Source organism: Streptomyces noursei ATCC 11455 (genome assembly GCF_001704275.1).
GTDB lineage: Bacteria > Actinomycetota > Actinomycetes > Streptomycetales > Streptomycetaceae > Streptomyces > Streptomyces noursei.
In genome coordinates this window covers 4,330,989-4,387,137 of sequence record NZ_CP011533.1, presented here as the reverse complement: position 1 = coordinate 4,387,137, position 56,149 = coordinate 4,330,989, and the positions used below count along the sequence as shown (strand labels likewise).

The following is a 56,149-nucleotide window of genomic DNA, read 5'->3' as shown; positions in this document are numbered from 1 at the left end:
CGCGGCCGTACGGAGGGCAACCTCGTCGAGCCCAGCGTGCTGGCCGGGCTGCCGGCGGACTCCGCGCTGCACGGCCAGGAACTGTTCGGGCCGGTGGCCCTGTTGGTGCCGTTCGACGGCGAGGAAGAGGCGGTGCGGATCGCCAATGACACCCCGTACGGACTCAGCGGGGCGGTGCACACCGCCAATGTGGAGCGCGGGGTGCGGATCGCCCAACGGATCGTGACCGGCATGATCCACGTCAACGACGGAACGGTCCACGACGAGCCGCAGGTGGCGTTCGGCGGGGAGAAGTTCTCCGGGACCGGGCGGTTGAACGGCGAGTCCACGGTCGAGGCGTTCACGACCCAGAAGTGGGTGTCCATCCAGCACGAGCGGTCGCCGTTCTCGCTGTGAGGCGGGCGTCATCCGGTGCGGCGGACGACAAGTCCGTCCGGATCTAGGACACCTGCTGTCCTAGGCGATCCGTAGCGTGGGTGGAGTCGAAGCGGCCGGACGGTTCGGTACCGGCCGGCCCGCGGTGCCCTGCCGCCGGCGTGATGAAAGGTGGAACCCATGCCCGCTCATGTTCTGGCCGAGGCCCACGGCGACGAGCGCGGTGCGCTGCTGGCCTTCCTGGAGGCGCAGCGCGGCGGGCTGCGCCGGGCCGTCCTGGGGCTGACCGACGAGCAGACCAAGCAGCGGCCGAGCGCCAGCGACCTGTCGCTGGGCGGGCTGCTCAAGCACGCCCAGCAGGTCGAACGGAACTGGCTGGCCATCGCGCAGCAGCGGGATCTCGGCGAGCGGCCCAGCGAGAGCGAGTGGCTCCTGGGCTTCCAGCTGCAGGACGGCGAGACCGCCGCGGGAATGCTGGAGCTCTGGGAGGAGGCCGCGGCCGAGACGGAGAAGTTCATCCGCTCCGTGCCGAGCCTGGACGACACCTTCCCGCTGCCGCCGGCCCCGTGGTTCCCGAAGGACGCCCGGCAGTCGATGCGGTGGCTGGTGCTGCACCTGATCGAGGAGTTCGCCCGGCACGCCGGCCACGCCGACATCGTCCGGGAGTCCCTGGACGGCAAGACGGCCGTCGCCCTGGCGGACGAGGAGCGCAAGGGGGCGCAGGGGTAGCCGGCGGCGGGCCCTGGCACGGCGACAGGCCCTAGTCTGGCGGCAGGCCGCGTGCGGGATGCGTGCCGGGATTGAGGTGGCGATGTCGGCGATCCGGCTGCTGGTGCTGGGGGCCGTGCGGCAGCACGGTCGGGCGCACGGCTATCAGGTCCGCAACGACCTGGAGTTCTGGGGCGCGCACGAGTGGTCCAACGCCAAGCCGGGGTCCATCTACCACGCGCTCAAGCAGATGGACAAGCAGGGGCTGCTGCGCGCCCACGACATCGCGCCGAGCACCGCCGGCGGTCCGCCACGCACCGAGTACGAGCTGACGCCGGCGGGCGAGGAGGAGTACTTCCGGCTGCTGCGGGCGGCGCTGGTGCAGCGCGACCCGAAGACCGACCTGCTCAGCGCCGGGATCGGCTTCATCGTCGATCTGCCGCGGGACGAGGCGGTGGCACTGCTCAAGGAGCGGGTGCGGGCGCTCGCGGAGTGGCGGGCCACGGTCACCTCGTACTACACGCCCGAGGGCGGGCCCGGACAGCTCGGCCACATCGGGGAGATCATGCACATGTGGGTGCACGCGGCGGACAGCGGCGCGGAGTGGACCCGCGGGCTGATCGAGCGGATCGAGGGCGGGGCGTATGTCTTCGCCGGCGAGGGGGAGCCGTTCGTGGGGGTGCTCGCGGACGGCCAGGAGAACCCCTACGCGCCGCGGGACGCCGCCCGGGCACCGGAGGCCGCCGACGGCGAGGACGGGCCCGACGACGCCGGCTGAGGGCCGCGGGCGGCGTCCCCGGTGGCGTCCGGGACCCGCGGTCGGTCGTCAGTGGTGGAAGGCGGTGGCGATGTTCTCCGGGCGGTCCAACGGGGCGGGCTGTCGGCGGAGTTCGGGGAGCAGCTGCTCCAGGTCGGCCAGGAAGCTGTCGGCCAGGTCCAGCGAGAAGCCGTTGCGGCAGACCACCCGGAGGACGGAGAGGTCCTGGCGGTTGGGCGGGAAGGTGTAGGCGGGGACCAGCCAGCCGCGCTCCCGCAGTCGCCGGGACACGTCGAAGACGTCGAAGGACGTGACGTCGTCGGCGGTGGTGAAGGCGAAGACCGGCAGCTGGTCGCCCTGGGTGAGCAGACGGAAGTCGCCCAGCGCGCCGATCCGTTCGGCCATCGAGCCGGCCACGTCGCGGGTGGCCTGCTGGACGGCGCGGAAGCCCTCCCGGCCCAGCCGGAGGAAGGTGTAGTACTGGGCGGCGACCTGGGCGCCGGGGCGGGAGAAGTTGAGGGCGAAGGTCGGCATGTCGCCGCCCAGGTAGTTGACGCGGAAGACCAGCTCCTCGGGGAGCGCGTCCTGGTCGCGCCAGAGCGCCCAGCCGACGCCGGGGTAGACCAGGCCGTACTTGTGGCCGGAGGTGTTGATGGAGGCGACCCGGGGGAGGCGGAAGTCCCACAGCAGGTCGGGGTCGAGGAACGGTGCGATCATGCCGCCGGACGCGCCGTCCACGTGGACGGGGACGTCCAGGCCGGTGCGCTCCTGGAGCGCGTCGAGGGCGGTGCAGATCTCCGCCACCGGCTCGTAGGAGCCGTCGAAGGTCGAGCCCAGGACGGCGACGACACCGATGGTGTTCTCGTCGCAGAGCGCGGTGGCGGAGTCCGCGTCCAGGTGGAAGCGGTCGCCCTCCATGGGGACCTGGCGGGTCTCCACCTCCCAGAAGTTGCAGAACTTCTCCCAGCAGACCTGGACGTTGGCGCCCATGACGAGGTTGGGGCGGGCGGTGCCGGGATAGCGGTCGGGGTTGCGCCGGGCCCAGCGGCGCTTGAGGGCCATGCCGGCGAGCATGCAGGCTTCGCTGGAGCCGGTGGTGGAGCAGCCCATGGCGGCGGACGGGTCGGGGGCGTGCCAGAGGTGGGCGAGCATCGCCACGCAGCGCCGTTCCAGTTCGGCGGTGCGCGGGTACTCGTCCTTGTCGATCATGTTCTTGGCCTGGCACTCCGACATCAGGACGTCGGCCTGCGGCTCCATCCAGGTGGTGACGAAGGTGGCGAGGTTGAGCCGGGCGTTGCCGTCCAGCATCAGTTCGTCGTGGACGAACTGGTAGGCGGTGTGCGGGGAGATGGGGCCCGCGGGGAGGGTGTGCCGCGGGGGAGAGGTCTCCATCCCGGCGACCGGGTCGGCCTCGCCGTAGAAGGGGTTGACCGGGTGGGTGCGGCGCCGGGGCTCCCGTTCGGAGCCGCCTTTGTGCAGGGTCATCGGCTGCGGCCTTCTCTCAACTCGTGGCGGCCAGGCCGGCTTTGATGGCCTTCGTGAACTTCACCACCCGCTCCGCCTGGACGCGGGCGGCACTGCGGGCGTCGGCGTCGACCAGGGTTTCCGGGCCGCCGACGTGCGAGGTGCCGTAGGGGTTGCCGTCGGCGAACTTCACCGGGTCCGTGTAACCGGGGGTGATGAGGATGCCGCCGAAGTGGTGGACGGTGTGGTAGAGCGCGAGGAGGGTGGACTCCTGGCCGCCGTGCTTGGACTGGGTGGCGGTGAAGCCGCTGTAGACCTTGTCGGCCAGCCGACCCTGCTGCCAGAGGCCGCCCAGGGTGTCCATGAACTGCTTGAGCTGGGACGTCACATTGCCGAAGCGGGTGGGGGTGCCGAAGAGCACCGCGTCCGCCCAGAGGATGTCGTCGTGGGTCGCCTCCAGGATGTCGGCGGTGGCGGTGACGTTGGCGGCCCAGGCGGGGTTGGAGTCGATGGCGGACTGCGGGGCGAGCTCGGCGACCCGGCGCAGCCGTACGTCGGCGCCCGCGTGCTCGGCGGCGTCGGCGATCAGCCGGGCCATCTCGGCGACGGTGCCGGTCGACGAGTAGTAGATGACGGCGACGTTGACGTCGTGCAGCGGCATGGACGCACCTCCTGGAACCCGACAATAAGGGCATAAGGTGCGAACGGCCTCCAGGGTTCCCCCGGTGGAAGCGCGGCCGGGCCGGGCCCCGTGGACCCGGCCCGTACCGGTCAGCTCGCGCTGGCCAGCGACAGCTTGGCGGCGAAGCCGAGGAAGGCGGCGCCGGCGCCGGCGGACAGGCCGGCGGTCAGGCGCTTGCGGCGGCGGAAGGTGGCCGCCAGGAACGTCCCGCTGAAGATCAGCAGCGAGAGGTAGCTGAAGCTGAAGAGCTGCGCCCAGGCGCCGAGCGCCACGAACGACAGCACCGGGTGGGCGTAGGAGGGGTCCACGAACTGCACGAAGAAGGAGATGAAGAACAAGATCGCCTTCGGGTTGAGCAGGCTGACCACGAACGCGCGGCGGAACGGCCGCTCGACCTTCGGGGCGGCCCCGTTCTCCGCCGGGGTCGCCGCAGCCGCCGGTGCCGCTCCGGCCGCCTGCTCCGGCGTCGCGCTCCGCAGGGCCTTGCCGGACGCCCGGCCGCCGCGCCACAGGGACCACGCGCCGCGCAGCATCCCGACGGCCAGCCACGTCAGATAGCCCGCGCCGGCGAACTTCACGAGGCCGAACAGCAGCGGGCTGGCCTTCAGCAGCGAGGCCACCCCGCCCGCGGACAGCGTCATCAGCACCGTGTCACCGCACAGCACGCCCGCCGCCGCCCGGTACGCCACCCGACGGCCCCGCCGGGCGGCGACCGAGACGACGTACAGCGAATTCGGCCCCGGCAGCAGGATGATCAGGGCGAGGCCCGCCAGGTACGTGGACAGATCCGTTATTCCGAGCATGCGCGGAGGATCTCACCCGCGGACCCGGCGCCTCGCCGCTTTTCAGGATCCGGACCTGCACCTCACGCGGCGTGAGGAGCCATCGTGACGCGCGTACCGATGACCGACGGGGGAGTGGGAGCGAGCTGTTCGGTGGGCCGGGCCGCCGGGTCCGCCGGAGCGACGGTGCGGACGCGGGGGCGCCCCGCGGAGCCGGTCGCGGTCAGCCCTGGGGTTCCAGCACCACGGCCGTGCCGTAGGCGCAGACCTCGGTGCCGACGTCGGCGGCCTCGGTGACGTCGAAGCGGAACATGAGCACGGCGTTGGCGCCGCGGGAGCGGGCCTGCTCCACCAGGCGTTCCATGGCCTGGTTGCGGGTCTGGACGAGGGTCTTGGTCAGACCGCGCAGCTCACCGCCGATCATCGACTTCAGGCCCGCGCCGATCTGGCTGCCGAGGTGCCGGGAGCGCACGGTGAGGCCGAAGACCTCGCCGATCACTTGTTTCACGTGAAACCCCGGCACGTCGTTGGTCGTCACCACCAGGACGTCGGACTGCTCGTGCTGTCCGCCGCCGTACTCCTCGATGCCCATGGTCCGCACCTCCTGTCCTTGCGGTCAGGATCACCCGGGGCGGCCGGAGCGGCCAGCGCTCGGGGGCGGTCGGGTGGGGGTCGGCGGCCGGCGTCGAGGCGGGGCGGGGGCGGCCCGGGAGGCCATGGCCGGGGGTGCTCCTGGAACCACGGGACGTCATAGTCCGTTGATAGCTTTGGGCCGCACACTGCGCCTGCACCCCTCGCTTCCGCTCGCCGCGCCGCGCGAGCCGGGCGCCCTCGACCCAGGAGCTTTCACCCCGTGAATACTCTCGCGCTCGGCCCCCAGTGGCTGAACTCGGACTACTTGATCACGACATTCGGCCTGATCGGCGTCCTGCTCATCGTGTTCGCGGAGTCGGGGCTGCTGATCGGTTTCTTCCTGCCCGGGGACTCGCTGCTGTTCACCACCGGCCTGATGGTGACGACGAACAAGATCGACAAGCCGCTGTGGATGGTGTGTGCGCTGGTGGTGCTGGCGGCCGTCCTGGGTGACCAGGCCGGATACCTCTTCGGCCGCAAGGTCGGCCCCTCGCTCTTCAAGCGGCCCGACTCCCGCCTCTTCAAGCAGGAGAACGTCGAGAAGGCGCACGCCTTCTTCGAGAAGCACGGTCCGAAGTCGCTGATCCTGGCCCGGTTCGTCCCGATCGTGCGGACGTTCACGCCGATCATCGCGGGCGTGAGCCGGATGCAGTACCGCTCCTTCATCATCTTCAACATCATCGGCGGGACGCTGTGGGGCGCCGGCGTGACGCTGCTGGGCGCCGCGCTGGGCAACGTCGAGTTCGTGCACAAGCACATCGAGCTGATCCTCGTGGCGATCGTGCTCATCTCCGTGGTGCCGGTCGTCATCGAGTTCCTGCGGGCGCGCGCCAAGGGCAAGAAGGAGCCGGCGGCGTCGGCGACGGCGCCCACGCCGGTGCCCACGGGGCGATCGCAGACGCGGGGGCGCCACGCCAAGCGGTGACGCTTGGCGCTTGGCGCGTTTCCCGCGTTGTCGGCTGCCCCGCCGTAGGGGTTCGTGTTACGCGCCTGCGGCGCCGGGCCGCTGCGCGGGGCTGTCGGGTGCGGTGACGGGTCGGAGGGGCACGAGGTGTCCGGACTGCTGCGCTTCACGTCCGGACACCTCGTGCCCCTCCGACCCGTCCCCTCCCGTGGGTGGGTCATAAAGACGGTGGGTGGGGGCAGGCGTCAGGGGGCCGGTGCGGGTCGCCCCTTGGTCCACGACCGGTACTGGCCCACAAAGGCGTGCCCCCACCCCACAGCCCCGGCACCGCTGCCGAACAGCCCCGCGCAGCGGAATCGCCCCGCGCCGCAGGCGCGTGACACGAACCCCGCGGCGGGGTAGCCGACACCGTGGGAGGCAGCCGGTCGGCAGGCCCACGGCGGGGAAGCTCGACAACGTGGGGCCCCGGAGAAGCGCCGGACGCAGCCATGCGGCATCGTGTGCATGACCAGTCGGCAGGAGGCGTACGTACGAGGAGCGGAGACACGTGGCGTCGGATCCACCCCGCGGCAGCGGTAACGGCAAGGGCAGCGGCATCTCGGAGCAGGCCGGTCTTCCCGAGGACCGCAAGCCGCAGTCGGACGAGGCGCACAGCGCCTTCACACCGCCGTTGGGTGTGCCGTTGCCGCCGACGCCCGAAGAGGAGCACCCGACCTCGGAGTTCGCGTTGCCCGAGGGGCTCCGGCCGGAGACGCCGGCCGAGCCCGAGGGGTCGGCGTTCGCCCCGCCGGGGGGCACCACCGGGCAGACCCCGCTGCCGACGTTCACGCCGCCGCACGGCATACCGGTCCTCAGCCTGACCAAGGAAGCGCCGTGGCAGGACCGGATGCGCACCATGCTGCGGATGCCGATCCACGAGCGACCGGTGCCCGAGCGTGCGGAGCGCACCGAGGAGGAGGGCGGCGGCCCCGCCGTTCCCCGCGTCCTGGACCTGACGCTGCGTATCGGCGAGATCCTGCTGGCCGGTGGCGAGGGGGCCGAGGACGTCGAGGCGGCGATGTTCGGTGTGGCGCACGCCTACGGGCTGGAGCGGGTCGAGCCGACCGTCACCTTCACCCTGCTGTCGATCTCGTACCAGCCGTCCCTGGTGGAGGACCCGCTCACCGCCAGCCGGACGGTGCGGCGGCGCGGCGTGGACTACAACCGGTTGTCGGCCGTTTTCCGGCTGGTGGACGAGATCACTTCGGAGGGGATCAGCCTCGAAGAGGCGTACCGCGGGCTGGCGGAGATCCGCCGTAACCGGCACCCGTACCCGAGCTGGGCGCTGACGGTGTCCTCCGGGCTGCTCTCCGGCGCGGCGAGCATGCTGGTCGGCGGCGGGGTGCTGGTGTTCATCGCGGCGGCGATCGGCTCGATGCTCGGCGACCGGCTGGCCTGGTTGGCGTCGGCGCGCGGGCTGCCGGAGTTCTACCAGTTCGTGGTCGCGGCGATGCCGCCCGCCGCGATAGGGCTCGTCTTCGCCCTGGCCCATTCCAATGTGCAGTCCTCCGCGGTGATCACCGGTGGGCTGTTCGCCCTGATCCCGGGGCGGGCGCTGGTCGCCAGCGTGCAGGACGGGCTGACCGGTTACTACATCACCGCCTCCGCGCGACTGCTGGAGGTCGGCTATCTGATCGTCGGCATCGTCGTCGGCGTGCTGTCCGTGCTCTACCTCGGGCTGCAGGCCGATCCCGGTCTGCAGCGGCTCAATCCCGAGCAGGCGCTGCAGCTGTACAACGAGCCGGTGGTGCAGACCATAGCGTCGATGCTGCTGGCGCTGTCGTTCTGTGTCCTGCTCCAACAGGAGCGGCACACGGTGGCGTTCGCGACGCTCAACGGCGGGGTCGCCTGGGTGGTGTACGGGGCGCTGACCGCCACCGCCGGCTTCAACGCGGTGCCCTCCACGGCCATCGCCGCCGGGCTCGTCGGCCTCTTCGGGCAGTTGCTCTCCCGGTACCGCTACGCCTCCGCGCTGCCCTATGTGACGGCGGCGATCGGCCCGTTGCTCCCTGGTAGCGCGACCTACTTCGGGCTGTTGAACTTCGCCCAGGGCAATCTGCTGGAGGGCTTCTCGTCGCTGATCAAGGCAGCCTCGCTGGCGCTGGCGATCGCGGTCGGTGTGAACCTCGGCGGCGAGGTCGCCCGGCTGTTCCTGCGGGCGCCGCTGGCCGTCGAGCCGGGCGGCGAGCGCCGGGCCGCCAAGCGGACCCGCGGCTTCTAGGGCGCTTCTGACGGATCTCCGCGGCATCGCGCCCTGGGGCCCGTCCGCCGGCGCCCCTTCGAAGGCCGCGCCAAGGAAACAACAAACGCTTTTGTTTACGTCGGCGGGGCGAAGGCGGTGGCCGGCCGGGCAGGGTGTTCCCGGGAATCAAGTAACCCGAAATTTTATGCCGGATGCCGTGCTAGTTTCGGTCACCTTGACGACAAACCTCTGAGATCGGATCCGTTCTCTTGGCCGCGCACCGTCGTGGCCGTTTGTCGAAACGGGGGGAGTGCGCTCATGGCGAGGCACGTCGCCAACACGAACCAGAGGGGCGGGGCCGGATCCGGTGCCGGCCGGGTCGCGAGTGTCGCCAAGCGGCACACCGCACTGCTCGGCACGGGAGTGGCACTGGGACTCCTGGGAGTCGGAGCCACACTCGCCCAACCGTGGGCCATCGGAAAACTGATCGGGGCGGTGTCCGCGGGAGAATCGCTGACCCCGCCCATCATCATGGTCGCCGCCCTCTTCTGCCTGGGCGCAATCTTTTCGTCGCTCCAGTCCTACGCAATTGGGCGGGCCGGGGAGAATATCGTCCACGACGTCCGTCACACGCTCGTCGGAAGACTGCTGCGGGCCGATCTCGCGGAATTCGGGAAATGGCCGCAGGGCGACATCGTCACGCGTACGGTCACCGACACGTCGCTGGTGAAGATCGCCCTCTCGCAGAGCCTGGCACAGTTGATCATCAGCGGTGCCACGGCGGTCGGCTGCATCGTGCTGATGTGCACCATCGACCTGCCGCTGATGCTCATCACCCTGGCCAGCCTCGGCATCGCCAGCACCCTCGCCATCGTGCTCGCGCGCAAGCTCCGCGGAGCGGCCCTGCAGAACCGTGACGACACCGGGGCCTTCGGCAGCGGCGTCCAGCGTGTGCTCGCCGCGCTGCCCACGGTCAAGGCGTCCCGGGCCGAGCCGCGCGAGACCGCCCGCATCGGCGAACTGGCCGCGCAGGCACGACGCTCGGGAATCCGGGTCAACGCCTACAACTCCCTGCTGGTTCCCTCGATGAACGTCGGCACCCAGGGCGCACTCGCCGTCGTCGTCGGCGCGGGCATGGCCTGGGTCGCGCGGGGCGAGATGACCATGGCCGACCTGACCACGTTCGTGATGTACCTGTTCCAGTTGGTCTCGCCCCTGGTGATGGTCTTCATGGCCATCGGCCAGTTCGTCCAGGGCCGAGCCGCCATCGAGAGAGTGGACAAGCTCACCGGCCTGCCCCAGGAAGGCGGCGGGGCGGTGGACGTGGAGCAGGGCCTCGCGCCGACCGGGCCGCTGCCCCCGCACCACCCCGCGATCGAGTTCCGCGACGTGCGCTTCGCCTATCGGCGCGGACAGCCGGAGGTGAAGACGCCGGTCCTGCACGGCGTCTCGCTCAGCGTGCCGGCGCGCGGGCTGACGGCGGTGGTCGGCCCGTCGGGTGCGGGCAAGACCACCCTGTTCCAACTGATCGAGCGCTTCTACCAGGTGGACGGCGGCCGCATCCTGCTGGGGGGACGGGACGTCGCGGGGCTGCCGCTGGAGACGGTTCGCGGGCTGGTGGGGTACGTCCAGCAGGACAACGCGGCCATGCGGGGCACGATCCGGGAGAACCTGACGTACGCCCAACCGCACGCCGGCGAGGACGCCGTCCGGGAAGCCCTGGAGATGGCCGGCCTCAGCGCCGTGGTCGCAGGGCTTCCCCAGGGGCTCGACACCGAACTCGGCGACCAGGGCAGCGGACTGTCCGGCGGCCAGCGCCAGCGGCTGTGCATCGCCCGCACGCTGCTCCAGAGGCCCGCGGTGATGCTGCTGGACGAGGCCACCTCCCACCTGGATTCCGACTCCGAGCGGGACTTCCGCGACGTGCTGCGCCGGGTCTCCCGGCAATGCGCCGTCATCGCCATCGCCCACCGCATCTCCACGGTGATCGACGCCGAGAAGATCGTGGTGCTGGAGGACGGCCGGGTCCGGGCCACCGGCGTGCACCGGGACCTGATGGAGAACGACGCGCTGTACCGGCGGCTGGCGGGCTCCCAACTGCACGCCGGGCCCGGCCCGGTCGCCACGGCGGCCGACCGGACGCGCGGGGAACGGGGGGAGGGGCCGCTCCCGTCCGGGGTCGGCCGGCCCCCGTGGGGCGGCCGCAACGAGCAGACGGTGCGGCTTCGGCCCATCAGGATCGAGGAGCAGTGGTGAACAGCACCGATGTGGCGATCGTCGGCACCGGCCCCAACGGCCTGGCGGCCGGCGTGGTCCTGGCCCGGGCCGGCCTGAGGGTCGAGCTCCACGAAGCGGCCGGGGCCATCGGCGGCGGGCTGCGCACCACGTCGCTCTTCGACACCGACGTCGTGCACGACATCTGCTCCGCCGTCCATCCGATGGCCGCCGCCTCCCCGTTCTTCCGGGCGTTCGACCTGGCGGCCCGCGGGGTCGAGCTGCTGCACCCCGAGATCAGCTACGCCCATCCGCTGGACGGGGGCCGCGCCGCCCTGGCGTACCGCTCGCTGGCGGACACCTGCGCGCACCTGGGCCCCGACGGCCCGCGCTGGCGCCGGCTGATGGCCCCGCTGCTGGAGCACAGCGAGGCCGTCGTCGACCTGATCCTCTCCGGGCAGCGCAGCCTGCCGCGGGACCCCGCCGCCGCCCTGCTGCTGGCCGGCCGGGTGGCGGTCCACGGCACCCGGCTCGGCGCGGCGTCCTTCCAGGGCGAGGAGGCGGCGGCCCTGCTCACCGGCGTCGCCGCGCACGCGGTCGGCAAGCTGCCCAGTTTCGCGGGCGGCGCGGTGGCCATGCTGCTGGGCCACCTCGCGCACGGGACGGGGTGGCCGCTGCCGCGCGGGGGCAGCGGCCGGATCGCGGAGGCGATGGCCCGGGACATCACCGCGCACGGTGGCGTCTTCCACACCGGTCACCCGGTGACGGACCTGGCGGAACTCCGCGGCGCGCGGGCGGTGTTGCTTGACACCAGCCCCAAGGGCTTCCTGGCCCTCGCGGGCGACCGGCTGCCCCGCTCCTACGCGCGCGGCCTCGCGCGCTTCCGCTACGGTCCGGGCGCGGCCAAGGTCGACTTCCTGGTCTCCGAGCCGATCCCCTGGTCCGATCCCGCCGTGGGCCGCGCCGGGACGGTCCATCTGGGCGGTACCCACGCCGAGATGGTCCGCCAGGAGACGAAGAACGCGCGCCGGGTGCGGACCCGGGAGCCGTTCGTCCTCCTCGTGGACCCCGCGGTGGCCGATCCGGGGCGCGCGCTGCCCGGGAAGCGCCCCGTGTGGGCGTACGCGCACGTGCCGAACGGGGATCCCACCGATCCCCACGAGTTGGTGCGCGCCCGCATCGAGCGCTACGCCCCGGGGTTCGGGGACACGGTCCTCGCCCACCGCTCGGTGCCCGCCGCCGCGTACGAGACGTACAACCCCAACTACGTGGGCGGCGACATCGGTTCGGGCGCGATGACGCTGTACCAGAGCCTCGCGCGGCCCGTCCCCCGCATCGACCCCTACCGCACCCCGCTGCCCGGCGTCTTCCTCTGTTCCTCGGCCACCCCTCCGGGGCCCAGCGTGCACGGCATGTCCGGTTATCTAGCGGCTGTTTCGGCATTGCGCCATCGTTTCGGGATATGCGACGTACCCGACCTGGGCCCGGATGCGGTGCCATTGGTGAGTGCCCACACTCGTTAAAGTAGCGACAACTTTCTGTTCGTCGGCAATCCGTACCCGACTCTTCGGATGTTCCGAAGCGGTGCGCGGCGGGGCCGGCCGAGGCAAGATGAAGGCCGTACGGAACGCCGGTTCAGGCCAGGTGCGTTGGCCTGCGCCGAAGCCGTGACGCGGGCCAATCCGGATGCGCGTCGGGGCGGCAATCGCACATGCCGGAAGGTTCACTTCCTTGTGGTATCACACATATTCACTGGCGCTCATCCCGGTGTATATGATGGACTCACACGACATAACCTGAAGTTCCCCACACTTCGTTGAGGCGTTACCACTGGATCGACAGGCGTGCTGGTCTGACCAACCATGCGCAACGACTGCAGTTCCACTGTGCAGTTGTGTTGGCCTGTGACGTCCTTCCTCGCTCCGGCTTTCGGCTTCATGGCGTTCCCTAGGGATCGAATGTGGGGACAAAATGAGGGGGTTCGGTGACTAACGGGGTTGAAGACATCGGCTATGGCCGGCAGTTCGAGGGCTGGTACGACAGGCTGATACCGGACGACAGGATTGCCGCCGAGGCGGTGGAGGGGCTGCTGGCCTGCCATCCCGCTCCCGAGGCGGGGACTCTCGAATTCGGTGTCGGCACCGGGCGGATCGCCATCCCGCTCTCCCGGCACGTGGGCCATGTGACCGGCGTGGACTCCTCGCCGGAGATGCTCGACGCCCTGCGCGTCAAGCTGAAGGACGGCGGCGACGTCACGCCGGAGCACGGGGACATCCGCACCTACACCTCGGAATCCCGGTACGGGCTGGTGTACTGCGTGTGCGCGACCCTGTCGTGCCTGACCACTCCCGAGGACCAGCGGCGGGCCGTTCAGCGCGCCGCCGACCTGCTGGTCCCCGGCGGCCGGCTGGTGATCGAGACGCACAACAAGCCGGCGATCCTGGAACTTCACGAGGGCCGGGCCCGCACCACCTACTTCGTCCCCTACCCGGAGCCGGGGACGGGCGTGCAGACCCACTCCACCCTGCTCGACGGCGGCCTGTGGCACTGCTCGCACATCCTGTACCAGGCCGACGGCACCACCAGGGTGGGTAACGAACTCACCCGGCTGACCACGCCGGAGGACGTCGACGGCTACGCCCGCGCGGCCGGGCTGGAGCCCGAGGCCCACATGTCCCGATGGGACGGCACCCCTTACAGCGAACAGGCGCCCCTTTTCATGTGTTGCTACATCAAACCCTGAAGGCACACACAGCCCAGCGCGGATTTCAGAAGGGGGCCACACATGGGACGTCCGCCGATACTGCCGACGGATCAGAAGTTCGCTCTTGTACTGAGAGTGGTGACCGGTGAACTGACCGCGGCCGAGGCCGCACGGGAAGTCGGAGTCTCCGAACAGTCGGTATCGAACTGGCGCCGCCAGTTTATTGAGGGAGGCCGTAACGGTCTCGCCGGTGAGGGCGGCAGGGACGCCGAGACCGAATCCCTGATGGCCGAACTGACCCAGGAAAACGCCACCCTTAAGGCCACCATAGGCGAGCTGTACATAGAACTCCGGAAGTATTCCCGGGGTGCGGCAGTCCGTCCGCCGGTGCGTCGCGGCAAGGTTCACCCGGGCCCGAGAGTCAACTAACTCATTATTTTAGCCCGGCAGCACGTGTTAGCTTTTCGGCCAACAGCCACTTCAAACCACGGGGGAGGGAATGTGGCGTCTTTGGAGCGCCAGTTTGCCGTCGGCATTGCTGGACTCGCCGGCGCAAGCCTTCTGACCGGTGCAGTAACGCGATACGCGGGCAAACGTGAACGTGCACGTCGCTACATGATGCACGAGCGGCCCGACGGCAGCCTCGTAGAGGTCGACGTCAGTATTCCTTCTCAGGCCCGGCGCGTCGTCCTGCTCGAAAACGGGCTGGGTACGCCGCACGAATACTGGGACTGGGTCTGCGGCGCACTTCCCGCGGACGTGGGGTACGTGCGGTTCAACCGTCCCGGGTACGGGCTCAGCACGCCGGACACGAAATACGGCCTGGAGCCGCACTTCGAACTGCTGCAGGAGCTGCGCGACACGTACGCCGGCGGCCTTCCGCTCGTGCTGGCGGGCCACTCCCTGGGCGGATACCTCGTCGCGGCCTATGCGTCGCTGCATCCGGACGCGACGAAGGGCGTGACCCACGTCGTCATGATCGACGCCACCGAAGTGGTCAGTCTGCGCCACTCCCGTCGTACCGATGTCGACCGGTGGTCGCACCAGTCGATGGTGATGGAGCAGGCGTTCGCGGCGACGGGCCTCTCGGTCTTCCGTCCCGCGATGAACGTGAACAAGCAGTACCGCCCGGAGATCAACCGGAGCTACACGGCGTTCCTGGCGACGCCCCGTACGTGGGCCACGTCCTACCGGGAGTACCGGGACGCGATGACCTATCCGGAACTGGCCGACCTGGACTGCCCGTTGACCGTCGTCACGGCGGAGAACAACGCCGGTGACAACGCCCGACACCACGGGATCCAGGCCAGGCTGGCGGTCATCTCGGACCGGGCCAGGCACCACTTCGTCGACGGCTCCGATCACGAGTCGCTGCTCGCCGTGCAGCAGCACGCCGAAGAGGTGACGGAGCTGATCGTCGGCGAACCGCCCTCCGAGCGGCTCGGAGAGTCGTGGCAGCCCTCCACCAAGAGTCGCCAGGACGCCGAGGGCGTCGCGGAGCGGGAAAGGGAACCGAGGTGATGGTGAGCGTGAACACGGAACGCGTGAAGACGGCCGCTGTCACGGCGGCACTCGCCGGCTGGCTGGCCGCGACTGCCGTGGCGCAGATTCCCGAGCAGCGCTTCGACGGTCTCCTGAGCCGCGGGAAGCTGCGGATACCGACCCCGAACTGGCGCTTCTTCGGGCCGAACCCGGGAACGAAGGACAACCACCTTCTCTACCGCGACATCACGGACGGCAAGCCCGGCGAGTGGACGGAGATCCCGATCACCCGCGACCGGCCGTGGTACGCACTGGCGTGGAACGCACGGAACCGGTCGCCGAAGGCCCTGTTCGACGCGAGCCAGCACGTCCTCGCCCAGGCGGTCGCCTTCGGAGCGGCAGTGCTCCCCGTGACCACGGCGTCCGGATACCGGCTGCTGGCCCGCTACATCCAGCTCCACCTGCCGCACACCGATGGGGCCTCGCACAGCCAGTTCATGCTGCTGCATTCGTACCCCACCAGCCCGGAGGACCGGCACATCGACCCCGTCTTCGTCTCCATGGAATTCCCACTGGAGGGAGACGTCACCCCTGCCATGGCTCCGTCTCTGGCAACCGCATAGCGAGCCGATCGACCCTCTCGACTGGAAGCTGCGAGCTCACTCGGCACTCCTGTGCCGCGTGAGTCCGCGCCCTCCCGCCGAACGGCTGGAGAACTCGCTGAATCCTGAGAGAAAGAGGAAACAATGTCCATTGTTGCTGATTTCGCCAACACCGAGCTGGTCGACGTGGAGCCGGGCCGCATCGGCAACGACGCGACCCCGACCATGCTCACCCCGCTGGCCACCCTCGCGACCCCCGAGGGCGTCGCGGTGACCTCCGCGACCGCGTACGCGCTGCACGAGGTCACCAAGGACATCCAGCGCTGAACCGTCGGCCGGCAGTCGATGCCGACCGGCATCGTTAGCCCCGTCCGATGAAGGACGCGGCGGCACGGTACGCCCGATACGCATACCGTGCCGCCGTTTTCCATATCCACCGTACTCGCATCACATCATCGGGAGCACCCAACCATGTTCCTCAGCGCTCCGCCCGAGGTCACGGCACGCCGAGTGGCTTCGCTGGGTACGCTGGTCTCCGCACTGGAAATGCTGAGCCAGACGCGCAAGTTCGAAGAAGGCGAAATGCTGAGCGGCCAGGTGGCGAACATGCGCCCCAAGTTCGCCAAGCGTTTTCCCCGGCTGACTCGTGCCCTCGAATCCAAGAAGGCGGCGGTCGCGCTGTACGGGGTGCAGGCGGGTGCTTCCGCCGCCACGCTGATCTGGGGCCACAAGCGCGCGGTGCGCACGGCGGGCAGCGCCGTGCTGGCGGTCACCGGCGCGGCCGGACGGTTGCGCTCCCCCTTCGGTGGGGACGGCGCCGACCAGCTCCAACAGGTGATCAACGTCGTCCTCGCCTCGACCGGCACCTTCAAGGACGGCGAGAAGGCCCGCGACGTGGCCATGCGCGCACTGGCTCTGGAGACGACCATCTCCTATGTCGCGTCCGGCGTGGTCAAGCTCGTCTCCCCGGTGTGGCTCAGCGGCGAGGCGTTCAGCGGCGTCATCCGTACGCACAACTACGGTGACCAGCGCATCTACCGGCTCGTCCACAAGTATCCGATGGTGGGCAAGCTCATCACCTGGGGGACGGTCGCCGCAGAGGTGTCCTTCCCGCTCGTCTTCGTGCTGCCGAAGCCCGCGGCGAAGGCGTTTCTCGGCTCGATGACGCTGTTCCACCTGGGAATCGGGCAGTTCATGGGCCTCAACCGCTTCGTGCTGGCCTTCGGTGCCACGCACCCGGCGCTCCTCTACGTCTTCGCCCAGAACGAGAAGCGTGCGGAGCTGACGGGGAGGACCGTGGCGGCCGTGACGTCCGCCCCTGTCGGGGCCCGCGCCTGAGGAATTCCTGCCCGATGGGCTCCCTTTGCCGTTCGCGAAGTTGAAATTCAACGTTCCATTCAGTGCCGCCGAAAATACTGCTTCCGGGTCCGGTGGGACGTGGCGGCGTGCCATGTACCGGGCCGAGGAAATCCCCGTGATGACGGGATGAACTCCCGTACGGGGTCTCGACTTTCAGGGGAGACGCACTCATGAAGCGCATCACCATGGCCGCGGGCGTCGCGGTGGCGGGCGCCATGCTCGCCGTGTCCGCTCAGGTCGGCGCACAGGCCGCGCCGCTGCCGCGGACGACCGTGGCGGACGCCGCGGCCGTCGCGCCATCGGCGGCGCAGGGCGACTGGAACCCGCCGGCCGGCTACACCCTGGAGCGCTCGTTCCTGGGCGACAGCGCCTCCTGCCGTAAGGAAGGGGACGCGGGGGTGGCCGCGGGGAAGTGGCGGCAATACGTCTGCCACGAGCAGATGGTGAAGCTCACCGACACCTGGATGCTCTTCCAGTTCCTCTACGTCAAGAAGTAGAGGAAGGTAGGAGAACCAGGTCGCGGACCCCGCGACACGTACGACGGGCGGCCCCAGATGGGTGCCGCCCGTTCGCGTACGAAAATCAGAGCGCGCCGACGGGCGTGCGGGGCCCCTGAGAACCCCGTCCGCCGCCGGACCCGCTCCGCCGGTCGGGTCAGTGCCCGCCGTGCGCCTCGAAGCGCTTGTACGAGCGCTCGATCTCGGCCTCGGCGTCGGTGCGGCCGACCCAGTTGGCGCCCTCGACGGACTTGCCGGGCTCCAGGTCCTTGTAGACCTCGAAGAAGTGCTGGATCTCCAGGCGGTCGAACTCCGAGACGTGGTGGATGTCGCGGAGGTGCTCCACGCGCGGGTCCGAGGCGGGCACGCACAGCAGCTTGTCGTCGCCGCCGGCCTCGTCCGTCATCCGGAACATGCCGATGGCACGGCACTTGATCAGGCAACCGGGGAAGGTCGGCTCGTCCAGGATGACCAGCGCGTCCAGCGGGTCGCCGTCCTCGCCGAGGGTGTTCTCGACGAAGCCGTAGTCGGCCGGGTAGCTGGTCGAGGTGAAGAGTCGACGGTCCAGGCGGATCCGACCGGTCTCGTGGTCCACCTCGTACTTGTTCCGCGAACCCTTCGGGATCTCGATGGTGACGTCGAACTCCACGGGTGGCTCCTCCATGATCAACACATACGTCTGGTGATTAAGTGTCCCCCACGCAGGTGTGTGGTGGCGAAAGGGGCTGGTCCGAAGTGCCCGAGACCCGAACATGGCAGGTCAAATGGCAGTCGGCGCAGCGTTCCGCGCGGGTGGCGGCACGCCGGGCGGGGCGTTCCGCACGCACCGCGGCACGGACCGCACAGCGCGCCGCGCAGGCGACGACGGGCGCCGCACAGCACGCATGGCAGGCCGCACCGCAGCAGACGCGGCAGACCTGGCAGCTGACAGCGGTGTCCGCCGCCACGGGTCTGGCGGTCGCGGTCGTCGCGGTGGCGGCGGCCGGGCCGTGGGACTCCGGTCAGCGTACGGCCGAGCGGGCGGCCGCGGTCCCCGCTCCGGCAACAGGTGGCGAGCATCACGATGACGGCCGGGCGCCCCGCCCCGCGCCCAGCGCGCCGGCCGTGCTGACCGCGCTCGGCGGGCCCGCGCGCGGCGCGGTGGGCCGCGGCGGCGCGGCGCCGGCGCCCACCGACGCCGGGCTGGCCGACGCCCTGTCCCCGCTCCTGTCGGACCCCGCGCTCGGTCCGCTGCGGACCGCGTCCGTGGTGGACGTCGCGGCCGGCCGACAGGTCTTCGGCGAGAAGCAGGACGAGGCGGCCACCCCCGCCTCCACGGTCAAGCTCGCCACCGCCGTGGCCGCGCTCTCCCGGCTCGGCGCCGACCACCGCATCGACACCGCCGTCGTGCTGGCCGGCAAGGACCGGATCGTCCTGGTCGGCGGCGGCGACCCGACCCTGACCGCCCGCGCGGGCGGCCCGGGCCCCGACGAACGGCCGGCCAGTCTGCGCGACCTCGCCGATGCCACCGCCCACGCCCTCCAGCAGCGCAAGCTGACCACCGTCGGCCTCGGTTACGACACCTCCGCCTACACGGGCCCCGCCGAGCACCCCATCGGCCCCAACGAGAACATCGCCCCGGTCGCCGCCCTGATGACCGACGAGGCCCGCCTCGACGACAGCGACCACGGCACCGCACCGCGCTCCACCGACCCCGCCGGCGACGCCGCCCGCACCTTCGCCGGCCTCCTCAAGGAACGCGGCATCACCGTCACCGGCGACCCGGCCGAGGCCCGCGCCCCGAAGAACCCCGACCGGATCGCCGTCGTCCGTTCCCTGCCGCTCTCCGCCCTCGTCGAGCGGATGCTGACCTACAGCGACAACGACATCGCCGAGGCGCTGGCCCGTCAGACCGCCCTCGCCGCCCACCAGCCGGCCAGCTTCGACGGCGCCGCCAAGGCCGTGCGCGACGCGCTGGCCGCCCAGCACCTCCCGCTGGCCGACGCCGTCTTCGAGGACGGCAGCGGCCTGGACCGGGACGACAAGGTCTCCGCGAACCTGCTCTCCCGCCTCCTGCTGGCCGCCGCCGCACCCGACAAGCCCGAACTCCGCCCGGTCCTCACCGGCCTCCCGGTGGCCGCCTTCACCGGCACCCTCAGGGGCCGCTACGTGGGCGACACCGCCGGCGCCGGCACCGTGCGCGCCAAGACCGGCACCCTCACCGGCGTCAACAGCCTCGCCGGCACCGTCGTCGACGCCGACGGCCGCCTCCTGGCCTTCGCCTTCATGACCACCGGCACCACCGACCCCCAGGCCGCCCAGAAGGCCCTGGACCGCATGGCCTCCACGGTGGCCAACTGCGGCTGCCGCTGAACGACCCACGAGCCGGGCCCACCCACCGTCCTCCCCACCCGCCCACCGCGCCCGACGACCCCCGCGCCGGGCGCGGCGACCAGGCGGGGCCAACCACCCCCGTCGGCTACCAGCAGGCGCAGCGTCCCCGTACCGTGAACCCATGACGAGCATCGGTGGTGTCGAGATGGTCGACTGGAATCTCGCGGTCACGACCGCGACCCGATTCGTACGGCCCGGTCCGGAGGTGAGCCGGGACGAGGCGCGGGCGATCGTCGCCGAGCTGCGCCGGCACGCCAAGTCGTCCGAGGAGCACGTCCGGGGGTTCACCCGAATGGCGCAACCCGGCGCGGAGGGCGGGGCGGTGCCGCACGACACGCCGGTCCTGGTGGTGGACCGGCCCGGCTGGATCCGGGCCAACGTCGCCGGCTTCCGGGCGGTGCTCAAGCCGCTGCTCGCCAAGATGGAGGACCGGCGGTCCTCGACGCCCGGCGGTGCGGTGCTCGGCGCGGTCGGCGGCAAGGTGACCGGCGTGGAGCTGGGCATGCTGCTGTCGTTCCTGGCGTCGCGGGTGCTGGGCCAGTACGAGACGTTCGCCCCGGCCTCGCGGGACCTGCCGGCCGGGACGCAGGGCGGCCGGCTGCTGCTGGTGGCGCCGAACATCGTCCATGTGGAGCGGGAGCTCGACGTGGCGCCGCACGACTTCCGGCTGTGGGTGTGCCTGCACGAGGAGACCCACCGGACCCAGTTCAGCGCCGTGCCCTGGCTGCGGGACCACGTCGAGGGCGAGATCCAGTCCTTCCTCGCGGAGACCGACATCGACCCGGGCACGCTGCTGGAGCGGCTGCGGGAGGCCGCCCAGTCGCTGGCCGGCGCCAGGCCGGAGGGCGAGGAGGGCGAGGAGAGCCGGTCGCTGGTGGACCTGGTGCAGACGCCCGTGCAGCGGGAGATCCTCGGGCGGCTGACCACGGTGATGTCGCTGCTGGAGGGGCACGCCGACTACGTCATGGACGGGGTGGGGCCCGAGGTGGTGCCCTCGGTGGCGGAGATCCGGGAGAAGTTCCAGAAGCGGCGGGCCAGCGGCGCCGGCCGGCTGGACCAGGCGCTGCGGAAGCTGCTGGGGCTGGACGCGAAACTGCGGCAGTACCGTGACGGTGAGCGGTTCGTGCGGTCCGTCGTCGAGGAGGTCGGCATGGACGGCTTCAACCGCGTCTGGACGTCGCCCAACACCCTCCCCACCAAACAGGAGATCGCCAAACCGGCGGACTGGGTCGCGCGGGTGCACCGGAAGGTCGACGGGGCACCGTAAGCACAGGATGTGAGCCGGGCACGCCATGCGGCAGTAGAGCGCCCCTTCAATCACCCGTCTGAGGGACCGTGACCGATGGATAGGCGTGCAATGCTCGGGGAACTGCTCGCCTCTGTCACCATCTAGGCACTCTCTGTGACGAAGTGCCGTCCATGCTTGAGGCTCGTCCCCAGCTGAACGATTGGAAACGGACATGGGTCCCCATCCAGCGGTCGCCGCGATACGCCTGGCGGTCCGCCGCGTACTCCACGACGTGCTCACCCACCACTGCGCGCAGGACCGGCGCGAGGCACCGCTCGTGCTCGTCGCCTGCTCCGGCGGCGCCGACTCCATGGCGCTCGCCTCCGCCCTCGCCTTCGAAGCGCCCAAACTGGGTGTCCGCGCCGGGGGCGTGACCATCGACCACGGCCTGCAGGAGGGCTCCGACCTCCGCGCCGCCGAGGTCGCCCTGCGGCTGCGGGCCCTCAAGCTCGACCCCGTCGACATCGTCAGCGTCGAGGTGGGCCGGGTCGGCGGCCCCGAAGCGGCCGCCCGCGATGCCCGCTACGCCGCCCTGGACGCCACCGCCGACCGCCACGGCGCCAGCGCGATCCTCCTCGGCCACACCCGCGACGACCAGGCGGAGACCGTGCTCCTCGGGCTGGCCCGCGGTTCCGGGATCCGCTCGCTCTCCGGGATGGCCGCGGCCACCGGGACGAACGGCCGCTACCGCCGCCCCTTCCTGGACGTGGACCGACAGACCGCCCGTACGGCATGCCTCATCCAGGCGCTGCCCGTCTGGGACGACCCCCACAACACCGACCCCGCCTACACCCGCTCACGGCTGCGGCACGAGGGGCTGCCCGCCCTGGAGAAGTGCCTGGGCAAGGGCGTCGTCGAGGCGCTGGCGCGGACCGCCCAGCTCTCCCGCGACGACGCCGACGCACTGGACGGCTGGGCCGCCGACGCCGAGGCGACGGTGCTCGACGAGGCCGGCACCCTCGACGTGGCCGGACTCTTCGCGCTGCCGGCCGCGGTGCGCCGTCGGGTGCTGCGCCGGGCGGTCATCGCGGCCGGTTCGCCGGCCGGTTCGCTCTTCGCCCGCCACATCGAGGAAGTGGACCGACTGATCACGGCCTGGAGGGGGCAGGGTGCCATCAACCTCCCCGGGCGCGTGGGTGTGCGACGGCAGGGTGGCAGACTGGTCATTCGGCAGGGCTGAGCGGCAGAGATCGCGCCCTGCCTTGTGATCTCACGACCGGTTCCCGTTTCGTGAGCTCCACGACCGATCTGCACACGTAACCGAACGAGAGTGGCACGGGTGGACGACAAGGACATGGGCGCCGACCTTCAGTCGGTGCTCATCACTAAGGAAGAGATCGACGCCAAGCTGGCCGAGCTGGCTGCGAAGATCGACGCGGAGTACGCGGGCAAGGACCTGCTCATCGTCGGTGTCCTCAAGGGCGCGGTGATGGTGATGGCGGACCTGGCGCGTGCGCTGTCCAACCCCGTCACGATGGACTGGATGGCCGTGTCCTCCTACGGCGCGGGCACCCAGTCCTCCGGTGTGGTCCGCATCCTCAAGGACCTGGACACCGACATCAAGGGCAAGCACGTCCTGATCGTCGAGGACATCATCGACTCGGGTCTGACGCTGTCGTGGCTGCTGTCGAACCTCGGCTCGCGCGAGCCCGCCTCGCTGGAGGTCTGCACGCTGCTGCGCAAGCCGGACGCGGCCAAGGTCGCCATCGACGTGAAGTGGATCGGCTTCGACATCCCCAACGAATTCGTCGTGGGTTACGGCCTGGACTTCGCGGAGAAGTACCGCAACCTGCCGTTCGTCGGTACTCTCTCGCCCCACGTGTACGGCGGCTGAGAGCACCTCCGCGTCCCCCGGCCGCCGCGTCGGACGGGGACCCGGATGGCCCGTGTCGGGCGTCGGGAACCCTTCGGGGATTCCCGCCGTTGGAGCAGGGAGAGGGGAATCCCGGGCTTCATTGTTCCGCACCGGCACGGGCGCCGGGTGACAATGCTGGGGTACCGTCCGAAGGCAGTCGGTTTTCGGGCCAGTAATACACACCGTACGCACGACCAGCCCTCCAGAGGGCGTTGTGCCTCACTGTGGCAGGAGGGACGGGGCCTTAGGTGGCTCCGTGTGGATGGACGTGAAGCGATACTTCCGTGGGCCGGTCATGTGGATCGTGCTGGCCGTCCTCGCCGTGGTCGTGTTGATGCAGGTCGTCGGCTCGTCCGGCGGCTATAAGACGGTGGACACCGGTCAGGTCGTCAAGGCGATCGCTGACAACAAGGTGAAGTCCGCCGAGCTGACCACCGGCGACGAGAACAAGATCAAGATCGAGCTGTCGGGCGACAACAAGATCGCCGGCTCCAACAAGATTCAGGCCAGCTACATCGGCGACCAGGGCGTTGACCTGGCGAAGAACCTGCAGGCCAAGTACCAGACGGGTGAGATCAAGGACGGCTACACCGTCTCCCCGTCGAAGCAGAACCCGTTCGTCAGCGTGATCATCACGCTGCTCCCCTTCATCCTCATCCCGGTCATCTTCCTGATCCTGATGAACCAGATGCAGGGCGGCGGGTCCAGGGTGATGAACTTCGGCAAGTCGAAGGCGAAGCTGATCACCAAGGACACCCCCAAGACGACCTTCGCGGACGTCGCGGGTGCCGACGAGGCCGTCGAGGAGCTCCACGAGATCAAGGAGTTCCTCCAGGAGCCGGCGAAGTTCCAGGCCGTCGGCGCCAAGATCCCCAAGGGCGTGCTGCTGTACGGCCCGCCCGGTACGGGCAAGACGCTGCTCGCGCGCGCCGTCGCGGGCGAGGCCGGCGTCCCGTTCTACTCGATCTCCGGCTCCGACTTCGTCGAGATGTTCGTCGGTGTCGGTGCCTCCCGGGTCCGTGACCTCTTCGAGCAGGCCAAGGCGAACGCCCCGGCGATCGTCTTCGTCGACGAGATCGACGCCGTCGGCCGGCACCGCGGTGCGGGTCTCGGCGGTGGCCACGACGAGCGCGAGCAGACCCTCAACCAGCTCCTCGTCGAGATGGACGGCTTCGACGTGAAGGGCGGCGTGATCCTGATCGCCGCCACCAACCGCCCGGACATCCTCGACCCGGCGCTGCTGCGCCCCGGCCGTTTCGACCGGCAGATCGCCGTCGACCGTCCGGACCTGCAGGGCCGGCTGGAGATCCTCAAGGTCCACCAGAAGGGCAAGCCGGTCGCGCCGGACGTCGACCTCTCGGCCGTCGCCAAGCGCACCCCCGGCTTCACCGGTGCCGATCTGTCCAACGTCCTGAACGAGGCCGCCCTGCTGACGGCCCGCAGCGACAAGAAGCTGATCGACAACCACTTCCTGGACGAGGCGATCGACCGCGTCGTGGCCGGTCCGCAGAAGCGGACCCGGATCATGTCCGAGAAGGAGAAGAAGATCACCGCGTACCACGAGGGCGGGCACGCCCTGGTCGCGGCGGCTTCGCCGAACTCCGACCCGGTCCACAAGATCACGATCCTGTCCCGCGGTCGGGCTCTGGGCTACACCATGGTCCTGCCCGACGAGGACAAGTACTCCACCACCCGTAACGAGATGCTCGACCAGCTGGCGTACATGCTGGGCGGGCGTGCGGCGGAGGAGCTGGTCTTCCACGACCCGACCACCGGTGCCGCCAACGACATCGAGAAGGCGACCGCCACCGCCCGCGCGATGGTCACGCAGTACGGCATGACCGAGCGGCTCGGCGCGATCAAGTTCGGCACGGACAACTCCGAGCCGTTCCTGGGTCGTGAGATGGCGCACCAGCGCGACTACTCCGAGGAGGTCGCCGCGCTGGTCGACGAGGAGGTCAAGAAGCTCATCGAGACCGCGCACAACGAGGCGTGGGAGATCCTGGTCGAGAACCGCGACGTGCTCGACAACCTCGTTCTGGAGCTCCTGGAGAAGGAGACCCTGAACAAGGAGCAGATCGCCGAGGTCTTCAAGCACATCGTGAAGCGCCCGGCCCGCCCGGCGTGGACCGGCTCCTCGCGCCGTACGCCCTCGACCCGTCCGCCGGTGCTGACGCCCAAGGAGCTGGCCCCGGCCAACGGCTCCGCGGCACCGTCGGTCTCCATGGAGAAGACGGACACGTCCGAGGAACCGCGCTCGGAGAGCTGAGCCAGGGGGCCCAGGGCCCCGGAATACGCGCCGCGCCCCCCAAGGTTTTAGCCTGGGGGGCGCGGCTTTCCGCGTTTCGAGCGGGCCCAGAAGGAACGAGGCACCAATGACGGACCCTGTGACGCTGGACGTCGAGGGCGCGATCGGCACGTTTGACGAGAAGCGCGCCGAGAACGCCGTGCGCGAGCTGCTCATCGCGGTGGGCGAGGACCCGGACCGCGAGGGCCTGCTTCAGACGCCCGCGCGGGTGGCGCGGGCGTACAAGGAGCTCTTCGCCGGACTGTGGCAGAAGCCCGAAGACGTGCTGACCACCACCTTCGACCTCGGTCATGACGAAATGGTGCTGGTCAAGGACATCGAGGTGGTCTCGAACTGCGAGCACCACCTGGTGCCGTTCGTCGGCGTGGCCCACGTCGGCTACATCCCGTCCACCGACGGCAAGATCACCGGGCTGTCCAAGCTGGCCCGGTTGGTCGACGTGTTCGCCCGGCGCCCCCAGGTGCAGGAGCGGCTGACCACCCAGATCGCCGAATCGCTGATGCAGATCCTGGAGCCGCGCGGGGTGATCGTGGTCATCGAGTGCGAGCACATGTGCATGACCATGCGCGGGGTGCGCAAGCCGGGGGCGAAGACGACGACCTCCGCGGTGCGCGGGCAGCTGCGCGATCCCGCGACGCGGGCCGAGGCGATGAGCCTGATACTGGCCCGCTGAGGCCGGGAGGCCGGGAAGAGACGGGAAGGCGGTCGTCGGCGCCCTGTGCGGGGTGCCACGGCCCGTAACGAGGAGCGGCCCGGGGTCCGCGGCGGTATCGCCGGGACCCCGGGCCGCTGTGCCGGGTCGCCGAGGGGCCTGGTCAGGCCCTCAGGTGGCCGCCCATCCACTCCAGCGCGGCGGGGATCTCGCGGCGCCAGGTGTTGAAGTTGTGGCCGCCGCTGTCCAGGATGATCGACGCGACCTTGGACGGCGACTTGGTGCCCTCGATGAACTTCAGGGTGGGCTTGTAGTTGCTCTCGCCGTGCTTGCTGCTGGTGACCAGCAGGTTCACCGGGGGAGCGGGCATGTGCTTCTGCCGCCAGTGCAGGTCGTTCTCCCGCTCCAGCTGCTTGCTCCCGCCGAACAGGGCGCCGGTGGTGGCGTCGATCGGCGCCTTGTAGTCACCGGAGAGGGAGACCGCGGTGGAGTACGACTGCGGGTTGCGCATGGTCAGCTTCAGCGCGCAGTAGCCGCCGGTGGAGTCGCCCATGATGCCCCAGCTCTCGGCGTCCTTGCCGACGCGGTACTGGCCGCTGATGTCGTGCCGCAGGTCGTGGGCGAAGAACGTCTCGGTCTGGGGGCCGTTGGGTATGTCCACGCACTCGGTGTCACGGGGCGGGGCGACCGTCGGGCGCATCATCACCAGGACGGTGGGCTGGATGCGGTTGTTCTGGAGCAGGTCGTACTGGGTCTGCGGGTAGTGCAGCTTCTTGTAGAGCGCCTCGGCGGTGCCGGGGTAGCCGGTCAGGACCACCGCCGCGGGGAACTTCTTGTGCGCGTACTTCTTCTGGAAGTACTGCGGCGGCAGGTAGACGTACGCCGGGCTGGCGATCTTGGACTTCTCGCCGCGGATCAGGACCTTGTCCAGCCGGCCGGCGGACGTCGGGACCGAGGCGCCCTGGATGCTCAGGCGCTCGGTGCCCAGCATCTTGAGGTTGGTGCCGTTCGGGCCGGACTTGTAGTTGGTGACCACGCCCGGTTCCTGCTCCTGGCCGAAGAGGTCGGCCCAGGAGGCGTAGAAGCCGAAGGTGTTGTTGGCGAACAGGCCGATCGCCGCGAAGAGCGAGAGCTGGGTGGCGAAGAGCAGGCCGATGCGGCCGAGCACGGCGCGCCAGTTGCCCTTGGAGAGCCGCGGCCAGAGCCAGATCGTGAGAACGAACAGTGCCACCGCGACGAGTACGGCGAGCAGCAACACTTTCTTGCTGGTGAGACCCATGTGGTGCTTTCTTCCGGGCGGCCGGGCCATCCGGACCGCAAGTGGAACCCCGAGCCCTGAGACGCCGTCATACAGGGCGCAAAAGTCCAGATGCTGCGACTAGGCTCGCACGTTCTCTCGACCGGGGCGACGGGAAAGTGATGTCTGACAGGCTAGATGGGGAAAAGTCGGAGAAGGTTGCGTGGTCTGCGCCACGCTGGCTCCGCGGCCCGCGGCCGGCGGCTGTACCCGGGCTGATCGGCACGGCAGGCGCGGTGGTCGGCCTGCTCAATCTCACATCCGGACTCTTCCCGCGCTTCCGGCACAGCCGGGTGCACGCGGTGGCCGAGGTGCTGCCGGGCGCGGTGAGCCCGCTGGCGGCCTCCGCCTCGCTCGTCGTCGGGATCCTGCTGCTGCTCCTGGCCCACGGGCTCAAGCGGCGCAAGCGGCGGGCCTGGGTGGCGGCGGTGGCGCTGCTGCCGGTGGGGATCGCCGCCCAGGTGGTGTACCGGCACTCGATCTTCGGGGCCGTGCTGTCGTTGCTGCTGCTGGGGTTCCTGATCCGGCACCGGCGGGAGTTCGCGGCGCTGCCGGACCCGCGCAGCCGCTGGCGGGCGGTGGCCAACTTCGTCGTCCTCGGTGGGGTCAGCTTCGCCCTCGGGATGGTGATCGTCAGCTCCCACCCGCACAAGATCGTCGGCTCGCCGTCGTTCGGCGCGCGCGCCGAGCACGTGCTGTGGGGGCTCTTCGGCTTCGAGGGGCCGGTCGCCTACACCCACGGCGTGGACTACACCGTGGGCTACTCGCTCGGTGCGCTGGGCCTGCTGACCGTGGCCACCACCGCGTACCTCGCCTTCCGGCCCGAGCACCCCGCGGCCCGGCTGACGGACGAGGACGAGCAGCGGCTGCGGGAGCTGCTGGCCAAGCACGGCGGCCGGGACTCGCTGGGCTACTTCGCGCTGCGCCGGGACAAGGGCGTGGTGTTCTCGCCGTCCGGCAAGGCCGCGGTCTGCTACCGGGTGATCTCCGGGGTGATGCTCGCCAGCGGCGACCCGATAGGGGACGTCGAGGCGTGGCCGGGCGCCATCGAGCGCTTCATGGAGGAGGCGCGGGCGCACTCCTGGACCCCCGCGGTCACCGGGTGCAGCGAGACCGGCGGCCAGGTATGGACCCGGGAGACCGGGATGGACGCGTTGGAGCTGGGCGACGAGGCGATCGTGGACGTCGCCGACTTCACCCTGTCCGGCCGGTCGATGCGCAATGTGCGGCAGATGGTCAAGCGGATCGAGCGGAACGGCTACGAGACCCGGGTGCGGCGGGTGCGCGACCTGGAGCCGGAGGAGCTGGCCCGCGTCCAGAAGGCGGCGGACGCCTGGCGGGACACCGACACCGAGCGCGGCTTCTCCATGGCGCTGGGGCGGATCGACGCGGTGGCCGACGGCGACGCGGTGATCGCCACCGCGCACCAGGCGCCGGCCGAGGGCGAGGAGCCGGGCCCGTTCGGGGACCTGAAGGCGATGCAGCACTTCGTCCCGTGGGGCGGCGACGGGATCTCGTTGGAGCTGATGCGGCGGGACCGCAGCGCGGACCCGGGGATGAACGAGCTGCTGATCGTCGCGGCGCTGCAGGCGGCGCCGGAGCTGCGGATCAAGCAGGTGTCGCTGAACTTCGCGGTGTTCCGCTCGTCCCTGGAGCGCGGCGAGAAGCTGGGCGCGGGGCCGGTGCTGCGGGTCTGGCGGGGCATGTTGATCTTCCTGTCCCGCTGGTACCAGATCGAGTCGCTGTACAAGTTCAACGACAAGTTCCAGCCGCGCTGGGAGCCGCGGTTCGTGGTGTTCCGCAACAGCCGGGACATCCCGCGGATCGGCCTGGCGACGCTCCAGGCCGAGGGGTATCTGGAGCTGCCGCGGGTGCTGCGCCGCCGGAAGGCCGCCGAGCCGCGGCCCTGCGCGCACCTGGAGGAGTCGGTGCTGGCGGCCGGGACGCTGGAGAAGGTCGCCTAGTCCGCGTCCGCAACCGCGACGATCGGGCCGTTCGGGCGCCCCGCAGGGGGTGCGCGGGCGGCCCGTCGGACGTCGGCCGCGCAGGTCGGCGGGGGCAATCCGGCCGGTCGGCACACGGCCTACGCTGGTGCCATGAGTACCTTGCGCGGCCGGGTGGCCGGACTGCCGGACTGGGACCGCTGCGCGGTGATGGGCGTCGTGAATGTGACGCCCGATTCGTTCTCCGACGGCGGCGAGTGGTTCGACACCGAGCTCGCCGTCAAACACGGTCTGGACCTGGTGGCCCAGGGCGCCGACATAGTGGACGTCGGCGGCGAGTCGACGCGCCCCGGCGCGGCCCGGGTGGACGAGGCCGAGGAGCTGCGCCGGGTCGTCCCGGTGGTCCGGGAACTGGCCTCGGCGGGCGTCGTGGTCTCCGTCGACACCATGCGCGCCGCGGTGGCCGAGCAGGCCGTGGAGGCCGGCGCGTGGCTGGTCAACGACGTCAGCGGCGGGCTGGCCGACCCGGCGATGGTGCCGGTGGTCGCCGCCCACCACGTCCCGTTCGTGGTGATGCACTGGCGGGGCCAGTCGATCGACATGAACAACCGGGCGGTCTACGCGGACGTCGTCGGCGAGGTGGTCGACGAGCTGGCGGCGAGCGTGGAGCGCGCGGTCGCCGGCGGGGTGGACCCGGAGCGGATCGTCATCGATCCCGGGCTGGGCTTCGCCAAGGAGGCCGGGCACGACCTGGCGCTGGTCGCCCAGCTGAACCGGCTGCGGGCGCTTGGCCGACCGCTGCTGGTGGCCGCTTCGAGGAAACGGTTCCTGGGCAGGGTGCTGGCAGGCGGCGAGGGTGCCGCTCCACCGCCGGCCCGGGAGCGGGACGCCGCGACGGCGGCGGTGTCGGCGATCGTGGCGCGAGAGGGGGCCTGGGCGGTGCGGGTGCATGAGGTCAGGGCGAGCGCGGACGCGGTGCGGGTGGCCCGCGCCGTCGAGGGCGCGGTGGCCGGGAGCGCCGGGGCGTCCGGTGCGGGCCGGGTGAGCGGTACGGCGACGACGACGGGGACGAAGTGAGCGGCTTGGGCCCACGGACGGACATCGAGCTGGTCGAGCAGGCGAACACCGCGCTGTACGAGACCATCGAGCGCGGCGACCACGAGGCGTTGTCCGAGTTGTGGTTGGACGGTCAGGTGAGCGTGGTGCACCCGGGGTGGCCGGTGTTGCGCGGGCGCGGGGAGGTGCTCCGCTCGTACGCGCTGATCATGGCGAACACCGAGTACATCCAGTTCTTCCTGACCGATGTGGAGATCGACGTCATAGGCGACACCGCGCTGGTGACCTGTACGGAGAACATCCTCAGCGGGGGGCCCGCCGAGGACGACGGCTCGGTGGGGCCGCTGATCGGCCAGTTGGTCGTGGCGACCAATGTCTTCAAACGGACCGAGGACGGCTGGCGGGTCTGGTCGCACCACGGCTCGCCGGTGCTCGCGGACCGCGAGGACGACGAAGGGGACGACGACGCGGACGAGGACGAGGAGAGCGGACCCGCCGGCCGGTTGTAGTCCCACTCCGCGGACATGTGAGTGGCTTCACAAGCGTGCCCGTCCCGGGGGAGTGCGCCGGCGTGCCCGGCGTCAGCGGCCCGGGCGGGGCGCACCCGTTCGAGCCAAGCGCGGCATGGGTAGGGGTGGGGCGGGTGTGCGCGGGTAAGAGGCCGCGCGGGCGATCTCCCGTGCTCTGCGAGGCTGTCTGCGCGACGCGGCCTAGCAGCGGAACGGGGCCTTGTCCATAGCCCCCATGGGCGAGCGCTGTCGGTGCTCGCAGGTAGATTCGAATGGGGCAGCGTCGCCGGCCGACTCTGGCGCCTGCCCGAATCCGACGAACAAATGGCGCCAAGGGTGCCGCCGGACCAGTGGGAGTGATTCGCGTGGATCGTGTCGCGCTGAGTGGGCTGAAGGCCAGAGGCCACCACGGGGTGTTCCCCCGGGAGCGCGAGGAAGGCCAGACCTTCATCGTCGACCTGGTCCTCGGCCTGGACACCCGCCCGGCGGCGGCCTCCGACGATCTCGCGAAGACCGTCCACTACGGCATCGTCGCCGAGGAGGTGGTGGCCGTCGTCGAAGGCGAGCCCGTCGACCTCATCGAGACCCTGGCGGAGCGCATCGCCGACCAGTGCCTGAAGCACGAGGGGGTGCAGGAGGTGGAAGTGGTGGTCCACAAGCCGGACGCACCGATCACCGTCCCCTTCGATGACGTGACCATCACCATCACTCGGAGCCGAGTATGAAAACCACCCAGCAGCCGGCCCCCGCCACCCCCTCCCGCTCCTCCCACGTCAACCCCGTCAACGACCCGACCGTCCAGCCGGTCCCCGCTTCCGTGGTGGAGCAGGTGGACGCGGCGGACGTCACGCTCTCCAACCCCAAGCGCGCGGTGATCTCGCTGGGGAGCAACCTCGGCAACCGCCTGGAGACCCTCCAGGGCGCCGTCGACGCGCTGGAGGACACCCCCGGTGTCCGGGTCAAGGCGGTCTCCCCGGTGTACGAGACCGAGCCGTGGGGTGTCGCCCCCGACTCGCAGCCCTCGTATTTCAACGCCGTGGTGCTGATCAAGACGACGCTGCCGCCGGAGTCCCTGCTGGAGCGCGGGCACGCCATCGAGGAAGCCTTCGAGCGGGTGCGGGACGAGCGCTGGGGCCCGCGCACCATCGACGTGGACATCCTCGCCTACCAGGACGTGGTCTCCGACGACCCGCGGCTGACGCTGCCGCACCCGCGCGCCCACGAGCGGGCTTTCGTCCTGGTGCCGTGGTACGACATCGACCCGGAGGCGGAGGTTCCGGGGCGCGGCGCGGTGGCCGCCCTGCTGTCGGGGGTCGGCGCCGAGGGTGTGAACCTCCGGGCGGACCTGGAACTGCGGCTGCCCGAGTAGTCGTTAGGGTTGCGGGCCGGTCGCGTACGGTGGCGATGCGTTCGGGACGCCGGGTGCGCTGATGTACTGGCGTATGGACGTCGGCGGTGGCGCGCTCGCGCGTACGCAGGCGGCCGGACGGATACGGCGGCCGCACCGGTGGGTGCGGCCATGAGAGCGGACTCGGTCATCGCGGCAGGGATGACCGGGACGGTGCGAGGGGCGATCGCGCGGTGAAGCAGCTACGGATCAAGGTCCTGGTCGGGCTGTTCCTGGTGGTGGGGATCCTGGCCTGGGCGGGCGCCCGGTTGTGGGACTCGTTCGGGACCCTTCCCAGCGTGCCGGTGGCGGCGCCGATCGTGTTGGCGCTGATCGCCGCGGTGCTGGCGGGCACGGCCTTCTCGCTGCGGTCCCGGCTGCGGGCGCAGCGCGAGCGGCGGCCCGGGGCGAAGGGCGTCGAACCGCTGGTGGCCGCCCGGGCGGTGGTCTTCGGCCAGGCGAGCGCCCTGGTGGCGTCGCTGGTCGCCGGTTTGTACGGCGGCGTCGGGGCCTTCCTGTTGACGTCGGGGGTGGACGACGCGCGCAGCAGCCAGGCGGTGTACGCCGGGCTCTCGGTGGTCGCCGGGGCCGGCGTGATCGCCGCGGCGATCTTCTTGGAACGGGTCTGCAAGCTGCCCGAGGGCGAGGACGGCGACGACGGCCCCGGCGCGACGCGGGCCTGACCGCGACGCCGACGTGACGGGAGCCCCGGCCGGACCGACGCGGTCCGACCGGGGCCCCCGTGCGCTTCAGGCCCGCGGGACGGTGTCCAGGCCGACCTCGTCGCGCGGGAGGTCGGCGGCGTCCGCGGTGGTGGCGCGGCGCAGTGCGCCGTGCAGGGCGCCGGGCGTGAGGACGCCCCGGTAGCGGTCGCCGTCGAGGACCGCGAGCCAGCCCGCGTCGTGCTGGAGCAGCGTGCTCAGCGCCTGCCGGAGCGGGGTGCCGAGCGGCACCGCGGCGGTCATCGGGCGGGCCAGATCGCGGACGCCGGCGGTGCGGTCCGCGGCGGGGCCGGTGAGCGCGTCGGCCGCCACCCAGCCGTAGGGCGATCCGTCGGTGTCCAGGACGACGGCCCAGGGGGCGTCGGCGGCGGAGAGCGCGTCGGCGGCCCGGGAGGCCGGGTCGTCCAGGCGGACCACCGGCGGCTCGTCGAGGTCGGCGGCCTCGACGGGGGTGACCGCGAGCCGCTTCAGACCCCGGTCGGCGCCCACGAACTCGGCGGTGTACGGGGTCGCCGGGGCGCCCAGGACCGTCGCCGGGGTGTCCAGCTGCTCGATCCGTCCGGCGCCGTAGACGGCGATGCGGTCGCCGAGCCGGACCGCCTCCTCGATGTCGTGGGTGACGAAGAGCACCGTCTTGTGGAGCGTGGACTGGAGCCGCAGGAACTCGTTCTGGAGGTGCTCGCGGACGACCGGGTCGACCGCGCCGAAGGGCTCGTCCATCAGCAGCACGGGTGGGTCGGCGGCGAGCGCGCGGGCCACGCCCACGCGCTGCCGCTGGCCGCCGGAGAGCTGGTCGGGGTAGCGGTCGCCGTAGACGGACGGGTCCAGGCCGACCAGGTCCAGGAGTTCGGCGGCGCGGGCCCGGGCCGCTTTGCGCGGCCGGCCGAGGAGGTGGGGGACGGTGGCGGTGTTGTCCAGGACGGTCTTGTGGGGGAAGAGCCCGACCTGCTGGATGACGTAGCCGATGTGGCGGCGGAGTTCGACCGGGTCGGCGTCGGCGATGTCCTCGCCGTCGAGGAGGATCCGGCCGTCGGTGGGTTCGATGAGCCGGTTCACCATCTTCATCGTGGTCGTCTTGCCACAGCCCGAGGGGCCTACGAGGGTGATGAGTTCACCCTTGGCGACCTCGAAGGAGAGGTCGTCGACGGCCGTGGTGCCGTCGGCGTAGCGCTTGGTGACGTGCTCGAAGCGGATCATGAATTCCCCCTGTGTGGACGGGCCCCATTGTGTACGCGTCGTGCGTGGGTGGCATGAACGCGATGTTGCGAGTGGAGGGTGGGCCGAGGCGATTGTCAGTGGTGGGGGTTAGGGTCGCAGACAGTCACCACGGTATCGGCGAGCGGGGGAGGTGACGGCGGTGGAGGCACCGGTGCGCGCGACGGAAGTTCTGACGGGCAGTCGGTTCATGGCGCAGGGCGGCGGGCCCGGCTGCCTGGAGCGGAACGACTGGATATGCGGGGAGTACCTCCGCACCCGGAGCCAGGAGTTGTTGGACGCCACGCTCCAGCACGTCGGCATCACGGTGGTGTCGGTGCTCCTCGGGCTGCTGGTCGCCTTTCCGCTGGCGCTGCTGGCGCGGCACCGGCGGGGCGTCGCGGGTCCGGTCCTGGGGCTGACGACGGTGTTGTACACCGTGCCGTCGCTGGCGATGTTCGCGCTGCTGACGCCGGTCTTCGGGGTGTCGCCGTCGGTCGTCGTCACGGGCCTGGTGCTGTATTCGCTGACGATCCTGGTGCGCAACATCCTCGCGGGGCTGGACGGGGTGCCCGCCGAGGTGCGGGAGGCCGCCCGCGGGATGGGGTACGGGTCCGCCCGGCTGCTGTTCGAGGTGGAACTCCCCCTCGCGCTGCCCGCGTTGGTGGCCGGTGTGCGGATCGCCACGGTCTCGACGGTGGCGATGACGACGATCGGCTCGGTCGTCGGCTACGGCGGGCTGGGCAATCTCATAGCCAGCGGCATGGAGGGCTTCTTCAAGGCGGAGGTGCTGACCGCGTCGGTGCTGTGCGTGCTGCTGGCGCTGGTGGCGGATCTGCTCCTGCTCGGGCTGCAGCGGCTGCTGACGCCGTGGACGCGGCCCCGCTCCGGAGGCCGCCGGGTGCGCCGCGGGGCGGCCGTGGCGAAGGCGGTGGGGTGAGCGTGGACGCGATCACGGGGGCCTGGCAGTGGCTGGGCACGGCCGCCAACTGGGCCGGTGAGAAGGGCGTGTGGCACCGCCTCGGCGAGCACCTCTGGCTGAGCGGGCTGTGCCTGCTGCTGTCCTGTCTGATCGCACTGCCGCTGGCGCTGTGGCTCGGGCACATCGGCAAGGGCGGGACGCTGGCGGTCAACGTCTCCAACGTGGGGCGCGCGGTGCCGACCTTCGCGGTGCTGGTGCTGCTGACGCTGAGCCCGTTGGGGAAGCACGGCGACTGGCCGACGATCATCGCGCTGGTGCTGTTCGCGGTGCCGCCGCTGCTGACCAACGTCTATCTGGGCATCCGCGAGGCGGACCGCGACGTGGTCGAGGCGGCGCGCGGGATGGGCATGTCGGGTCCGCAGCTGCTGCGGCGGGTGGAGATACCCCTCGCCTACCCGCTGATCATGACGGGCCTGCGCTCGGCCGCGGTCCAGGTGGTGGCCACCGCGACGCTGGCCGCGCTGGCCGGCGGAGGGGGCCTGGGCCGGATCATCACCGCCGGCTTCGGCAACTACGACACCGCGCAGGTGGTCGCCGGTGCGGTGCTGGTGGCGCTGCTGGCCCTGGTGGTGGAGGGGGCGCTGGTGCTGCTGGACCGGGCCTGCGACCCGATGCGCGGACGGCGGCGCGGGCAGCGCAAGAGGGGCCGGGGCCCGGTCGAGGAACTCCCGCCCGCCGCGGCCCCGACCCGAGACGTCTCAACCGGTCAACCGACCTGATCCGAACGGACGGAGTGGAATTCCATGAGCAGCACAGCACGCACGACCCGCACGGCGCGTACCGCGCTCGCCGCGGGGACGGTGGTGGCGCTGGCGGCCGGGCTGGCCGCGTGCGGCGGGCAGAGCCTGGAGGAGAAGGGCGGCCAGGGCAAGGGCGGCGGGAAGGGCGAGATCGTCATCGGCTCGGCGGGTTTCACCGAGTCGAAGGTGCTCGCCGAGATCTATTCGCGGGTCCTCGCCGATGCCGGTTACCGCCCGCGGGTTCAGACGCTGACCAATCGTGAGCTGTATGAACCGGCCCTTGAGAAGGGCCAGATCGATGTCGTTCCGGAATATGCCTCCACGCTTGCGGAATTCCTCAACGCGAAGAAGAACGGCGCCAAGGCGAAGCCGGTGGCGTCCAGCGACATCGGCACGACGGTGGCGGAGCTGAAGAAGCTGGCCGAGCCGCGCGGACTGAAGGTGCTGCCGGCGGGCGCGGCCACCGACCAGAACGCGTTCGCGGTGACCAAGGAATTCGCCGCCCAGCACACGCTCAAGACGCTCTCCGACCTGGGCCGTTCCCAGCAGAAGATCAAACTCGCCGCGGGGGAGGAGTGCGAGACCCGGGTCTTCTGCAAGCCCGGCCTGGAGAAGACCTACGGCATCACCGTCGAGGGCATCGACCCCAAGGGCGTGGGGACCCCCCAGGCCAAGCAGGCCGTCAAGGACGGCACCGATCAGCTCGTGCTCACCACGACCACGGACGCCACTCTCGACAACTTCGGTCTGGTGCTTCTCCAGGACGACAAGAAGCTGCAGAACGCCGACAATGTCCTGCCGGTGCTGAATGCCAAGAGCGCCGGTGACAAGGAGATCGAGACCGCCCTCAACAAGATCACGAACGTGCTCACCACCGAGGACTTGATCAACTTGAACCGCAAGGTCGACGCCGAGCGTTTGAAGCCCGCCGATGTCGCGCAGGCATATTTGGAGTCCAAGGGGTTGGTCAAGAAGTAACCAGCGGGGAACGGATCCGTAGGCGAGGCCCCATAGGTCTCGAACGCACGGTAAGTTTCTGGCCATGCCACGAGGACGCCACCGCCATTCCCCACCCCTCCACCGGCTGCTTCCTCCGTCGACGGTCGCCGGTGCGTCAATTGCCTGCGCCACGGGCGCCTGGTTCGTCGGCGACGACCTCGTGCAACGGGTGCTCGCCGCCGGTGCCGCGGCCGCCGCGGTCACCGGTGCGGTCCTGCTGCGCTCATGGGACCGCAAGGCCGGTAAGCGGGTCGCCGAGCTGACGCGCGCCCGGGCGCGCGACGAGTGGCGCACCGAGGAGCGGGTCGCGGAGCTGGAGACGGACGTCGAGGAGGCGCGCGAGATCCGCGCCGGCCTGGACGCCAAGCTCCGCGCCAAGCGCGCCGAACTCGCCCGGTTGCGCAGCGAGCACGCCGCGCTGCTGCGCCGCTACGCCACCGCCGAGACCGAGCGGGCCAGCGCCCTGGAGGGCCGCCGACTGCTCGCCATCGAGGCCGGGCAGCCGTCCTCCGGCGGCGAACTCGTCCCGGCCCGGCGCGAGCCGGCGACCGGCGGCGGTCGCCCGGTGCCGGCCGCCCGGGACGCGGACGGCGCGGCCTCGGCCCGTCCGGCCGCCACGTTCGCGGAGGCGGACCGGGCGCTGCGCGAGCTGGCCCGCAACGCCGCCCGGCAGCGCGCCGCCGCAGAGCACGCCGGCCAGGACGGCGGCAGCGCCGAGGGGAAGCCCGAGGCGACCGACCAGGGGAAGACCGGGGCGGCGGCCGCGCAGGGGGTGGGCGGACCGGCGCTCCGCCCGGTGCCGGCCGCCGCCGCCATCGCCCCGACCCGCCCGCCCGTGCCCCGCACGCTGGGCGGCTTCGACTTCTTCGGCAACACCACCGTGCCGCGCCAGCAGTTGACCGCGCCGCTGGAGGAGGACCTGGCGGACGTCGTCGGCGACGAGGCGGTCGCCGAGCAGTCGGCGCGGGCTCAGGCGCGTGCGGCGCTTCCGCAGGCCGCCGGTGGGACCACCACCGCGGCGCACACGGAGCCTGACGCCACGGAGTCCGACGCCACGGAGCCGGCGGCCGCGGAACACGACACCGCGGCCGACGGCGAGGCGTCCGGCGAGGAGGCACCCGGCAAGACGGTCGTCGACGGGGAGACCACGCACGGCGCCGGCGAGGTCATCGACCTGACCGCGCACGACGAGACCGAGCAGCTCGATCTCGCCGAACTGCGCAGCGCCATCTCCTGAGCGCCGGAAGGCGGCAGAACGCACCGAGCGGCGGGGAGTTCGTCCACAGCCTGTGGACGGGCTCCCCGCCGCCGTGTCGTACGGGGGCGACCGCCGCGGGCCGTCGTGCGCCGGCGACGCGTCGAGGCCCCCGGCGGTCCGGCTACTTGTCGATGTCCCCGACCACGAAGAACATCGACCCCAGGATGGCGACCATGTCGGCGATCAGGGTCCCCGGCAACAGCTCCGTCAGCGCCTGGATGTTGTTGTACGACGCGGAGCGCAACTTCAGGCGGTAGGGGGTCTTCTCGCCCTTGGAGACCAGGTAGTAGCCGTTGATGCCGAGCGGGTTCTCGGTCCAGGCGTAGGTCGCGCCCTCGGGGGCCTTGAGGACCTTGGGCAGACGCTGGTTGATCGGACCGGGCGGCAGCTCCGCGATCCGGTCCAGGCAGGCGTCGGCCAGGTCGAGGGAGTTGTGGGTCTGCTCCAGCAGGCACTCGAAGCGGGCCAGGCAGTCGCCCTCCTCCTTGGTGACGACCCTGAGCGTGGACTGCAGCTCCCCGTAGGCGAGGTACGGCTCGTCGCGCCGCAGGTCGAAGTCGACGCCGGACGCGCGGGCGATCGGCCCGGAGACACCATAGGCGTGCACCGTCTCACGGGTCAGCACGCCGACGCCGCGGGTGCGACCGCGGAAGATCTCGTTGCCCAGCACCAGGTCGTCGAAGACGCCCATACGGGAGCGGACGTCGGCGACGGCCTGCCGGGCCCGGCCGAGCCAGCCGGCGGGCAGGTCCTCCTTGAGGCCGCCGACCCGGTTGAACATGTAGTGCATCCGGCCGCCGGAGATCTCCTCCATGACGGTCTGCAGCTCCTCGCGCTCCCGGAACGCGTAGAAGACGGGGGTGATGCCGCCGAGCTCCAGCGGGTACGAGCCGAGGAACATCAGGTGGTTCAGGACGCGGTTCAGCTCGGCGAGCAGCGTGCGGGTCCACACCGCGCGTTCGGGGACCTCCATGCCGAGCATCCGCTCGACGCCGAGCACCACGCCCAGCTCGTTGGAGAACGCCGACAGCCAGTCGTGGCGGTTGGCGAGCATGATGATCTGGCGGTAGTCGCGGGCCTCGAAGAGCTTCTCGGCGCCGCGGTGCATGTAGCCGATCACCGGCTCGGCGTGCCGGATGCGCTCGCCGTCCAGGACGAGGCGCAGCCGCAGCACGCCGTGCGTGGAGGGGTGCTGCGGGCCGATGTTCAGCACCATGTCGGTGCTCTCCGCCGCGCCGCCGATGCCGACCGTCGTCTCCGTCATGGGGACAGTGTCGCAGGGCGGGGCGAAGCGGAGCTGGGTGGTCCGTGGTGTGGAACGGGCCCGACCGAGGGCCGGGCGGCGGGGTCGGGTCATGGGGCGCGGCCACGCGGCGGCCGTGCGGTCAGGCCGTGGGGTGCGGTCGGTCCGGGCCGTCGGAGGTGAGCAGGCCGGCGCACGCGGTGCCGCCGACCGGCTCCAGCAGCCAGCCGAAGCCGCCCAGGCCCGCCGGATCGGTCAGTTCCGCGGCGTCCCCGGCCGCGCCGAGCGCCCGTAGGTAGCCGGCCGGGTCGGTGCCGGCCAGGGACAGCGGCGGGCGGCGACCGGCCACGCCGAGGGCGTGCAGCGCGGCGCGCTGGGTCAGTCGCTCGGCGGCCGGGCCGGCGCAGGCGTCCAGCGCGACGTGCGCGGTGAGGTCGCAGCTGCCGTCCGGGACGGGGCGGACCTCGCGACCTTCCCGGAAGCCGGTGAGGGTGCCGAAGGGGGGCCGGTCGGCGCGGTGGTGGGCGTAGTCGACGGCGACCGCGAGCCCGGCGCGGAGGGTGCGGACGGCGCGCGCCCAGGCGGCGTCCCGGGGGCGGCCGATCTCGGCGCGCGACCCGGTGGCGGGGCCGGCGTCGGCCTCCGGCGCGACGGGCGGCCACCAGCGGGCGAGCCACTCCGCGTCCGGGCCGTCGACGGGCGGACCCAGCCGTTCCGTGCCGTCGGCCCGGACCAGGACCCGGCGCGGTACGCCGTCGGCGTCCGTCTCGACGACGTCCACCGGGACGTTGTCCAGCCACTCGTTGGCGAAGAGCAGGCCGGTGAGAGAGCCCGGGGCGGGCAGCTCGGCGCGCCAGGCGATGCGGGGGTCGAGGCCCTGGGGGCGCGCGGCGCGTTCGACGGCGTACGGGCGCAGCCGTGCGCGCACGTCCTCGGGCAGGGCGGCCAGCACGCCGGTGAGCAGCTCGCCGCGGCCCGCGCCGACGTCGACCAGGGCCAGCTCGTCGGGGTGCCCGAGTGCGGCGTCGACCCGGCGGAGGAGGGTGGCGACGGCGCCGGCGTACAGCGGGGAGGCGTGGACGGAGGTGCGGAAGTGGCCGGCGGGGCCGGGGCCGCCGGGGCGGGTGTAGAAGCCGTCGGGACCGTAGAGCGCGTGCTCGGTCGCCTCCCGCCAGCCGCGCCAGGTGCCGTCGGCGGCGGCCGGGTCGGCGGAGCCGTCGGTGCCGGGGCCGGAGGGCGCGGCGGGGTGGTGGTCCTCGGCGGTCGCCGGCCGGGCGTGCCGGTGCTCGTTCGCCGCCGGCCCGCGTCCCTGTGTCGTCACACGCACCACGGTACGGGGGCGGCACGGGGCGAGGAGGGTCGCCCCGTGGTGTGACGGTCGGCCTGCGGTATGAGCCTGGGCGGGGAGGAAAGCCGCTGGTGGCGGGCGTTCCTCCGGGGGTGCCGCGGGGGGCGCGTGGGCTTTGTGATCATGTGTCGCCCCTGGGGTCGACGCAATTGGCGCATGGGGCCTCCACCTAGCGGAGTAGGCCCCACCGAAGAGGATCGCCCCTCCGGTTGACTCCGCTACCCCTCTGCGCTGCCTACGCTGGGTTACGTGCAGCGCCTCTATGACTTCCTCCGCAGGCACCCGACGGGAGTGGACAGCTTCTGGGCTTTCCTCCTCTTCGGGCTCACCGGGTTGTGGGTCATCTCCCGGTCGGGCATCGAGGGCAAGTTCCTCGGCCTGTTCTTCAGCATCGGGCTGTGCCTGGTCATCGCCCTGCGCCGGAAGTACCCGGTCAAGATGCTGCTGCTGACCGCCGCCCTCGGCATCGGCCAGCTGATCTTCGACGTGCCGCCCAACACGGGCGACTTCGCGATGCTGGTGATCATCTACACCGTCGCCTCGGAGACCTCGGCCCGCCGCTGGGCCTCACGCTTCGCACTGGCCGCCGCGCTGATCGGCCCCGGGCTGTCCCAACTCCGCTTCCGGGAGGGACCGGTCGCAACGCCGTTGTGGGCGATGGCGTTCTTCGCGGTGCTGCTCACCGTGCCGTTCGTGCTGGCCTGGGTGCTGGGCGATTCGATCCGCACCCGCCGCGCCTACTGGGCGCAGTTGGAGGAGAAGGCCACCCGCCTGGAGAAGGAGCGCGAGGCCCAGTCCCGGATCGCGGTCGCGGCCGAGCGCGCCCGGATCGCCCGCGAGCTGCACGACGTCGTCGCGCACAACGTCTCGGTGATGGTCGTCCAGGCCGACGGCGCCGCCTACGTCCTCGATGCCGCGCCCGATCAGGCCCGGCAGGCACTGGAGACGATCTCCGGCACGGGTCGGCAGGCGCTGGCCGAGATGCGCCGGCTGCTGGGCGTGCTGCGCACCGGCGAGCAGGCCGAGGGCGGGGAGTATGTGCCGCAGCCCGGCGTCGAGCAGCTCGCCGATCTCATAGACCAGGTCCGGGGCGCGGGGCTGCCGGTCGACTTCCGGGTGGTCGGCGAGCCACGCCCGTTGCCCAGCAGCGTCGAACTGACCGCGTACCGCATCGTCCAGGAGGCGCTGACCAACACCCGCAAGCACGGCGGCTCCGGTGTCAGCGCCACCGTCCGCCTCACCTACCGGGACGACGACCTCGATCTGCTCGTCGAGGACGACGGCCGCGGCGCGCGGCACGAGCTCTACGAGTCGGGCGGCGAGGACGGGCTCGGCCACGGCCTGATCGGTATGCGCGAGCGGGTGGGCATGGTCGGTGGGATCCTCGACGCCGGGCCGCGGCCGGGCGGCGGCTTCCGGGTCAACGCCGTGCTGCCGCTCAAGGCGGAGCGGTGAGGGGCCCGTCCGCGCCGCCGCCGCGCCGGCCCGGCACGTCACGGGGCCGCTCCCGTAGGACGATGGGGTCCCGCGCGGCCCGGCTCCGTCCGTCGTGGTCCCGTTCGGGGCCATCCCGCTCGCTTCCGTCCCACTAGCCCCAGCCGACCCAGCCGACCCAGGCAACCTGTGAAGGGATTCCCCTGCCATGACCATCCGCGTGATGCTCGTCGACGACCAGGTGCTGCTGCGCACCGGCTTCCGGATGGTGCTGGCCGCACAGCCCGACATGGAGGTCGTCGCCGAGGCGGGCGACGGGGTGCAGGCCCTGGAGGTGCTGCGTTCCACCGACGTGGACGTGATCCTCATGGACGTCCGGATGCCGCATCTCGACGGGGTCGAGACCACCCGCCGGATCTGCGGGGGCGGACAGCCCGAGGGCGCCCCGAAGGTGCTCATCCTGACCACCTTCGACCTGGACGAGTACGCCTTCTCCGCACTGAAGGCCGGGGCCAGCGGCTTCATGCTCAAGGACGTCCCGCCGAGCGAACTCCTCGCCGCGATCCGGTCGGTGCACAGCGGGGACGCGGTCGTCGCCCCGTCCACCACCCGCCGCCTGCTGGACCGCTTCACGCCGATGCTGCCCGCCACTGCCGGTGAGCCCGCGCGGCCCGAGTTGGAGCGGCTGACCGATCGCGAGCGGGAGGTGCTGCTGCTCGTCGCGCAGGGGCTGTCGAACGGCGAGATCGCCGCGCGGCTGGTGCTGTCCGAGGCCACGGTCAAGACCCATGTGGGCCGGATCCTGACGAAGTTGAGCCTGCGGGACCGGGTCCAGGCGGTGGTGCTCGCGTACGAGACGGGGTTGGTCCGGGCCGGGGGCGCCGGGGCGTAGCGCGGCGGACCGGGCGGGGCGGGTGCGGGGCCGGCCCGGCCCGGTCGTCGCGGTACGGGCGACGTCCGGCACGAGTATTGACGTGAACACGTAAATGGCGGCAGATTGGCGCGCGGTAAGGAAACTTTCCTAACAGAAGGGTTCCCTGTGCGCAGCAGAACGCTCGCCCTCGCCACCGCCTCCGGCGCCGCCCTCCTCACCGCCGCGGCCCTTCCCGCCACCGCCCAGCCGGCCGCCCACCGGGCCGCGCCGCACGCCGCCCTCCAGGAAGGCTCGGTCTCCGCGGCCCAACTGCTCGCCAAACTCAAGGACTGCAAGCAGATATCCAACGGCAAGTACCGGACCGACGAGGAGACTTCGGCCACCGTCCCGGTCTGCGGCAAGAACGGCGCCGTCTTCTGGAAGGCCGACATGGACATCGACTGCGACGGGCAGATCACCGCGCAGTGCAACGCCGACACCGACCCCTGGTTCCAGGACGACACCCGCTTCCACCAGTCCGACGGCAAGCCGTTGAACGCCGCGAAGCTCCCCTATGTCGTGGTGCCCAGCGTCAGCGGCATCTGGAACTACGAGTCCGCGGGCATCAAGGGCGGCGGCGTGGTCGCCATCATCTACAACAACCAGGTCGAATACGCCGCCGTCGGCGACACCGGACCGGAGAAGATCATCGGCGAGGCGTCCTACGCGGCCGCCAAGGGGCTGGGCATCGACCCCAACCCCGAGACCGGCGGCGCGGATGCGGGCGTCACCTACCTGCTGTTCAAGGACTCCCGGGCATCGCCGATCGAGAGCCACGCCGACGCGGTCGGCCGTGGCGACGCCCTGGCGAAGACCTTCCTGCAACAGAACTGACGGGCGGTGGGGCGGCGGCCCGCGCCGTAGCTGCCGCCCCTCAGCGCAGCACGCCCTCAAGGAAGTCGCTGCCCAGCCGGGCCACCACCTGGAGGTCCAGCTGGTGCAGCACATAGCGCCCGCGGCGCCGGGTCTGCAGCAGCCCCGCCTTCTTCAGTACCGCGATGTGCCGCGACACCTCCGGCGGCGTGATGCCGAACGCCGTCGCCAGCTCCCCCGTCGTGTGCGGCCCCCGCGACAGGGTGCGGCACAGCTGCATCCGCATCGGGTGGCCGAGCGCCTCCAGCCGTTGCTGGACGAGCTCCAGCGTGGCCGGGGCGGGCAACTCCGGGCTGGCGACCGGGTATTGGAGCACCGGACGCCAGCCGGGCGCGTGACTGAACAGCAGGTGCGGCCAGCCGAACGAGGTCGGGAGCAGGGTGAGCCCGGGATCGGCGGGGTCGGCGAACGCCGTCGTGCGCCCGCTGGCCAGCTTGTCGACCAGGATCCGGGTGGTGCCGCTGCCGTCCTGCGCCTCGTCCAGCGTCAACGCCCGCGAGGTCGCGGCCAGCGTCTCGGCCAGGCCCTTGTGCCGCAGCAGCTCGGTCTTGTGCCGGGCGTCGGCGGCGAGTTGGATGCCCACCCGCCGCCAGATGTCCCCGAAGAAGGCGTCCTCGCAGTCCTCGAACAGGCGGCGCAGCCACACCCGCAGCCCGTCGGGGTCGGTCAGCATCCGATCCGTGAACGCCGCCTGCCGCGGGCCGCGGGCCGCCGCCATCTCCCGTACGCGCGCCCGTTCGCCGGCGTCGACCAGGGGCGACGGTGTGGGAAGCGTGTACCTGGCCGAGCAGTTGATCTCGAAGAAGGCGGCCACGAACCGCTCGTCGTCGATCTTGTCCAGCGCGTCCAGCTCCTCCCGCAGCGTCGCCTTGGGGTGGGCGGGCAGCAGGATGTCGGAGCGGGAGGACCGCCACAGGAAGTCCGCCTCGCACAGCCGGTCCGCCAGGTCGGTCTTCAGCCCGGCGTTGGTCGCGGTGACCCAGCCGTGCAGCCCCGGATGGTGGCCCGGCTCGGACAGCGCGTGCAGCGCCGCACTCAGCTCGGCCAGCGGGGAGGGCGTGAAGACGACGCGCTCCGGCGGCAGCCCGGTGATGTCGATGACGTTGGCCATGGACCTATCATGCGCGAGGCCGTGACCTGCGGTGTCGTCGATTGACGGCTCTCGTCAATCGACGCGCCAGAGGCCGCTCCGCCGTCCCACAGTGAGGGACATGAACGCCATGCAGCAGCATCTCCTCGACAGCTACCGCGCCGCCCAGCGAGGCGAGGCCGCCCCGCCCGCACCGTACGCGGAAACCACCCGCACCGTCCGGGAGGTCCGGCAGTGGCGCCGCTTCCAGGCCGTGGTCAGCGAACCCGCCGAGCGCTGGTGGGGGCGCGGCGGACGGCTGGCACGCGCCACCGCGGCACTGCTGGCCCACGGCCCCCGCCCGCTGGACGGCCGCCCGGCCGGACCGGCCCGGTCCGTCGCCGGACGGCTCCCCGCCGAGCACGACGGCCGGCACCGCGCGGGAACGGCCCGAGCATGAACCGCCCCGGCGGCAACGGCACGAGCGCGAACCGTCCGCGCAGCAAACCCCCGGGCCGCATGGGCACGACCCGCATGGGCACGACCCGCACGGGCACGAGCGGTCCTGCCGGGAGCTCGTGGCGGGTTTCGCGGCGGTCCTCGCCGAGGTCCGCGCGAGATGCGTCGCCGGGTCGCCCAGGGGGCCGTGCCGGCCGACGTCAGCCGTCGATGCGCCGGACGAAGTCGCCCACCGCCGTGCGTATCTCCTCCGCCGTCCACTCCAGCGCGGGGGAGGCGACCGTCACCTCCGTCATCGCCACGCCCGGCGGTCCGGCCGAGGCCGGCTCGAACCACCTGCCGAACAGCGTCGTCCGGGTCTCCTCCGCCTGACGGGTGCCCGCCTCGTTCAGAACCTCCGGTGGATGCGGCAGCCATACCTGGAACTCATGGGTGTGCGGCTCCTCGGGGTGGATCCGGAACCAGGGCACGCCGGCCTCCGCCAGACCCTCCCGCAGCGCCCGGGCGACGACCTTGGCCTGGGCCACGTACCGCGGCAGTCGCGGAAGCTCCTGCTCCAACCCGACCAGCGCGGCGAGAGCGGTCGGCCACTGCTGGAAGAGCTGACCGCCGTAGCGGTGCCGCCAGGCCCGGGCCTCCTCGACGAACTCCTCGGTGCCGGCCAGAGCGGCACCCGCTATCCCGCCCAGCGATTTGTAGAACGAGACATAGACGCTGTCCGCGAGGGCGGCGATCTCCGGCAGCCCCCTGCCGAAGTGCGGTGCGCACTGCCACAGCCGGGCGCCGTCGAAGTGCACCACCGCGTCCAGGTCCCGCGCCGCGGCGACCGCCGACGACAGCTCCTCCCAGCTGGGCAGGACGTATCCGGCGTCCCGCAGCGGGAGTTCGAGTGCGAGGGTGCCGAAGGGTTCCTGGAGGTCGTAGATCTCGCCGGCGGTCGGCAGGCGCGGGGCGCCCGTCGGATGCACCATGCGCAGCCCGCTGACCACCGCGTAGGCGTCGCGCTCATGCACCTCCAGGTGGGACAGCGGGTGACCGGCGACCGTCGTACTGCCCGTGCGGCCCGCCCAGCAGCGCAGCGCCACCTGCTGCGCCATCGTGCCGGTCGGGAAGAACACGGCGGCCCCGGTGCCCAGCGCGTCGGCCGTCCGACGCTCCAGCTCCCCGACGATGCCGTCGTCGTTGCCGTAGACGTCCGTCCAGTCGTCGAGGCCGTAGACGCCGGGGGAGTCGGCCGTCAGACGGGCCAGCCGCTCGGCGATCGTCTCCGGCGGGCGAGCGCCGGACAACGTCCGCACCGAGCCGCGGTAGGCGGCGAACCGCCGCTCCCGGTCGTCGGCCGCGGCGACCACCGTGTCCTCCACCGCGCCGTCCCCGCCGGTGTGCTGTCCGCCGCCTGCCGGGTGCTTTCCGCCCTCGATCATGTCCCCCACCTCTGCTTCGTCCCGCGCCGTCCGCGCGTGGTGTCGTATCGATCATCGCGCGAGCGCCGCCGGCGCGGCGAGCCCTGTGGAAAACTCTCCGAACCAGGCCGGAGTGAGGTGTTCCGTTTCTGCTCGGAGACCCTCGTCTCACCCTCCGTACAGCTCTCCGGGCGGTGGGAGGCACTCGCGTAGCATGGCGACGAATCGTCCGGTACCCCTCGCGGACTGGAACGGAAGGCCGTCGCCACGTGAACCCACATCCCTCCATCGAGGCCCAGGACAGGCCCGCCCGGCTCACCGTCGGAGTCGTCGGGGCCGGCCGCGTCGGGCCGGCGCTCGCCGCGTCGCTGCAGCTCGCGGGGCATCGCCCGGTGGCCGTCTCGGGGGTCTCCGACGCCTCGGTGCGGCGCGCCGCCGACCTGCTGCCCGGCGTCCCGCTGGTCCCCCCGGCCGAGGTGCTCGCCCGTGCGGACCTCGTGCTGCTGACCGTCCCCGACGACGCGCTGGCCGACCTGGTGCACGGCCTCGCCGAGACCGGCGCCGTACGGGCGGGCCAGCTGCTGGTGCACACCTCCGGGCGCTTCGGCACGGCGGTGCTGGAGCCGGCGACCCGGGCCGGCGCGCTGCCTCTGGCGCTGCACCCGGCCATGACGTTCACCGGCACGTCCGTGGACGTGCAGCGGCTGGCCGGCTGCGCCTTCGGGGTGACCGCGCCCGAGGAGCTCCGGATGGCCGCCGAGGCACTGGTCATCGAGATGGGCGGAGAGCCCGAGTGGATCGCGGAATCCGCCCGTCCGCTGTATCACGCGGCGCTCGCCATCGGCGCGAACTACCTGGTCACGCTCGTGGCGCAGGCCATGGAGCTGCTGACGAAGGCCGGCGTGCGGGCCCCGGACCGGATGCTCGGCCCGTTGCTCGGCGCGGCCCTGGACAACGCGTTGCGCTCCGGTGACGCCGCCCTGACGGGCCCGGTCGCCCGGGGTGACGCGGGGACCGTCGCGGCCCATGTGGCGGAGCTGCGCAAGCACGCCCCGCAGGCCGTCGCCGGCTATCTGGCCATGGCCCGTACGACGGCCGACCGGGCGCTGACGCACGGCCTGCTCAAGCCGGAGCTGGCAGCGGAGTTGCTGGACGTGCTCGCGGGCCCGGCTCCCGACGGCGGCGCTGCCGGTCCGGCCGCATCCTCCGGAGGGCAGGCGCCGTCCGACCCGCCGCCCGGGACCGAGGGCGAACCCGAACCCGAGGGCGAGGCCGAGGGCGAACGGGATCGTGATCGCGACCGTCCCGAGGGCGCCGAGCGGTCCACGGATGCCGATCACCCCGACCGGTCCGTGGACACCGATCCCGCCCCCGGTCCCACCCGTCCGGAATCCACCCGTCCGGAATCCGCCGGCCCGGAGTCCGCCGGCCCCCGGCCCGACTCGCCCGATTCCGCATCCCCCGACCTCGGCCCCCACGGAGGCGACGCATGACCTCCTCGCCCGTCAGCCCGACCCCGGACGCCGCTCGCACGGCGCCGGAACCCCAGCTCGTGCGCACCGCCGCGGCCCTGCGCGCGCTGCCGCGCCGCAGCGGTGTACGGGCCGTCGTCATGACCATGGGGGCGCTGCACGAGGGGCACGCCGCCCTGGTCCGGGCCGCCCGGGAGCGGGTCGGGCCGCAGGGCCAGGTCGTCGTCACGGTGTTCGTCAATCCGCTGCAGTTCGGGGCGGGCGAGGACCTGGACCGCTACCCGCGGACCCTGGACGAGGACGTGCTGCTGGCCGCCCGGGCGGGCGCGGACGCCGTCTTCGCGCCGTCGGTCGACGAGGTCTACCCGGGCGGGGAACCGCAGGTCCGTGTTTCCGCCGGCCCCATGGGCACGGTCCTGGAGGGCGCCAGCCGCCCCGGGCACTTCGACGGGGTGCTCACCGTCGTCGCCAAGCTGCTCCATCTGACCGCGCCGGACCTGGCGTTCTTCGGGGAGAAGGACGCCCAGCAGCTCGCCGTGATCAGGCGGATGGCCGCCGACCTGAATTTCCCCGTCGAGGTCGTCGGCGTCCCGACGGTCCGGGAGGCCGACGGGCTGGCCCGTTCCAGCCGCAACCGCTATCTGTCCGGCCCGGAGCGGCGCACCGCGCTCGCGCTGTCCGCGGCGCTCTTCGCGGCCCGCGACCGGCTCACCGCCGAAGAGGCGCTGCGCGCCCGCGCCGCCTCCGCCGGGCACCCCGTGCAGGACCGTTCCGCGGCGCTGGCCGCCCTCGGGGAGGACCGGGCGGCCGCCGACGCGCACGCCGTCGCCTACGCCGCCTCGGGCCCGCCGCACGGCCCGTCGGTGGCCCGCGCGGCCGCCGGCGCGGTGCTGGAGGACGCGGCCCACCTGGACCCGCCGCTCCACCTGGACTACCTGGCCCTGATCGACCCGCGCGACTTCACCGAGGTCCCGGACGACCACGAGGGCGAGGCGATCCTCGCGGTGGCCGCCAAGGTGGGCACCACCCGGCTCATCGACAACATCCGGCTCGTGTTCACCGCGGGCCCTGCCCCGTATCCGGCCGCCGCCCAGGAACGGCACGGCGGCCCCCAGGGGAAGTCCGCGCCCGCGCCGGTCTCCGGAACCACCCGCAAGAGCAGGAAGTCCACCCCACCCCAAGGCCCCCTCGGAGCGCCCCGATGACCGCTACCGGAACCGCCACCGGACCCACCGGCATACGACTCACCGCCCCCGCCCCCGGGTGGTCCATCACGGCGGACGTCGTCGTCGTGGGCTCCGGCGTCGCCGGGCTGACCGCCGCGCTGCGCTGCGCCGCCGCCGGCCGCCGGACCGTCGTCGTCACCAAGGCCCGCCTCGACGACGGCTCCACCCGTTGGGCGCAGGGCGGGATAGCCGCGGCCCTGGGGGACGGCGACACCCCCGAGCAGCACCTGGCCGACACCCTCGTCGCGGGCGCCGGCCTGTGCGACGAGGAGGCCGTGCGGGCCCTGGTGACCGAGGGCCCGGACGCCGTCCACCGGCTGATCGAGGCGGGCGCCCGCTTCGACACCGCCCCCGGGAGCGACGAGATCGCGCTCACCAGGGAGGGCGGCCACCACCGCAGCCGGATCGCGCACGCCGGCGGCGACGCCACCGGCGCGGAGATCTCCCGCGCACTGGTCACCGCGGTCCGCTCCGCGGGACTGCGCACCATCGAGAACGCGCTGGTCCTGGACCTCCTCACGGACGCCGAGGGCCGGACGGCCGGCGTCACCCTGCACGTCATGGGGGAAGGCCAGCACGACGGCGTCGGTGCCGTACACGCGCCGGCGGTGGTGCTCGCCACCGGGGGCATGGGCCAGGTGTTCTCCGCGACCACCAACCCGGCCGTCTCCACCGGCGACGGGGTGGCCCTGGCGCTGCGCGCCGGAGCCGAGGTCTCGGACCTCGAATTCGTCCAGTTCCACCCGACCGTGCTCTATCTGGGACCGGAGGCGGAGGGCCAACAGCCGCTGATCTCCGAGGCCGTGCGCGGCGAGGGTGCCCACCTGGTCGACGCGGACGGCACCCGTTTCATGGTCGGACAGCACGAACTCGCCGAGCTGGCCCCGCGCGACATCGTGGCCAAGGCGATCACGCGCCGGTCCCTGGAGCAGGGCGTCGAGCACATGTACCTGGACGCCCGCCACTTCGGCGCCGAGATGTGGGAGCGCCGTTTCCCGACCATCCTGGCCGCCTGCCGCGCGCACGGCATCGACCCGGTAACCGAGCCGATCCCGGTCGCCCCGGCCGCCCACTACGCCTCCGGCGGCGTCCGTACCGACCTGTACGGCCGGACCACCGTCCCCGGCCTGTACGCGTGCGGCGAGGTGGCCTGCACCGGCGTGCACGGCGCCAACCGGCTGGCCTCCAACTCCCTTCTGGAGGGCCTGGTGTTCGCGGAGCGGATCGCCGCGGACATCGCCGCCCACGGGCCGGCGGTCCCGGCCTCCGCCCCGGTGGAGACCCGCGCCCCGCTGCCCCTCCTCCAGCCCGAGGCGCACGTCGCCGTCCAACGGATCATGACCGCCGGCGCCGGTGTGCTGCGCAGCGCGGCCAGCCTGGCCCGGGCCGCCGAGGACCTCGACCGCCTCCACCAGGAGGCCGTCGAGGCGGCGTCGGACCCCACTCCCGCATCTGTCAAGGCCCCCGAGCCCGGTGTGGAAGCCTGGGAGGCCACCAACCTGCTGTGTGTCGCCCGGGTCCTGGTCGCCGCCGCGCGGCGGCGTGAGGAGACCCGTGGCTGCCATTGGCGGGAGGACCACCCGGACCGCGACGATGCCTCCTGGCGCCGGCACTTCCGCATCACCCTCGGTGCCGACCGCACCCTGAGCGTCCACACCACACAGACCGCCGGCTTCCCGTCGACCGTCGGTCCCACCCCTCAGCCCGCCCCTCTTCCCGATACGGAGCCCACCCCGTGAGCAGCACCCCCGACCTCCCCCTCCTGCAGATCGGCCGGCCCGGCGCCGCCCCCGAAGGCGGCTGTGGCGACGCCTGTGGGTGCGCCGGCGACGGCGACGCCTACGAGCTGGACCCGCTGACCTGTGGGCTCGACCCGGACCTGGCCGCGCTCCTGGTGGCCGCCGGCCTCGACCCCGTCCAGGTCGAGGACATCGCGCACATGGCCATCGAGGAGGACCTCGACCAGGGCGTGGACGTCACCACCGTGGCCACCGTCCCCGAAGACGCCTTCGCCACCGGGGACTTCACGGCCCGGGAGCCCGGCACGGTCGCCGGTCTGCGGATCGCCGAGGCGGTGCTCTCCGTCGTCTGCACCGACGAGTTCGCGGTCGAGCGGCACGTGGAGGACGGCGAGCGGGTCGAGGCCGGACAGAAGCTGCTGTCCGTCACCACCCGCACCCGCGACCTGCTCACCGCCGAGCGCAGCGCGCTGAACCTCCTGGGCCGGCTGTCCGGGATCGCCACCCTGACCCGCGCCTGGGCGGACGTCCTCGAAGGCACCGAGGCCAAGGTCCGCGACACCCGTAAGACGACGCCGGGCCTGCGCGCCCTGGAGAAGTACGCGGTGCGCTGCGGCGGCGGCGTCAACCACCGGATGTCGCTGTCCGACGCGGCGCTCATCAAGGACAACCACGTCGTGGCGGCGGGCGGCGTCGCGGAGGCGTTCACCGCCGTGCGGCGTGAGTTCCCCGGAGTGCCGATCGAGGTGGAGGTCGACCGGCTCGACCAGATCCCGCCGATCCTCGCCGAGGGCGCCGACCTGATCCTGCTGGACAACTTCACGCCCGAGCAGACCCGGGAGGCCGTGGAACTGGTCGCCGGCCGCGCGATCCTGGAGTCCTCGGGCCGCCTCACCCTCGACAACGCCCGCTCGTACGCGGAGACCGGCATCGACTACCTGGCCGTGGGCGCGCTCACCCACTCCGCCCGGGTCCTCGACATCGGTCTGGACCTGCGCGAGAGCGACGACGAGAGCCTCTGATCGCCATGCTGCTGACCATCGACGTGGGCAACACCCACACCGTGTTGGGCCTGTTCGACGGTGACGAGATCGTCGAGCACTGGCGGATCTCGACCGACGCCCGCCGCACCGCCGACGAACTGGCGGTGCTCCTCCAGGGCCTGATGGGCATGCACCCGCTGCTCGGGGAAGACCTGGGCGACAACATCGAGGGCATCTCCATCTGCTCCACGGTCCCCTCGGTGCTCCACGAGCTGCGCGAGGTGACCCGTCGCTATTACGGGGACGTCCCGGCGGTCCTGGTGGAACCGGGCGTCAAGACGGGCGTGCCGATCCTCATGGACAACCCCAAGGAGGTCGGCGCCGACCGGATCATCAACGCCCTCGCGGCCGTCGAGCTGTACGGCGGCCCCGCCGTCGTCGTCGACTTCGGCACCGCGACCACGTTCGACGCGGTGAGCGCCCGCGGGGAATACGTGGGCGGCGTGATCGCCCCGGGTATCGAGATCTCCGTGGACGCGCTCGGCGTCAAGGGCGCCCAGCTCCGCAAGATCGAGCTGGCCCGGCCGCGCAGCGTCATCGGGAAGAACACCGTCGAGGCGATGCAGTCCGGCATCCTCTACGGCTTCGCCGGCCAGGTGGACGGCGTGGTGCAGCGGATGGCCCGGGAGCTGGCGGACGACCCGGACGACGTGACGGTGATCGCCACCGGCGGGCTGGCGCCGATGGTCCTCGGCGAGTCCTCGGTGATCGACGAGCACGAGCCCTGGCTGACCCTGATCGGCCTGCGGCTGGTGTACGAGCGGAACGTCGGGCGGCTGTAACCGGGGCGGCGGACGGGGCGCGGTCGGTTCCGTACTGGGGCGCCCGTGTGACGCGCGCCCCGCTGCCGCGCCACCGCATGCGAATTAAGCGGCTTTTTTCCGAATTGGTCGTAAAGTCGCCCCATGCCAATGCCATACGGATCCCGCGGCGGCATGGCCTTCGGCGCCGATGAGTTGCGTGTACTCCGTCGCGCCCTCGCCCATGCCCTCCAGACGACCTCTCCCACCGCGCCCCTGAGCGCCCTCGGTGCGGACCGGTCGCAGGACGTCCAGGAATACCTCCGGCTGGCCGAGGCGGTGGACGAGGCGGTCCGCGAGGGCGCCCGCCTGCGCGCCTTCCTGCTGGCCGACCTCGCCCGCTACCGCGAAGCCCTGCCCGGTGCCGCCGCCGGCTATCTCACGCGGCTCAAGGAGGCGCTGGCGGCCGGCCACGTCCCCGGCCCCGACGACCTCGCCGCGCTGCGCTCGCTGCTCGCCCGGCCCGCCGCCGAGGCCGAGCGGAAGCGCCGCACCGCACTGCTGCGGCACTGCGAGCGGCTGGCCGAGCACACCGTCAGGGTCCGCCTGCGCGCGCTGCCGGGCGGGCGTTCGAGCGCCTCCCCGGACGCCCTCTCCGGTGGCCGCACCGGCGGCCGTCCGCGCCCCTCCGCCGCGGCGCCCCGGAGCGTGGCGGACCCCGGCGCGGACTCCGGTGCGGACCCCAATCGGGATCCCCAACAGGAGCCGCGACCGGAGCCCCGCCGGGAACCGCCCAAGCCCGCCCCGCGCCCCAAGGCGCCGCGGCCCGACCGGCCGATCCCCACCCCCGGTGAGGTGTTTCCGCCCCGTCGGAAGCCTGTTCCGCCCCCGGAGACCCGCACCGCTTGAGCGCTGCGTACCCTGGCTGGGTACTGTCGCGGGCTTACGCCTTGAAGGAGGCCCATGCCATGGATTACGTCGCCGCGCTGCTCCCGCCCGTAGTGATGGCAGTCGCCTTCACCTGCCTGATCGTCACGATGATCAGGAGCCAGGGTGGGCAGAACAAGTCGAAGGAGGACGCGGCCGTCGACGAGGCGTTCGCCCGTGCCGAGGCCGCCGGGCAGGAGCCCAAGGCGTTCCGCACCTGAACTTCCGCCATTTCCGGCGGGCCGCCCGCTCAGTACGGCTCGGGATTGACCGTCCCGGGCCGTACTTCCTTTTTCCGGACCAAACGCAACGAGATCAACCGGCATTCGCGACATCTCCCACTATTCTTCTTGTGTGCCGAGACGCTTGGGTGATCTGGAAGACGCGGTGATGACGCGGGTCTGGGAGTGGAACCGCCCGGTCACTGTTCGAGAAGTTCTGGAGGATCTCCAGAAGGAACGGTCGATCGCCTACACCACGGTCATGACCGTATTGGACAACCTCCATCAGAAGGGCTGGGTGCGCCGCGAAGCCGAAGGCCGCGCCTATCGATATGAGGCGGTCTCCACTCGCGCCGCCTACTCGGCCGCACTCATGAACGAAGCATGGTCCGCCAGTGACAACCCCGCCGCCGCACTAGTGGCCTTCTTCGGCATGATGTCGCCGGAACAGCGGCAAGCCCTCCGCGACGCCGTGCGGATGGTGCAGGTCGACGATCGCCCCGACGCAGAGGAAGAACAGGCGGCGGCCCGCGAAGGCGCCGGGGAACAGGCCCGGGAAGAACAGCCGCAAGCCGCGGATGAAGCGCCGGCCGGCGAAGGAGATGAACCCGGAGCGGAGGCCGGCGGCAAGGAGCGATAGCGTCCGGGCATGCCAGCGCATTCAAAAGGGCTCACCGTCCGCCGTGCCCGGACCAGCGATGTACCGGCCGTCCGCCGCCTCATCGACGCCTACGCGCAGGATGGGATCCTGCTCGACAAAGCGACCGTCACGCTTTACGAGGACATCCAGGAGTTCTGGGTGGCCGAGCGGGACGAAGACGCCGAGGTCGTCGGTTGCGGAGCACTGCACGTCATGTGGGAAGACCTGGCCGAGGTCCGCACCCTGGCGGTGGACCGGACGCGGCGGGGAACCGGAGTCGGCCACCAGGTCCTGGACAAGCTGCTGGCCACCGCGCGGTGGCTGGGAGTGCGGCGAATTTTCTGTCTCACCTTCGAAGTCGACTTCTTCGCCAAGCACGGGTTCGTGGAGATCGGCGAGACTCCCGTAGACGGGGATGTCTACAGCGAACTGCTGCGTTCCTATGACGAGGGCGTTGCCGAGTTCCTCGGTCTCGAACGAGTGAAGCCCAACACCCTGGGCAACAGCCGCATGCTTCTGCACCTGTGATCAGCGTTCTATGTCCGAATCGCTCCCCTATCTCATGGCTACGGAAGCATGCGTTCCCCGCTCTGTGGGCAAGTGAACCCTACCCAAGGGTTTGTGTTTTTCCCGGAAAAGCGGTTTGCTTTCCGTCGTAATCCACATTCGATGAAAGGGAATCCTGGTGGCACAGAAGGTTCAGGTTCTTCTTGTCGACGACCTCGACGGTGGCGAGGCCAACGAGACCGTGACGTTCGCTCTCGACGGCAAGTCCTACGAGATCGACCTCTCCGACGCCAACGCGGACAAGCTGCGCGAGTCGCTGGCCGACTTCGTGAAGGCCGGCCGCAAGACCGGTGGCCGTTCCGCCGGCCGCGGGAAGGCCCGTGCGGCTTCCGCGGGCTCCCCGGACACCGCGAAGATCCGTGCGTGGGCGAAGGAGAACGGCTACAACGTGAATGACCGTGGCCGTGTCCCCGCCGACATTCGCGAGGCATTCGAGAAGGCCAACGGCTGATCGCCGTACGCGCGATCAGATTGGCCGTTACGAGCACGTACCAACCGGGCCCGGTGGCACTCCGTTGCCGCCGCGCTCACGAGCCGTACGAGGTCGGGGGCGCCCCCAACGTCCCCGATTCCTGCCCCGATCCCCGTGGTGGGCAGAGAATTCTCCACCTCGTACCCAGGCCGGGGAGGCCGCACCCACCCCGCGGCCTCCCGCGCGCCGCAGTCATCGGGCGCCCGGCCCCTTGAGGGGGGCGCCGGTGCGGGCATCCGCCCCCCGGCCCCACGTGCGGTGAGATCCGCCGCGAGCGTGCCCCACTCCAGCCATTCCAGGATTTCCGGGAGCTCCTCCGCGCCGCCGGCCGCGATGAGTAGGAGCAGTTTCGGTCGATCCGCCGCACTGTTTCCGCCCGGTCCGGGCCGCAACAGGGCGACCGGGCCGGTGCG

56 protein-coding genes (2 of these 56 only partly in view) are annotated in these 56,149 nt (G+C 71.6%); 44 read left to right on the top strand and 12 right to left on the bottom strand.

Annotated features, from left to right (window positions below):
* The 3 genes from SNOUR_RS18370 to SNOUR_RS18360 form a co-directional block, all read left to right on the top strand.
* Positions 1 to 396, top strand: the 3' end of a protein-coding gene (locus SNOUR_RS18370; protein WP_067348482.1) for an aldehyde dehydrogenase family protein. The gene continues 1,062 nt to the left of window position 1, outside the view; only the last 396 of its 1,458 coding nucleotides appear in the window; its start codon lies off the left edge, out of view; the stop codon is at positions 394 to 396.
* A 159-nt stretch (positions 397 to 555) separates the two neighbouring features.
* Entirely contained in the window at positions 556 to 1,104 is a 549-nt protein-coding gene (locus SNOUR_RS18365; RefSeq protein WP_067348480.1) for a DinB family protein, read from the top strand.
* An 82-nt stretch (positions 1,105 to 1,186) separates the two neighbouring features.
* The gene (locus tag SNOUR_RS18360) at positions 1,187 to 1,861 is read left to right on the top strand and encodes a PadR family transcriptional regulator (RefSeq protein ID WP_067348477.1); all 675 of its coding nucleotides are present in this window, start codon (positions 1,187 to 1,189) and stop codon (positions 1,859 to 1,861) included.
* Between the two features lie 48 nt (positions 1,862 to 1,909).
* Here the strand turns inward: SNOUR_RS18360 and gad are convergent, their stop codons facing one another.
* The 4 genes from gad to SNOUR_RS18340 form a co-directional block, all read right to left on the bottom strand.
* Complete coding sequence (gene gad / locus SNOUR_RS18355; RefSeq protein ID WP_067348475.1) at positions 1,910 to 3,325, bottom strand: glutamate decarboxylase; 1,416 nt, start codon at positions 3,323 to 3,325, stop codon at positions 1,910 to 1,912.
* A 16-nt stretch (positions 3,326 to 3,341) separates the two neighbouring features.
* On the bottom strand, positions 3,342 to 3,965 hold the full coding sequence (gene wrbA, locus SNOUR_RS18350) for an NAD(P)H:quinone oxidoreductase (RefSeq protein ID WP_067348472.1): 624 nt from the start codon (positions 3,963 to 3,965) through the stop codon (positions 3,342 to 3,344).
* Between the two features lie 110 nt (positions 3,966 to 4,075).
* Positions 4,076 to 4,789: a leucine efflux protein LeuE gene (leuE, locus tag SNOUR_RS18345; protein WP_067348470.1), complete on the bottom strand. Its 714-nt coding sequence runs from the start codon at positions 4,787 to 4,789 to the stop codon at positions 4,076 to 4,078.
* Positions 4,790 to 4,991: 202 nt separating this feature from the next.
* Positions 4,992 to 5,360, bottom strand: coding sequence for a YbjQ family protein (locus tag SNOUR_RS18340; RefSeq protein WP_067348468.1), 369 nt, complete (start codon positions 5,358 to 5,360; stop codon positions 4,992 to 4,994).
* A 261-nt stretch (positions 5,361 to 5,621) separates the two neighbouring features.
* Between SNOUR_RS18340 and SNOUR_RS18335 the strand changes: the two genes are divergently transcribed.
* The 11 genes from SNOUR_RS18335 to SNOUR_RS18290 all read left to right on the top strand — a co-directional run bounded on the left by SNOUR_RS18335 (position 5,622) and on the right by SNOUR_RS18290 (position 17,384).
* Positions 5,622 to 6,326, top strand: a complete 705-nt coding sequence (locus SNOUR_RS18335) for a DedA family protein (RefSeq protein WP_067348466.1) — start codon at positions 5,622 to 5,624, stop codon at positions 6,324 to 6,326.
* 526 nt (positions 6,327 to 6,852) lie between these two features.
* Complete coding sequence (locus SNOUR_RS18330) at positions 6,853 to 8,565, top strand: threonine/serine exporter family protein (protein WP_067348464.1); 1,713 nt, start codon at positions 6,853 to 6,855, stop codon at positions 8,563 to 8,565.
* Positions 8,566 to 8,844: 279 nt separating this feature from the next.
* Positions 8,845 to 10,782, top strand: coding sequence for an ABC transporter ATP-binding protein (locus tag SNOUR_RS18325; RefSeq protein WP_079142757.1), 1,938 nt, complete (start codon positions 8,845 to 8,847; stop codon positions 10,780 to 10,782).
* Entirely contained in the window at positions 10,779 to 12,263 is a 1,485-nt protein-coding gene (locus SNOUR_RS18320) for a phytoene desaturase family protein (protein ID WP_067348461.1), read from the top strand. The genes SNOUR_RS18325 and SNOUR_RS18320 overlap by 4 nt, the downstream gene beginning before the upstream one ends.
* A gap of 461 nt (positions 12,264 to 12,724) precedes the next feature.
* Positions 12,725 to 13,483: a class I SAM-dependent DNA methyltransferase gene (locus tag SNOUR_RS18315; protein ID WP_067348459.1), complete on the top strand. Its 759-nt coding sequence runs from the start codon at positions 12,725 to 12,727 to the stop codon at positions 13,481 to 13,483.
* 42 nt (positions 13,484 to 13,525) lie between these two features.
* A complete protein-coding gene (locus SNOUR_RS43075; RefSeq protein WP_079142756.1) occupies positions 13,526 to 13,873 on the top strand; it encodes a helix-turn-helix domain-containing protein in 348 nt (115 codons plus the stop codon).
* A 186-nt stretch (positions 13,874 to 14,059) separates the two neighbouring features.
* Complete coding sequence (locus SNOUR_RS18310) at positions 14,060 to 14,965, top strand: alpha/beta fold hydrolase (RefSeq protein WP_312632697.1); 906 nt, start codon at positions 14,060 to 14,062, stop codon at positions 14,963 to 14,965.
* Entirely contained in the window at positions 14,965 to 15,549 is a 585-nt protein-coding gene (locus SNOUR_RS18305; protein WP_312632696.1) for a hypothetical protein, read from the top strand. The genes SNOUR_RS18310 and SNOUR_RS18305 overlap by 1 nt, the downstream gene beginning before the upstream one ends.
* A gap of 123 nt (positions 15,550 to 15,672) precedes the next feature.
* Positions 15,673 to 15,855, top strand: coding sequence for a linaridin family RiPP (locus tag SNOUR_RS18300; RefSeq protein WP_067348453.1), 183 nt, complete (start codon positions 15,673 to 15,675; stop codon positions 15,853 to 15,855).
* Positions 15,856 to 16,038: 183 nt separating this feature from the next.
* Complete coding sequence (locus SNOUR_RS18295; protein ID WP_312632692.1) at positions 16,039 to 16,866, top strand: HTTM domain-containing protein; 828 nt, start codon at positions 16,039 to 16,041, stop codon at positions 16,864 to 16,866.
* 191 nt (positions 16,867 to 17,057) lie between these two features.
* Positions 17,058 to 17,384, top strand: coding sequence for a hypothetical protein (locus tag SNOUR_RS18290; RefSeq protein WP_067348447.1), 327 nt, complete (start codon positions 17,058 to 17,060; stop codon positions 17,382 to 17,384).
* A 157-nt stretch (positions 17,385 to 17,541) separates the two neighbouring features.
* On the opposite strand, the gene SNOUR_RS18285 is transcribed toward SNOUR_RS18290, so the two are convergent.
* On the bottom strand, positions 17,542 to 18,033 hold the full coding sequence (locus SNOUR_RS18285) for an inorganic diphosphatase (protein ID WP_039634169.1): 492 nt from the start codon (positions 18,031 to 18,033) through the stop codon (positions 17,542 to 17,544).
* A gap of 86 nt (positions 18,034 to 18,119) precedes the next feature.
* On the opposite strand from SNOUR_RS18285, the gene dacB reads away from it, so the two are divergent.
* The 6 genes from dacB to folE all read left to right on the top strand — a co-directional run bounded on the left by dacB (position 18,120) and on the right by folE (position 25,881).
* A complete protein-coding gene (gene dacB / locus SNOUR_RS18280; protein ID WP_067348444.1) occupies positions 18,120 to 19,736 on the top strand; it encodes a D-alanyl-D-alanine carboxypeptidase/D-alanyl-D-alanine endopeptidase in 1,617 nt (538 codons plus the stop codon).
* Between the two features lie 142 nt (positions 19,737 to 19,878).
* Positions 19,879 to 21,024 (top strand): Rv3626c family coenzyme F420 biosynthesis-associated protein, encoded by a 1,146-nt coding sequence (locus SNOUR_RS18275; protein WP_067348441.1) that lies wholly within the window; start codon positions 19,879 to 19,881, stop codon positions 21,022 to 21,024.
* 193 nt (positions 21,025 to 21,217) lie between these two features.
* Complete coding sequence (gene tilS, locus SNOUR_RS18270) at positions 21,218 to 22,225, top strand: tRNA lysidine(34) synthetase TilS (protein WP_039634163.1); 1,008 nt, start codon at positions 21,218 to 21,220, stop codon at positions 22,223 to 22,225.
* Positions 22,226 to 22,339: 114 nt separating this feature from the next.
* A complete protein-coding gene (hpt, locus tag SNOUR_RS18265) occupies positions 22,340 to 22,879 on the top strand; it encodes a hypoxanthine phosphoribosyltransferase (RefSeq protein WP_039641113.1) in 540 nt (179 codons plus the stop codon).
* Positions 22,880 to 23,162: 283 nt separating this feature from the next.
* Positions 23,163 to 25,169, top strand: a complete 2,007-nt coding sequence (ftsH, locus tag SNOUR_RS18260; RefSeq protein ID WP_067348439.1) for an ATP-dependent zinc metalloprotease FtsH — start codon at positions 23,163 to 23,165, stop codon at positions 25,167 to 25,169.
* 106 nt (positions 25,170 to 25,275) lie between these two features.
* On the top strand, positions 25,276 to 25,881 hold the full coding sequence (folE, locus tag SNOUR_RS18255; RefSeq protein ID WP_067348436.1) for a GTP cyclohydrolase I FolE: 606 nt from the start codon (positions 25,276 to 25,278) through the stop codon (positions 25,879 to 25,881).
* A gap of 142 nt (positions 25,882 to 26,023) precedes the next feature.
* Here the strand turns inward: folE and SNOUR_RS18250 are convergent, their stop codons facing one another.
* Positions 26,024 to 27,139, bottom strand: coding sequence for an alpha/beta hydrolase (locus tag SNOUR_RS18250; protein ID WP_067348433.1), 1,116 nt, complete (start codon positions 27,137 to 27,139; stop codon positions 26,024 to 26,026).
* 140 nt (positions 27,140 to 27,279) lie between these two features.
* Here SNOUR_RS18250 and SNOUR_RS18245 point away from each other — a divergent pair, with 140 nt between their 5' ends.
* From SNOUR_RS18245 to SNOUR_RS18220, 6 genes are all read left to right on the top strand, one after another.
* Positions 27,280 to 29,121, top strand: a complete 1,842-nt coding sequence (locus SNOUR_RS18245) for a phosphatidylglycerol lysyltransferase domain-containing protein (RefSeq protein ID WP_079142755.1) — start codon at positions 27,280 to 27,282, stop codon at positions 29,119 to 29,121.
* 132 nt (positions 29,122 to 29,253) lie between these two features.
* Positions 29,254 to 30,177 carry a dihydropteroate synthase gene (gene folP, locus SNOUR_RS18240; protein ID WP_067348430.1) on the top strand — a complete coding sequence of 308 codons (924 nt, stop codon included), beginning with the start codon at positions 29,254 to 29,256 and terminating at the stop codon, positions 30,175 to 30,177.
* Positions 30,178 to 30,182: 5 nt separating this feature from the next.
* On the top strand, positions 30,183 to 30,665 hold the full coding sequence (locus SNOUR_RS18235) for a nuclear transport factor 2 family protein (protein ID WP_067348427.1): 483 nt from the start codon (positions 30,183 to 30,185) through the stop codon (positions 30,663 to 30,665).
* 365 nt (positions 30,666 to 31,030) lie between these two features.
* Complete coding sequence (gene folB / locus SNOUR_RS18230; protein ID WP_067348425.1) at positions 31,031 to 31,390, top strand: dihydroneopterin aldolase; 360 nt, start codon at positions 31,031 to 31,033, stop codon at positions 31,388 to 31,390.
* The gene (gene folK / locus SNOUR_RS18225) at positions 31,387 to 32,034 is read left to right on the top strand and encodes a 2-amino-4-hydroxy-6-hydroxymethyldihydropteridine diphosphokinase (protein WP_312632679.1); all 648 of its coding nucleotides are present in this window, start codon (positions 31,387 to 31,389) and stop codon (positions 32,032 to 32,034) included. The genes folB and folK overlap by 4 nt, the downstream gene beginning before the upstream one ends.
* A gap of 212 nt (positions 32,035 to 32,246) precedes the next feature.
* On the top strand, positions 32,247 to 32,735 hold the full coding sequence (locus tag SNOUR_RS18220; protein ID WP_067348422.1) for a DUF3180 domain-containing protein: 489 nt from the start codon (positions 32,247 to 32,249) through the stop codon (positions 32,733 to 32,735).
* 66 nt (positions 32,736 to 32,801) lie between these two features.
* Here SNOUR_RS18220 and SNOUR_RS18215 read toward each other — a convergent pair whose 3' ends face one another.
* On the bottom strand, positions 32,802 to 33,971 hold the full coding sequence (locus tag SNOUR_RS18215; RefSeq protein WP_067348419.1) for an ABC transporter ATP-binding protein: 1,170 nt from the start codon (positions 33,969 to 33,971) through the stop codon (positions 32,802 to 32,804).
* A 208-nt stretch (positions 33,972 to 34,179) separates the two neighbouring features.
* Between SNOUR_RS18215 and SNOUR_RS18210 the strand changes: the two genes are divergently transcribed.
* From SNOUR_RS18210 to SNOUR_RS18195, 4 genes are all read left to right on the top strand, one after another.
* Positions 34,180 to 34,908, top strand: a complete 729-nt coding sequence (locus SNOUR_RS18210) for an ABC transporter permease (protein ID WP_067348416.1) — start codon at positions 34,180 to 34,182, stop codon at positions 34,906 to 34,908.
* Positions 34,909 to 34,910: 2 nt separating this feature from the next.
* Positions 34,911 to 35,669 carry an ABC transporter permease gene (locus SNOUR_RS18205; RefSeq protein WP_067358467.1) on the top strand — a complete coding sequence of 253 codons (759 nt, stop codon included), beginning with the start codon at positions 34,911 to 34,913 and terminating at the stop codon, positions 35,667 to 35,669.
* 24 nt (positions 35,670 to 35,693) lie between these two features.
* Positions 35,694 to 36,668 (top strand): ABC transporter substrate-binding protein, encoded by a 975-nt coding sequence (locus tag SNOUR_RS18200; RefSeq protein WP_067348414.1) that lies wholly within the window; start codon positions 35,694 to 35,696, stop codon positions 36,666 to 36,668.
* A 64-nt stretch (positions 36,669 to 36,732) separates the two neighbouring features.
* Positions 36,733 to 37,926: a coiled-coil domain-containing protein gene (locus SNOUR_RS18195; RefSeq protein ID WP_067348412.1), complete on the top strand. Its 1,194-nt coding sequence runs from the start codon at positions 36,733 to 36,735 to the stop codon at positions 37,924 to 37,926.
* Between the two features lie 142 nt (positions 37,927 to 38,068).
* Here SNOUR_RS18195 and SNOUR_RS18190 read toward each other — a convergent pair whose 3' ends face one another.
* On the bottom strand, positions 38,069 to 39,211 hold the full coding sequence (locus SNOUR_RS18190) for an NADH-quinone oxidoreductase subunit D (protein ID WP_067348409.1): 1,143 nt from the start codon (positions 39,209 to 39,211) through the stop codon (positions 38,069 to 38,071).
* Between the two features lie 121 nt (positions 39,212 to 39,332).
* Positions 39,333 to 40,511 carry an SAM-dependent methyltransferase gene (locus tag SNOUR_RS18185; RefSeq protein ID WP_067348406.1) on the bottom strand — a complete coding sequence of 393 codons (1,179 nt, stop codon included), beginning with the start codon at positions 40,509 to 40,511 and terminating at the stop codon, positions 39,333 to 39,335.
* Positions 40,512 to 40,787: 276 nt separating this feature from the next.
* On the opposite strand from SNOUR_RS18185, the gene SNOUR_RS18180 reads away from it, so the two are divergent.
* From SNOUR_RS18180 to SNOUR_RS18170, 3 genes are all read left to right on the top strand, one after another.
* Entirely contained in the window at positions 40,788 to 41,993 is a 1,206-nt protein-coding gene (locus SNOUR_RS18180) for a sensor histidine kinase (RefSeq protein ID WP_079142753.1), read from the top strand.
* Between the two features lie 187 nt (positions 41,994 to 42,180).
* Entirely contained in the window at positions 42,181 to 42,864 is a 684-nt protein-coding gene (locus SNOUR_RS18175; protein WP_067348400.1) for a response regulator, read from the top strand.
* 147 nt (positions 42,865 to 43,011) lie between these two features.
* Positions 43,012 to 43,719 carry a glycoside hydrolase family 75 protein gene (locus tag SNOUR_RS18170; RefSeq protein WP_067348397.1) on the top strand — a complete coding sequence of 236 codons (708 nt, stop codon included), beginning with the start codon at positions 43,012 to 43,014 and terminating at the stop codon, positions 43,717 to 43,719.
* A 40-nt stretch (positions 43,720 to 43,759) separates the two neighbouring features.
* Here the strand turns inward: SNOUR_RS18170 and SNOUR_RS18165 are convergent, their stop codons facing one another.
* Positions 43,760 to 44,869 (bottom strand): DUF5937 family protein, encoded by a 1,110-nt coding sequence (locus SNOUR_RS18165; protein ID WP_067348394.1) that lies wholly within the window; start codon positions 44,867 to 44,869, stop codon positions 43,760 to 43,762.
* Positions 44,870 to 44,969: 100 nt separating this feature from the next.
* Here SNOUR_RS18165 and SNOUR_RS18160 point away from each other — a divergent pair, with 100 nt between their 5' ends.
* A complete protein-coding gene (locus SNOUR_RS18160) occupies positions 44,970 to 45,287 on the top strand; it encodes a hypothetical protein (protein WP_067348392.1) in 318 nt (105 codons plus the stop codon).
* A gap of 199 nt (positions 45,288 to 45,486) precedes the next feature.
* Here the strand turns inward: SNOUR_RS18160 and SNOUR_RS18155 are convergent, their stop codons facing one another.
* A complete protein-coding gene (locus SNOUR_RS18155; protein ID WP_079143454.1) occupies positions 45,487 to 46,710 on the bottom strand; it encodes a threonine aldolase family protein in 1,224 nt (407 codons plus the stop codon).
* A 248-nt stretch (positions 46,711 to 46,958) separates the two neighbouring features.
* Between SNOUR_RS18155 and SNOUR_RS18150 the strand changes: the two genes are divergently transcribed.
* The 10 genes from SNOUR_RS18150 (at position 46,959) to SNOUR_RS18105 (ending at position 55,715) form a co-directional block, all read left to right on the top strand.
* On the top strand, positions 46,959 to 48,182 hold the full coding sequence (locus tag SNOUR_RS18150) for a Rossmann-like and DUF2520 domain-containing protein (RefSeq protein ID WP_067348389.1): 1,224 nt from the start codon (positions 46,959 to 46,961) through the stop codon (positions 48,180 to 48,182).
* A complete protein-coding gene (gene panC / locus SNOUR_RS18145; RefSeq protein WP_067348386.1) occupies positions 48,179 to 49,366 on the top strand; it encodes a pantoate--beta-alanine ligase in 1,188 nt (395 codons plus the stop codon). Before SNOUR_RS18150 ends, panC begins: the two co-directional genes overlap by 4 nt.
* Positions 49,363 to 51,126, top strand: coding sequence for an L-aspartate oxidase (locus tag SNOUR_RS18140; protein ID WP_067348384.1), 1,764 nt, complete (start codon positions 49,363 to 49,365; stop codon positions 51,124 to 51,126). Before panC ends, SNOUR_RS18140 begins: the two co-directional genes overlap by 4 nt.
* Positions 51,123 to 52,148 carry a carboxylating nicotinate-nucleotide diphosphorylase gene (nadC, locus tag SNOUR_RS18135; RefSeq protein ID WP_067348381.1) on the top strand — a complete coding sequence of 342 codons (1,026 nt, stop codon included), beginning with the start codon at positions 51,123 to 51,125 and terminating at the stop codon, positions 52,146 to 52,148. Before SNOUR_RS18140 ends, nadC begins: the two co-directional genes overlap by 4 nt.
* Positions 52,149 to 52,153: 5 nt before the next feature.
* Complete coding sequence (locus SNOUR_RS18130) at positions 52,154 to 52,951, top strand: type III pantothenate kinase (protein ID WP_039634126.1); 798 nt, start codon at positions 52,154 to 52,156, stop codon at positions 52,949 to 52,951.
* A gap of 123 nt (positions 52,952 to 53,074) precedes the next feature.
* Positions 53,075 to 53,818 (top strand): hypothetical protein, encoded by a 744-nt coding sequence (locus SNOUR_RS18125; protein WP_312632662.1) that lies wholly within the window; start codon positions 53,075 to 53,077, stop codon positions 53,816 to 53,818.
* A 59-nt stretch (positions 53,819 to 53,877) separates the two neighbouring features.
* Complete coding sequence (locus SNOUR_RS18120) at positions 53,878 to 54,057, top strand: hypothetical protein (protein ID WP_067348376.1); 180 nt, start codon at positions 53,878 to 53,880, stop codon at positions 54,055 to 54,057.
* A 169-nt stretch (positions 54,058 to 54,226) separates the two neighbouring features.
* On the top strand, positions 54,227 to 54,697 hold the full coding sequence (locus tag SNOUR_RS43070; RefSeq protein WP_376738591.1) for a BlaI/MecI/CopY family transcriptional regulator: 471 nt from the start codon (positions 54,227 to 54,229) through the stop codon (positions 54,695 to 54,697).
* Between the two features lie 9 nt (positions 54,698 to 54,706).
* On the top strand, positions 54,707 to 55,225 hold the full coding sequence (locus SNOUR_RS18110; protein WP_067348365.1) for an amino-acid N-acetyltransferase: 519 nt from the start codon (positions 54,707 to 54,709) through the stop codon (positions 55,223 to 55,225).
* A 157-nt stretch (positions 55,226 to 55,382) separates the two neighbouring features.
* Positions 55,383 to 55,715, top strand: a complete 333-nt coding sequence (locus tag SNOUR_RS18105; RefSeq protein ID WP_067348362.1) for a histone-like nucleoid-structuring protein Lsr2 — start codon at positions 55,383 to 55,385, stop codon at positions 55,713 to 55,715.
* Here SNOUR_RS18105 and SNOUR_RS48375 read toward each other — a convergent pair.
* Positions 55,646 to 56,149, bottom strand: partial view of an SCO3374 family protein gene (locus SNOUR_RS48375; RefSeq protein WP_079142751.1) — the 3' portion only. Its footprint extends 177 nt past the window's final position; 504 of the gene's 681 nt are visible here — the last part of the coding sequence; its start codon lies off the right edge, out of view — the gene reads right to left on this strand; the stop codon is at positions 55,646 to 55,648. The genes SNOUR_RS18105 and SNOUR_RS48375 overlap by 70 nt on opposite strands.

Coding starts and splice junctions, on each gene's coding strand:
- SNOUR_RS18215 (WP_067348419.1), bottom strand. CDS start 33,971: ATGATCCGCTTCGAGCACGTCACCAAGCGCTACGCCGACGGCACCACG.
- SNOUR_RS18155 (WP_079143454.1), bottom strand. CDS start 46,710: ATGATCGAGGGCGGAAAGCACCCGGCAGGCGGCGGACAGCACACCGGC.
- SNOUR_RS18210 (WP_067348416.1), top strand. CDS start 34,180: ATGGCGCAGGGCGGCGGGCCCGGCTGCCTGGAGCGGAACGACTGGATA.
- SNOUR_RS18245 (WP_079142755.1), top strand. CDS start 27,280: ATGTCTGACAGGCTAGATGGGGAAAAGTCGGAGAAGGTTGCGTGGTCT.
- SNOUR_RS18365 (WP_067348480.1), top strand. CDS start 556: ATGCCCGCTCATGTTCTGGCCGAGGCCCACGGCGACGAGCGCGGTGCG.
- SNOUR_RS18360 (WP_067348477.1), top strand. CDS start 1,187: ATGTCGGCGATCCGGCTGCTGGTGCTGGGGGCCGTGCGGCAGCACGGT.
- SNOUR_RS18325 (WP_079142757.1), top strand. CDS start 8,845: ATGGCGAGGCACGTCGCCAACACGAACCAGAGGGGCGGGGCCGGATCC.
- SNOUR_RS18120 (WP_067348376.1), top strand. CDS start 53,878: ATGGATTACGTCGCCGCGCTGCTCCCGCCCGTAGTGATGGCAGTCGCC.
- SNOUR_RS18140 (WP_067348384.1), top strand. CDS start 49,363: ATGACCGCTACCGGAACCGCCACCGGACCCACCGGCATACGACTCACC.
- SNOUR_RS18175 (WP_067348400.1), top strand. CDS start 42,181: ATGACCATCCGCGTGATGCTCGTCGACGACCAGGTGCTGCTGCGCACC.
- folE (WP_067348436.1), top strand. CDS start 25,276: ATGACGGACCCTGTGACGCTGGACGTCGAGGGCGCGATCGGCACGTTT.
- SNOUR_RS18110 (WP_067348365.1), top strand. CDS start 54,707: ATGCCAGCGCATTCAAAAGGGCTCACCGTCCGCCGTGCCCGGACCAGC.
- panC (WP_067348386.1), top strand. CDS start 48,179: ATGACCTCCTCGCCCGTCAGCCCGACCCCGGACGCCGCTCGCACGGCG.
- tilS (WP_039634163.1), top strand. CDS start 21,218: ATGGGTCCCCATCCAGCGGTCGCCGCGATACGCCTGGCGGTCCGCCGC.
- folK (WP_312632679.1), top strand. CDS start 31,387: ATGAAAACCACCCAGCAGCCGGCCCCCGCCACCCCCTCCCGCTCCTCC.
- wrbA (WP_067348472.1), bottom strand. CDS start 3,965: ATGCCGCTGCACGACGTCAACGTCGCCGTCATCTACTACTCGTCGACC.
- SNOUR_RS18165 (WP_067348394.1), bottom strand. CDS start 44,869: ATGGCCAACGTCATCGACATCACCGGGCTGCCGCCGGAGCGCGTCGTC.
- SNOUR_RS18130 (WP_039634126.1), top strand. CDS start 52,154: ATGCTGCTGACCATCGACGTGGGCAACACCCACACCGTGTTGGGCCTG.
- SNOUR_RS18200 (WP_067348414.1), top strand. CDS start 35,694: ATGAGCAGCACAGCACGCACGACCCGCACGGCGCGTACCGCGCTCGCC.
- ftsH (WP_067348439.1), top strand. CDS start 23,163: ATGGACGTGAAGCGATACTTCCGTGGGCCGGTCATGTGGATCGTGCTG.
- hpt (WP_039641113.1), top strand. CDS start 22,340: ATGGGCGCCGACCTTCAGTCGGTGCTCATCACTAAGGAAGAGATCGAC.
- SNOUR_RS43070 (WP_376738591.1), top strand. CDS start 54,227: ATGACGCGGGTCTGGGAGTGGAACCGCCCGGTCACTGTTCGAGAAGTT.
- leuE (WP_067348470.1), bottom strand. CDS start 4,789: ATGCTCGGAATAACGGATCTGTCCACGTACCTGGCGGGCCTCGCCCTG.
- SNOUR_RS18160 (WP_067348392.1), top strand. CDS start 44,970: ATGAACGCCATGCAGCAGCATCTCCTCGACAGCTACCGCGCCGCCCAG.
- folP (WP_067348430.1), top strand. CDS start 29,254: ATGAGTACCTTGCGCGGCCGGGTGGCCGGACTGCCGGACTGGGACCGC.
- SNOUR_RS18195 (WP_067348412.1), top strand. CDS start 36,733: ATGCCACGAGGACGCCACCGCCATTCCCCACCCCTCCACCGGCTGCTT.
- SNOUR_RS18275 (WP_067348441.1), top strand. CDS start 19,879: ATGACGAGCATCGGTGGTGTCGAGATGGTCGACTGGAATCTCGCGGTC.
- SNOUR_RS18310 (WP_312632697.1), top strand. CDS start 14,060: ATGATGCACGAGCGGCCCGACGGCAGCCTCGTAGAGGTCGACGTCAGT.
- SNOUR_RS18290 (WP_067348447.1), top strand. CDS start 17,058: ATGAAGCGCATCACCATGGCCGCGGGCGTCGCGGTGGCGGGCGCCATG.
- SNOUR_RS43075 (WP_079142756.1), top strand. CDS start 13,526: ATGGGACGTCCGCCGATACTGCCGACGGATCAGAAGTTCGCTCTTGTA.
- gad (WP_067348475.1), bottom strand. CDS start 3,325: ATGACCCTGCACAAAGGCGGCTCCGAACGGGAGCCCCGGCGCCGCACC.
- SNOUR_RS18250 (WP_067348433.1), bottom strand. CDS start 27,139: ATGGGTCTCACCAGCAAGAAAGTGTTGCTGCTCGCCGTACTCGTCGCG.
- SNOUR_RS18300 (WP_067348453.1), top strand. CDS start 15,673: ATGTCCATTGTTGCTGATTTCGCCAACACCGAGCTGGTCGACGTGGAG.
- SNOUR_RS18125 (WP_312632662.1), top strand. CDS start 53,075: ATGCCAATGCCATACGGATCCCGCGGCGGCATGGCCTTCGGCGCCGAT.
- SNOUR_RS18340 (WP_067348468.1), bottom strand. CDS start 5,360: ATGGGCATCGAGGAGTACGGCGGCGGACAGCACGAGCAGTCCGACGTC.
- SNOUR_RS18305 (WP_312632696.1), top strand. CDS start 14,965: ATGGTGAGCGTGAACACGGAACGCGTGAAGACGGCCGCTGTCACGGCG.
- SNOUR_RS18190 (WP_067348409.1), bottom strand. CDS start 39,211: ATGACGGAGACGACGGTCGGCATCGGCGGCGCGGCGGAGAGCACCGAC.